The sequence below is a fragment of the Micromonospora sp. URMC 103 genome (genome assembly GCF_051386435.1).
Classification (GTDB): domain Bacteria; phylum Actinomycetota; class Actinomycetes; order Mycobacteriales; family Micromonosporaceae; genus Micromonospora.
This window is the reverse complement of sequence record NZ_JBPQTR010000005.1, coordinates 574,505-632,175: the sequence shown is the minus strand read 5'-3', so window position 1 is coordinate 632,175 and position 57,671 is coordinate 574,505. Positions and strand designations below refer to the sequence as shown.

Here is a 57,671-nt window from a genome sequence, read left to right as displayed (position 1 = left end):
GCGGCGCGCTCACCGTCGCGAGCAGCGACGACCTCGCGTCCCGGGCCGACGAGATCCAGTACGGCGCCGACGAGGGCCCCTGTCTGGAGGCTCTGCGCCGCGGACGGGTCGTGGAGGTTGTCGACCTGCGGGAGGACGGGCGCTGGCCCCGGTACCGGGAGCACGCGCTCCGGCTCGGCATTCTCGGCTCGCTGTCGCTGCCCATGACGGTCGACGGCGAGACCGTCGGAGCGCTCAACCTCTACGCCACCCGGCCCGCGGCCTTCACCGACACAGCACGCCGCCAGGCCGTGGCGTTCAGCGAGCAGGCGACCGCCGCGCTGAGCGTCATCCTCCGCCAGGCCGACCAGACTCTCCTGCACCAGCAGCTCACCGACGCGATGGCCTCCCGGAGCGTCATCGACCAGGCGTTGGGTGTGCTGATGGGTCAGCAGCGGTGCACCGCAACGGAGGCGTTCTCCCTGCTGCGGGAGGCGTCGCAGCACCGCAACCGCAAGCTGCGGGACGTCGCCGCGGAGATCATCACCCAGGTCACCGGCGAGTCCCCGCAGTCGGCGCCCCAGTTCGTGTCGCCCCGCCGGAACTCCTGAGCCGGCGGGCCGGGCGCGGCGGCGTCCAGCAAGCGTTCCGCTCGCTCCGAGCAACCTCTCAGCTTCGCCGATTACGGTCCGTGATGACCCGAGGCCGAATGAGGGCCTCGACCGGTGAGCGAAGGACGAGGCTGTGCGACGACGACACCGGCGCATCCTGATCGGCGTGCTGGCGGTGCTGCTGGTGCTGGCCGGCGCAGGGATGATCGCCGTCACCACCTACGGCCGATCGCTCAACGGCAACCTCGCGCGCACCGACGCGTTCGCCGGCCTCCCCGAGAGCGCCCGGCCCACACCGAGGGTGACCGGCGCCATGAACGTGCTGCTGCTCGGCAGCGACTCGCGCGACCCCGACCGGACCGCGGACTCCCGGACCGACACCATCATGCTGCTGCACCTCGACGCCGACCACCGGAAGGCGGAGGTGATCTCGATCCCCCGGGACACCTGGGTCTTCGTGCCCGAATCGGGCGACGGTCGGCACGGGAACACGTCGGCGAAGATCAATTCCGCGTACGCCTGGGGCGGCACCCCGCTCATCGTGCAGACCGTGGAGTCCTTCACCGGCGTGCACATCGACCACGTGGCCCTCGTGGACTTCGCCGGCTTCGCGCAGGTCGTGGACGCGCTCGGCGGCGTCGACCTGACCATCGAGAAGACGATCACCTCGATCCACGCGCCGCACCGCACGTTCCAGAAGGGCATCCGGCACCTCGACGGCGCCGCGGCCCTGGACTACGTGCGCCAGCGCTACCAGTTCCCGGACGGCGACTTCAGCCGGGAACGGCACCAGCGTGAGTTCCTCCAGGCGCTGCTCGACCGGGCGGCCGGCATCGGCACGCTGTCGAACCCCGTCAAACTCAACGCGTTCCTCCAGGCCGTCACCCGGTCGGTCACCGTCGACGAGGACTTCGACCTGGTCGACGTCGCCCTGGAGTTGCGGGACCTGCGCAGCGACGACCTCACGTTCCTCGCCAGCCCGAGCGCGGGCACCGGGATGCGGAGCGGCCAGAGCGTGGTCCTAGCGGACACCGCCGGAGCCCGGGCGCTGTACCAGGCGGTCGCCACCGACACGGTCCAGGAGTACCTGGGCGGCGCCGCGGCGCCGTCCCCGTCCGGCGCCGCGGTCCCCCGCCACTGAGCGCCGGCGGCGCGGCCGACCCCGCCGCCGGGCGGCGGGGGGCTTCCCGTCACACGTGGTCCCGCCACGAGTGCCGGGGCTCGTAGCCCAGCACCCGTCGCGCCTTGTCGATGCTGAGCAGCGTCTCGTGCTCGCCCAACTCCTTCCGGATCTCGACATCCGGGTAGACCTCGGCCATGAGGCTCGCGCTGGACCTGGTCATGACGGTGTCGGCGTTGGCGATGACGAACACGTCCGCGCCGGGCCGGTCGTGGGCGAGCGCACGCTCGACCGCCTGGGCGCCGTCGCGGGCGTCGATGTAGCCCCACAGGTTCCAGCGCCGCAGGCGCGGGTCGGCGTCGAAGGACGGGAACGCGGCGTAGTCCTCGACGTCCATGACGTTGGAGAACCGCAGGCCCACCATGACCAGCTCCGGATCCCAGCGGCAGAAGTGCCGGGCCATCTCCTCCTCGAGCGCCTTGTTCAGCGAGTACGTCGACTCCGGGCGCGGCGCGTACTCCTCGTCCACCGGGGCGTACGGCGGGGGCGTGTCGAACGGCAGGCCGAGCACCGTCTCGCTCGACGCCCACACCACCCGCCGGATCCCCGCCGCCCGGGCCGCCGCGAACACGTTGTAGGTCGCCGCCGAGTTGTTCGCGAAGGTGGCCGCGTTGGTCAGCAGGCCCGGGGCCGGGACCGCCGCCAGGTGGACGACGGCCTCGATCCGACCCGCGTGCTCGTCGACGCCACCGGTGAACGCCTCCACGACCTGCCCGTAGTCGGTGAGATCGGCCACGAGGAACTCGCCGTCGACGTCGCGCGGGTCGCGCCCGGCGGCGCGGTCCACCGCCAGCACGTCGACGCCCACGTCGCGCAGGTGCGCCACCACGGCGCGGCCGAGCTTGCCGGCGGCGCCGGTGACGACGACGCGCCGCGGAAGTGCGGATTCACGGACAGGTTCGGTCATGGCCCCATCCTGTCGTGCGGCGCGCCGCGCCCCGCGCCGGGGGCCCGCCGGAGCGCGGCCACTCAGTCGAGGCAGAACTCGTTGCCCTCGACGTCCTGCATGGCGAGGCACGACTCGTTCTCGCCGTCGGCGCGCAGCAGTTGCACGCGTGTCGCGCCGAGCGCGACCAGTCGTGCGCATTCGGCCTCGAGCACGGTCAGCCGCTCCTCACCCACGAGCCCGGTGCCGACCCGCACGTCAAGATGCACGCGGTTCTTGACGACCTTGCCTTCGGGAACGCGCTGGAAGTACAGCCGCGGGCCCACACCCGAGGGGTCGACGCAGGCGAAGGCCGAACCCTGGCGCTCCGGCGGCAGCGCCCGATCGAAGTCCGCCCACGTGGCGAACCCCTCGGGTGGGGGCGGCACGACGTACCCCAACACCTCGCACCAGAAGCGAGCGACGCGCTCGGGTTCCGCGCAGTCGAAGGTGACCTGGACCTGCCTGACCGATGCCATCGGTCCACCCTAGAGGGGGGTCCTGCGTCGTCGCGACGGCACCCAGCCGCGACGGGCCCCACCGGCTCGGAACGCGGACGTCCGCGCGCGGCCGGCCAGCGCCGGCCGCGCGCGGGTCGAGCCGGTCAGGACCGGCAGGGGAAGCTGCTCTTCGAGCAGGTGACGCCGGTGTTGTACGCGTCGTTGAAGTGCGTGTAGTAGGCGTCGTAGAGGGGGTGGGCGGTGCCCGTCTCCGGGGCCATCTTCACGAAGATCTCGTCGTTCTCGCCGAGCGCGTCCTGCGTCCAGTTCTGCGAGCCCGTGTAGACGCGGTACTGCAGGGCGGTGCCGTACCGCCCGTACGTCGCGAAGTACTTGTCGTGCACCTTGTCCTTGCGGTGGATGGCCACACCGGCGTCGAGAAGCTCGTTGTAGACGGACTGGCTCATGGCGATACCGCCGTCGGCGTTCGTACCCACGACCATCCAGACCTTGCACCCGGCGGCGCGGAACCGGGTGACGAGGCTGACGAGCTGCGGACGCCCGGTGGTGACCGACGCCATGCCGACGCGCAGTCGGCAGTCGGCGTCCGGGGTCAGGTCGTTGAGCCGGGTGACGATCGTGTCGGTCTGCCCCGCGCCCTCCGGGGAGGCGTAGGCGTCGGCGGCTGCGGCCTGGTAGTAGCCCCGGCCGGAGGCGGAGTCGTAGTAGTCGTTGCCGCTGTAGTGCCGGCGGTTCCACATGTCGGTGAAGTTGGCGTTGAGGCCCGCGGCGAGCGCGGCGTCACCGTAGACCGTGACGGCGTTGTTGAACGCGTCCGGGCCGGTGGCGTACGTGAGGTTGCTCGACCCGAACCAGACGACGTTGCCGCGGGCCACGCCGTTCGGGTCGGTGGTGCTCGTGAACGTGAACATCTTCGTGTGCATGTCGCCGTCGGCGCTGGTGCTGATGCAGCCGTGACCGCCGCTGCTGTTGAGGCAGAACTGGTGGTTGGTGAGCTGCTTGATCGTCGCGATGCCCGGGTCCGTCGAGGTGGCGTTCTTGCCGTCGAGGACCACCATCACGGTGACGCCACGGTTCTGGGCGCGCAGCAACGCGTCGGCCACCGAGTCCACGCTGAGGGAGTGGATGGTGCCCCGGACGGTCGCGCCCGCGGGAGCGGCGTCGATCAGCCGTTGCAGCTCGTTGACGATGGTGTAGTCACGTCCGGCGGTCGGGTCGGTGAAGTGTGCCCACACCGGATAGCCGGCCAGGGTGGCGGACGCGGCGGAGACGCTCGCCGTCTGGGGCGCGGCCGACGCGGCCCCGGTCGGCGACAGCACGCACAGCGCGGCGAGGGTGCAGACCAGCGTACGGCGGAACACTCCGCCCACACGATTCATGATCATAGCTACGAATGATCATGAATAGATTCCTCGCTGTCAATGTAGGAGCGTCGAACTTCCCGTGAACGGCGGCGGTCAGCCCTGCGTGCGGTCGTCGATCTCGGTGCCGGACTCCCCCGGCTGCGCCCCGATCGCCTCCTCGGCGGCACGCCCGCCGGTGCTCTCGTCACCCAGGTCCAGACCGCTGTGGGGCAGGCCCGACAACCCGGCCGGGTCACGGTCCTCCCCCTGCACGCCCCGCGCGTCCTGGGCGCGGTCCTCGATCACGGACTCGCCTCGCCGGGCGCCGACCGCCTCCTCGGCGGCACGACCGCCGGTGCTCTCGTCGCCCAGGCCCAGACCGCTGCGGGGCAGGCCAGACAACCCGGCCGGGTCCTCCGTCGGCTGGTCGACGGCGGCGGCCGTCTGCGCGCCCGGTCCGCCGGCCGACTCGCGGCGCCCGACGCCCTCACCGTGGTAGGTGCCCGAGGTCGGGGCCCCGCCCTGCTCGGCCAGGTTCGTGTCGACCGGCCGGCCGTCCGGCTCGGCCAGTCCGGCCCGGCGCAACATCTCGACCAGTTCGTCGTGCGGCATCCGGTCCGTGTCCGGTATGCCCGCGCCGCGCGCGATCGACCGCAGGGTCGTCAGGTCCTGATCCGCGAAGGTCTCGGCCATGCCCGCTGGCTTCCCCCGCGCCGGGCGCGGAAACCTCGATCAGGCCCGTGCCGCCGATGTCACTCCTCGTCCTGCTTGTCCATTCCACCGGTGGCCTCGTAGTGCCAACCGTCGTCGGCGCGGTGGACCTTGCGGTACTCCACGTACCAGGTGCCGTCGCGCGCCTCGTGGGTGAATTCCACGCGGTCGCCGGGGCCGTCGGGCAGCTCCCGCTGCGCACCGTCGAGCGGGCCCCCGTGCAGATGAGCGACTGAAGCCTCCATGCCCCGCGGCTACCCGCGCGGCCGCCGACCATGCCCGACGTCGTGGGTTTCACCCCCGAGGCGACCACCGGAGCCCATCCGTCGACAGTCATCTGTCTTTTCTTCGCCGGGCCGACACCCGCCCGGCGTCCGGGAGCACGATGATCCATCGCGGTCAATCCCTCCGGACGCAGGAGCACACCATGCGCGACAGGAACAGCAAGGCCGGCCAGGCCCGGGTGGCGAGAACGCTGGCGGCGGTGGGCGTCGCGGTGACGCTCGCGGTGACACCGCTCGCCACGCCGACACCCGCGAGCGCCGCCGTGAGCCGGGCCGAACTCGCCCTCCGTTGGGCGCCGATCCACTACCAGGACGTCGACGCCACCGGCAGCCACGCCCTCGCCGGCCAGGCCGACTACATCGCCCGGGTGGACTTCGACGGTGACCTGGACGGGCGCAACAACTGGGACCGGGCGGGGCAGGCCGGCACGTCGCTGGCCGCGCACGCGTACTACTCCGTCCTCGAGACGAGCACCCACTGGTACATCACGTACTTCTTCTTCCACCCTCGGGACTGGACGGACCACCCGTTCTTCGAGACGGAGCACGAGAACGACGGCGAGGGCGTCCTGTTCGCGGTCGAGCGCGACGGCTCCCCGTACGGCGTGCTGCGCGCGGCCGTCACCGTGGCGCACAGCGACTTCTTCTCGTACACGCCGACCGGCAGCACCTGGACGAGCGGCCGCGAGAGCGTCGACGGCACGCTGCAGTTCCAGACCTCGCCGCACGACGCGTTCCCGCACCCCGTAACGGCGCAGGAGGCGCAGGGGCACGGCCTGAAGGCGTACCCCCAGTACACGATCAACGGCGACGGCCTCGTCTACTACCCGTCGACCGTCGCCGAGACGCCGAGCAACGGCAACGACCGTGACGTGCGGTACCAGCTGATCGACATCTTCGCCGCGGACGGCCTGTGGGCGCAGCGGTCCACCGCGAGCCTGTTCGCGAGCCTCGGCACGTTCGCCGGCGACGTCTCCGGCGACTGCGGATCCGGCACCTGGAGCTGCTCGACCAACTCGGCCAACGCCCCCTGGGGCTGGGACGACGGCAACGACCTGCCGGCCCGCGGCGAGATAGCGAGCGACCCGGCGAAGCTGTCCACCGAGTACTTCACGATCCCGGGCGGGGCGAGCCGCACCTACACCGTCAACCCGTACGCGGCCGCGGCCGCGGCCCTCGCCGAGGTCGCCAGGACGGCGCCGCCGACCGTCGACTGACCGGTGCCGCCGTGCGCGGTCGGCCGTCCCGGGCCGGCCGCGCCTCCCGGTGCCACAGCCGCCGTCCCGCTAGCATGGCCGGATGTCGGTCGACCTGTTCGCGGGCATCCCCGTCCGGGACTACGCCGCGGCGCTGGCCTGGTACGAGACCCTGCTCGGGGCCCCGCCGGCGTTCTTCCCGAACGACGTCGAGGCCGTGTGGGAGCTGGCCGAGCACCGGTTCCTGTACATCGAACACCTCCCCGACCGTGCCGGCCACGCCCTGCACACCGTCTTCGTCGACGACTTCGACACGCGGACGGCCGCGATCGCCGAGCGGGGGCTGGAGCCGGCGAAGCGCGAGACGTACGACAACGGCGTGCGGAAGGCCACCTACGTCGACCCCGACGGCAACGAGATCGGGTTCGGCGGCGGCCCCGCCTGACCCGTGCCGGCCCGAGGACGTCCGGAGCGTAGTCGCGGGCCGCTCTAGACGGGCAGGTCGACGGCCGTGGCGCCGACCACGGCCCTGTCGTCGTCGTTCTGCACGTAGGCGATCACCGAGGCCCGCCGCGCGTCGAGATCCGGCGGCACCTCGAGGTCCACCTGCCCGCCGTCGGCGTCCAGCCGTGCCGCGGTGAAGGCACGCACGACGTTGTCCTGCCGCAGCGTCCGTCCGGCGTTCTCGCCCCGTGCGACCTCGCTCTCCAGGCCGCGCTCCACGACCGCCACGTTCACCACCGCCCGCTCCGACGACCGCCCGGCCCGGTAATCCACCCGCAACCGGCCCCCGCCGGCGTCGGCGACCGCCAGCGCGAGCGGCGCCGTGGGCGCCTCCGTCAGGGCGGACGCGATCGCGGCCGCCGCCCGCCGACCGTCGGAGCCGACGAACTCGACGCTTCCGTTGACGACCATCTGCGGCGTGTAGAGCCGCCCCGAGCCGAAGGCCCGCGCGTACGCCTGCTGGCGCGCGGTGTACGCCGCGTCGGCGAACGGGTCGGGCCAGCCCAGGTAGTCCCAGTAGTCGACGTGGAATCCGAGGGCGAAGACCGCCCGTCCGCGCTCCCGCGAGTCGCGCTCGATCTCGCTCAGCAGGTCCTCCGCGGGCGGGCAGCTCGAGCAGCCCTGGGACGTGAACAACTCCACGACGGCGAAGCCGCCGCCCGTCGGCACCACGTCCCCCTGCGGCGACGAAGCCGCCGGGCCGGCGCGTCCCGACCCGTCGCGCGACGAATTCGTCATGGCGTTCCTCCCCCGCGGGTCCTCATGGCAGCCCTGCGGTTCCCGCCGGTGCCGGGACCATGCCCGATCGGGGCGTCCGCGTCCCAAGATCATTGGCAAGCTGACGTTCCCCTCGTCGTGACGTCCTGTTGATCACCGTGGCACGCGCGACTGACACGGTCAGGTCCGCGATCGATGGCGCCGGCCCCGGGCGTCCTCGGTCGAACACCAGCAATGGCCGGTGGGTCCGGACGCCGTGACGGCGCAGCCCGGCCCATCAGGCGAACCGACGCCACCGCGACGGCGCCGACACCTTCGCCACGACACACCCGGTCGACCAGGACGAGAGGATGCCGACGCAGATGAGTTCCCCCGATGCCGCACACCCCACGACCGGTCGGTTGAACCGACGACACCTCCTGGCCCTCGGAGGCCTCGGGACCGCGGCGGCGATCGTCGGCGGCGCGACCGCGGCGCCCGGGCGGGCGGCCGCCGCTCCACCCTTCTTCGACAACCCGTTCAGCCTCGGGGTGGCGTCCGGCGATCCCCTGCCGGACGGCGTCGTCCTCTGGACGCGCCTCGCCCCCGAACCGCTGGCGGAGGACGGCAGCGGCGGGATGCCCGCGGAGTCGTTCGGTGTCCGCTACGAGGTGGCCGAGGACGAGAGGTTCACCCGGATCGTCCGCCGTGGCGCGGTCGAGGCCACGCCGGAACTCGGTCACTCGGTGCACGTCGAGCTGTCCGGTCTCGCGCCTGCGCGGGAGTACTTCTACCGCTTCCGTTTCGGTCCCGTGATCAGCCCGGTCGGTCGGACGAAGACGGCGCCGGCCGCCGACGCGTCGCTCGCGCGGCTGAAGCTCGCGGTCACCAGTTGCCAGAACTACCCCGCCGGATACTTCGTCGCCTACCGGGACATCGTGGCCCAGGACCTGGACCTGGTGGTGCACCTGGGCGACTACATCTACGACGGCCCGTCCGCCGGCAACCCCGCGCTCAACCGGGCCCACGTCCCGCCCAAGGACATCATGACGCTGGCGGAGTACCGGGTCCGGCACGCGCAGTACAAGACCGATCGTGACCTTCAGGCCGCCCACAGCATGCTGCCGTTCCTCGTCATCCCCGACGACCACGAGGTGGTGAACAACTACGCCGACGACATCGGCGGCGGCAGTTCCGGCGAGGCTTTCCTCGCGCGCCGCGCGGCGGCGTACCAGGCCTACTACGAGAACATGCCGCTCCGACGGTCGTCGCTGCCACACGGTCCGGACATCCAGCTGTACCGGCGGGTGCGCTACGGGAACCTCGCCCAGTTCCACCTGCTCGACACCCGGCAGTACCGCTCCGACCAGGCGCCGTGGAGCGCGGGAACAGCCGTCGACGGCTACTCGCCCGGCTCGCTGGACCCGAACCGGACGATCCTCGGCGACGCGCAGGAGCAGTGGCTCCAGGAGGGCCTCGCGACGTCGACCGCCCGGTGGAACATCATCGGGAACCAGACGAAGTTCGCGCCCATGGACCGCAAGGTCGGGGCGGGTGTCGAGTACGCGAGCCAGGACAGCTGGGGCGAGGGCTATGTCGCCGACCGCGACCAACTCCTCCGGTTCATCGCCGCGCACCGGCCGTCCAACCCGGTCATCATCACCGGCGACGCGCACCGCAACTGGGTGTTCGACCTGAAGGCCGACTTCGGTGACCCGAACTCGGAGACGCTGGCCACCGAGTACCTGGGCACGTCCATCAGCAGTGGCGGCGACGGCAACCGCAACACCGTGTACGGACCCACGGCCGACAACCCGCACATGATGTTCCAGAACCAGCAGCGCGGCTACATCCGGGTCGAGGTCACACCCGAGCAGTGGCGGGCCGACTTCCGGGTGACCGACAGCGTCTCGGTCCCCGACGCTCCGCTGTACACCCTGGCCACGTTCGTCACCGACGACGGCAAGCCGGGCGCACGGCGCGTCTGACACGCCGCGCACCACCGCCCACGGGCCACCGCCGCGACCTGGCGGACCCGTGGGCGGTGGTCCCGGCGCCGGGCACGGCGCGCCCGGCCCTTCCCTTCGGTCGGCGCGGCGGCTACGGTCGCTCTCAACGTTCTCCCCACCGGTCACCCAGGTCGTCCACTTCGGTCGCAGCGCCGTAACCGCGGAAGGGGTCACCGTCATGACGATCAGCCACAGGAGCGACGCCGACGCCGGCCCGGTGAGCGTCGGTCGCGGGCCCCGGAAGGTGCTGGCCCTGCACGGGTGGTTCGGGTCGGCCCGGGGCTGGGGCTGGTTGCCCGAGCTGGTCGACAGGGACCGTTACACCTGGGCGTTCCTCGACTACCGGGGCTACGGCGCTCGCGCCGGGGTGGAGGGCGACCACACCATCGCCGAGATCGGGCGGGACGCGCTGGACCTCGCCGACGCGCTCGGCTGGGAGACGTTCTCGGTGGTCGGGCACTCCATGGGCGGCATCGCCGCCCAGCGGGTGCTCGCCGACGCGCCCGGGCGGGTGGACCGCCTCGTCGGCATCAGCCCGGTCCCGGCCGGCGGGGTGCCGTTCGACCTGCAGAGCTGGGCGCTGTTCGACGGTGCGGCGGTCGACCCGGGGAACCGGCGCACCATCATCGACCTCACCACCGGCAACCGGTTGTCCGGCCGCTGGGTCGACGAGATGGTCCGGTTCTCCCTCGACCAGTCCACGCGCGAGGCGTTCGGCGCGTACCTCGCCGCGTGGGCGCGCACCGACCTCACCGACGAGGTGAAGGGCAATCCGGTGCCGGCGCTGGCCGTCGTCGGCGAGCACGACCCGGCGCTCGGCGCCGACACGATCCGCGAGACGTGGATGCGTCACTACCCCAACGCCCAGCTCGAGGTGCTGGCCAACGCGGGCCACTACGCCATGTACGAGACTCCGGTCCGGCTCGTCACGGTGATCGAGGAGTTCCTCGGGCAGTGACGCTGGACCCGGCGCCCCTGGTCGATCCCCGCACGTTCGTCGACGGCGTCCCGTACGACCTGCTCGCCGCACTGCGCGAGGCCACCCCCGTGGTGTGGGTCGACGAGCCGCCACTGCTCGGGCTGCCCGGCGGGCCCGGCTTCTGGCTGGTGCTCCGGCACGCGGACGTGACCGACGTCCTCAGGCAGCCACGGCTGTTCTCGTCCTGGCTCGGCGCCACGCAGATCCGCGACCCGGCCACCGAGGACGACCTGGGTTACGTGCGGCGGATGATGCTCAACATGGACCCGCCGGAGCACGGCCGGCTGCGGCGGCCCGTCGCCCGGTCGTTCACGCCGCGGGCGGTCGCCGCCCTCGAGGCGTCGATCCGCGCGAACGCGACCCGGCTCGTCGAGCGGGCGCTCGGCGAGGCCGACGAGGGCGTCTGCGACTTCGCCCGCGACCTCGCGGCCGACCTGCCTCTGCTGACCCTCGCCGACGTGCTCGGGGTGCCGGAGTCCGACCGCTGGTTGCTGTACGACTGGTCGAACCGGGTGATCGGCTTCCAGGACCCGGACCGTGCCGTGTCCGCGGCGTTCGACCCACGCTCCGGCACCGCGGCGGCCCGCGAGGCGCTCCGGCACCGGCCGGCCCCGGACGCCGACGGCCGGATGCCGGACCCGCGCACCCGCGCCGGGATGGCGGACCTCTACGCGTACGCGCACCTGCTGGCGGAGGCGAAGCGCCGGGAGCCGGGACCGGACGTCATGTCCATCCTGCTGGCGCGTGACGGCGACGACCGGCTCTCGGTCGAGGAGTTCGAGAACATGTTCTGGCTGTTCGCGGTGGCCGGCAACGAGACCATCCGCAACGGCCTGCCCGGCGCGATGATCGCCCTGCTGGAGCACCCGGCACAGATGGCGCGGCTGCGCCGCGACCCGAGCCTGTTCGACACGGCCGTCGACGAACTGCTGCGCTGGTGGACGCCGGTGATGGTGTTCCGGCGTACCGCCACGTCGGACACCGCGATCGCCGGTGTGCCGGTGCGGGCCGGCGACAAGGTGGTGGTGTCCTTCGCGTCGGCCAACCGCGACGAGCGGGTCTTCGCCGACCCGGACCGGCTCGACCTCGGCCGCCACCCCAACCCGCACCTCGTCTTCGGCCACGGACCGCACTTCTGCCTCGGCGCGCACCTCGCCCGGTGCCAGCTGCGCGCGCTGTTCGACGCGCTGCTCGCGCGCACCACGCGCATCACGTACGCGGGGACGCCCACGTACCTGCGGTCGACCTTCCAGCGCGGCGTGAAACGCCTGCCGATCCACTGGCGTCGCCAGGCTCCGCATACTCCACAAGGGTTCTTGTAGGGTTCCTCCAACTCCCGGGCGCCGATGTTGAGGGGCGAAGGGGTCGCCCGGGCATGCTTAGACCGAGAGCATGATCGGCATGGGGATTCTCGACGAACTCGCCGGACGCGTCCTCGCGGGCGGACGGGCCACCCGCGACGAGGCACGTGCCGTGCTCGGCACCGGCGACGACGACGTGCTCGACGTGGTCGCCGCCGCGGCGCGGGTGCGCCAGCGTTACTTCGGCAACCGGGTCAAACTCAACTACCTGGTCAACCTCAAGAGCGGGCGTTGCCCCGAGGACTGCGGATACTGCTCACAGCGGCTCGGCGCCGAGTCCGGCGCGCTCTCCTACACCTGGCTGACTCCGGAGCAGGCCGCCGCGGCTGCTGACGCCGGGGTCGCCGGCGGCGCCAAGCGGGTCTGCCTCGTGGCGAGCGGTCGCGGCCCCACCGACCGCGACATCGACCGGGTGGCCCGGACCATCGCGGCGATCCGGGAGCGGCACGCCGGCCTCGAGGTGTGCGCCTGTCTGGGTCTGCTCGGCGCCGGGCAGGCCGCACGGCTCCGCGATGCCGGCGCCGACGCCTACAACCACAACCTGAACACGGCCGGCGAGCGCTACGCGGACATCTGCACCACCCACACGTACGCCGACCGGGTGTCCACCGTGACCCAGGCGCGGCTGGGCGGCCTGTCGGCCTGCTCGGGGCTGATCGCGGGGCTCGGTGAGAGCGACGAGGACCTGGTGGACGTGGTGTTCGCGCTGGCCGACCTGGCGCCCGACTCGGTGCCGGTGAACTTCCTGATCCCGTTCGAGGGCACCCCGATGGCCGGCCGCTGGCACCTCACTCCGCAACGCTGCCTGCGGATCCTGGCCATGGTGCGTTTCGTCTTCCCCGACGTGGAGGTACGGCTCGCCGGCGGCCGGGAGATACACCTGCGCACGCTGCAACCGCTGGCTCTGCACATCGCCAACGCGATGTTCCTCGGCGACTACCTGACCAGCGAGGGCCAGGCCGGCCGCGCCGACCTTGAGATGATCAGCGACGCCGGGTTCGTCGTCGAGGCCGCCGGGGAACCGACCCTGCCCGCAGCACGATCCGCCGCCGGGCTGCCGGTGGGCACCGCCGCCGAGGTCGCTCCGGCCCGGACGGACCTGGTGCGGCTCCGACGCCGAGGCGCCGGCACCGACCTGCCGCCGAACGCCTGAACGCCCTTCCTGCGGGCGCACCAAGCCGTGACCCGCGACGGCGTGGACCCGCTCATCCAGGTCCGCCACCAAGCGGGCCTTGGTCGACACCGTTTCGCCGATATGGCGGTATCGCGGAGCAGTGGATACCGCCATATCGGCGATCTGGTGCGGACCAGCCTGGGCCGCCTCCCGCCTACCCGCGTCCCCAGCGGCCGACCACGGCCGCCGCGCCGCCGCCCCGGCGCACCGGCTCGGCCGCGGCGAGCATCCGCCCGTCGCGGAGGAACTCGATGCCGGTCGCGGCGCCGATCTCCGCCGTCTCCGAGAACGCGTGGCCACGTGGAAGCTTGCCCGCGTACGCGGCGATGAACGCGGGCTCGGCCTGCGTGGTGCCGTTGCGCTGCGACGCGCGCGGCGCCGCGAGGGCCTGCGGCAGGTCCATCCGAAGGTCGATCCGGTTGACGAGCATCTGGAGGACCGTCGTGATGATCGTCGCGCCGCCGGGCGTGCCGACGGCCAGGAACGGCCGCCCGTCGGCCAGCACGATGGTGGGCGACATCGAGCTGCGCGGCCGCTTGCCCGGTCCCGGCAGGTTCGGGTCGGGCGCACTGCCCTGGGTCGGCGCGAAGTTGAAGTCGGTCAGCTCGTTGTTGAGCAGGAAGCCCCGACCCGGCACGACCATCCCGTTGCCGCCGGTCGCCTCGATGGTGAGCGTGTACTCCACGACGTTGCCCCACCTGTCGGCCACCGTGAGGTTGGTGGTGCTCTTGCGGTCGTCGCGGGTGTCGGCGGCCGGCGCCGCCGAGCAGCCGCCGTAGGCGCCGTCGGGAACACCGGGCGCGACCGGCTTGGGCAGCGCCGCCGAGGCGTCGATGCGGCAGGCGCGTTCCTTGGCGTACGCGTCGCTGAGCAGCTCCCGGACCACCTGAGGGGAGCTGTGGTCGCCGACGTACCGGTTGCGGTCGGCGAACGCCAGCGCGCTCGCCTCGAGGTAGTGGTGCATGGCCTGCTCCGGGGTCATCGACCGCAGGTCGTACCGCTCGAGGATGTTGAGGGCCTCGCCCACCGCGATGCCGCCGCTCGACGGGGTGGACATGCCGTAGACCTGGAGGCCGCGGTAGTCGGACCGGGTCGGCTCGGGGAAGCGGGTGCGGTAGGCCGCGAGGTCGGCTGTCGTCATCCCGGCCGGGCGGATCGGGTACGGCCAGGCGCCGACGGGCTTCGCCGCCAGCGGCGGATGCTGCACGGTGGCCACGAGGTCACGGCCGACCTCGCCCCGGTAGAACACGTCGGTGCCGCGCCGGGCGATCAGTCGGTACGTCTCGGCGAGGTCGGGGTTGCGGAAGGTGCTGCCGACCGCCGGTGGCCGGCCGCCGGGCAGGTACAGCGCGCCCGTCGAGCTGAACTGCCCGAACGCGGCCTGGTTGGCGGCGATCTGGCTGGCGAACGTCTCGTCGACGGCGAAGCCCTTCTCGGCGACCCGGGCGGCGGGGGCGAGCATCTGCGCCAGCGACCGGGTGCCCCAGCGGCGCAGGGCGTCCTGCCAGGTGAGCAGCGTGCCGGGGACGCCGGCCGACAGTCCGCTGATTCGCGCCTCGTCGAACTCGTACGGCCGGCCGGTGGACGGGTTGACGAGGCTCGTCTCGGTCATCGACGCGGGCGCGGCCTCGCGGCCGTCGATCGTGTGCACCTTCCGGGTCCTGGCGTCGTAGTAGACGAAGAAGCCGCCGCCGCCGATGCCGGCCGAGAAGGGCTCGGTCACGCCGAGCGTCGCCGCCGCGGCGACCGCCGCGTCGACCGCGGTGCCGCCGCGCCGCAGCACGTCGAGCCCGACCGCGGTGGCCGTGGGATCCACCGTGGAGACGGCGCCGCCGTAACCGCGGGCCACCGGTGTCTTCGGTGGCTCGGCCGGCCCGGCCGGCTTCGCGTGGGCGGGACCGGCCACGCCGGCGACGAGCGTGGTCAGCGCGATGGTCGCGGTGATGAGGGCCCGAGGTCTCATGTAGCCTCCGCAGATCGACACGGGTGGACCTTCTGCCTACTCCCCCGGCGGGGAGCAGGCAACCCGGACGGGCCGATCAGCACGGAAACCGCCCACGGAATAATTCCGCGGCATGCGGAGGCGATTCACCACGGTGGCGCGGTGGTCCAGGCAGCACCGGAAGCTCGTCCGCCGTACGCTCGCCGCCGTGGTCGTCGCCGCGGTGCTCGCGGGCGGCGGCACGGCGGCCAGCGTGGTCTGGATCCGTAGCGGCGCGGACGGCCACCTCTACCGGGAGGCCGACGTGCCGGAGGCGCCCGTCGCCCTCGTGCTGGGGACGAAGGTGGACGCGGACGGTACGCCGTCTCCGTTCCTCGCCGCGCGGTTGGAGATCGCGCGGCGGCTCTTCGAGGCGGGCCGGGTGCGGGCGATCCTGGTGTCCGGCGACAACCGGAGCGCCGACTACGACGAGCCGGGCGCGATGCGGCGCTGGCTGGTCGACCGGGGCGTGCCGGCGCGGAAGGTCGTGGTGGACGACGCCGGCCTCGACACGTACGACTCGTGCGCGCGGGCCAAACGGATCTTCGGCGTGGACCGGGCGACCGTGGTGACCCAGTCCTTCCACCTTCCCCGGGCCGTGTCGCTGTGTCGGCGTCTCGGCGTGGACGCGAGCGGCGTGGGCGACGAGAGCGCCCGGCGGTACGCCCAACGGTGGTGGGTCAGTTCCACGAGGGAGTACGGCGCCTGCGTGAAGGCGGTGTCGGATCTGCTCTCCGGACGGGATCCGGCGCATCTCGGCCGGCGCGAGACCGCTGTCGACGACGCGGTCCGGGACCGGTGACGGCGGCGGCCGGGTCGAATCCACGGACGTCGACCCGACGGCTGATGTTAGCGATAACATCGGGCGTCAGCGGGCCGACCCGGCCCGGCGCTTGTTGTACACGTCGAAGGCGACGGCCACGAGCAGGACGAGCCCCTTCACCACCGACTGCATCGACTGGTCGACGCCCATGAGCTGCATCCCGTTGCTCATCACGGCCATGATGAGACCGCCCACCATGGCGCCCACCACGGTGCCCACACCGCCCGTGACCGCCGCGCCCCCGATGAACGCCGCGGCGATCGCGTCGAGCTCGAACATGTTCCCGGCCGCCGGTTGCGCCCCGTTGGACCGGGAGGAGTAGATGACGCCGGCCACCGCGGCCAGGAAACCCATGTTGACGAACATCCAGAAGTTGACGGTGCGGACCTTCACGCCGGACAACGTCGCGGCGGACAGGTTGCCGCCGATCGCGTAGACCCGGCGGCCGAAGACCGTGCGGCGGGTCACCAGCCCGTAGACGAGCACGAGGACCGCGAGGACGATCAGGACGATGGGCAGGCCCCGCGCGTGCGCGAGCTGCCAGGCGAAGTACATGATGACCGCGCCCACCAGCAGCACCCGGGCCACGAACAGCGGGAACGACTCGACGGGCTGCTGGTAGCGGATGCGCGCGAGTCGCGTCCGGAAGACGCTGACCGCGTAGCCGGCCACCGCCACCGCGCCGATGAGCAGCGTGAAGGCGTCGTAGCCCTGCCCGCCGATGAGGCCGTTGAGGAAACCCGCCGCCACGCGCTGGTACTCGGCCGGGAACGGCGACAGGGAGATGTTGTCGAGCACCCGCAGGGTCAGCCCGCGGAACAGGAGCATGCCGGCCAGGGTCACGATGAACGCCGGGATCCCCGCGTACGCCACCCAGAAGCCGTGCCAGGCGCCGACCGCGACGCCGACGGCGAGCGCCGCGAGGATGCCGACCCACCAGGGCTGGCCCTGCCGGATGACGAGCACCGCGGAGACGGCGCCGGTGAGCGCCACCACCGACCCCACCGACAGGTCGATGTGACCGCCGATGATCACGATGACCATGCCGATCGCGAGCACCAGGATGTAGGAGTACTGCAGCACGATGTTCGTGATGTTCCCCGGGCTCAGCGAGACACCGTCGGTGAGGATCGCGAAGAGGGCGACGATCACGACGAGGGCGATGTAGATCCCGCTCTGGCGCAGGTTGCCGAGGATCAGGGCGCGCGGATCGCTGGTCCCGGTGTGCAGGGCGGCGGCGGCTCCGTCGCCGGACGGCGTGCGCTGCGGGGCCGCCGGCGGCTTGGTGGTGGTCATCGGACGGGCTCCCTGTCCTTCGTCATGAGTTCCATGAGGCTCTCCTGGGTGGCCTCCGCGACCGGCGTCTCACCGGTGATCCGACCGGCCGCGAGGGTGTAGATCCGGTCGCACATCCCGAGCAGTTCGGGCAGTTCGGAGGAGATGAGAACGACGGCCTTGCCGTCGGCCACCAGCCGGTTGACGATCGTGTAGATCTCGAACTTCGCACCGACGTCGATGCCGCGCGTCGGCTCGTCGAGGATGAGCACGTCCGGGTCGGTGAACAGCCACTTCGACAGGACGACCTTCTGCTGGTTGCCGCCGGAGAGCTTGCCGACCACCGCCATGACGCTCGGCGCCTTGATGTTCATGTCGCGCCGACCGTCCTCGGCGACCTTGATCTCCTCGTTGCCGTTGACCCAGCCGAGCCGGGCGAGCTTGCCGAGCGCGGCCGCCGAGATGTTGCGGCGCAGGTCGTCGATCAGGTTGAGCCCGAAGCGCTTGCGGTCCTCGGTGGCGTACGCGATCCCGTTCTCGATCGCCTCGGCGACCGTACGCGCCCGGACCTCCCGGCCGCGCACGAACAGCCGTCCGGTGATGTTGCGGCCGTACGACCGCCCGAACACGCTCATCGCGAGCTCGGTCCGTCCGGCGCCCATGAGCCCCGCGATCCCGACGACCTCGCCCGCGCGGACGTTCAGGGTCACACCGTCGACCACGAGGCGGTCCTGGGTCGGGTGCCGGACGCTCCAGTCCTCGATGCGGAGCACCTCGTCGCCCGGCGACGACACCCGCTCGGGGTAGAAGGCCGACAGGTCACGGCCGACCATGCCGCGGATGATCCGCTCCTGGGTGGCCTCGGCGGAGCTCATGTCGAGGGTCTCGACCGTCCGCCCGTCCCGGATCACCGTGGTGGAGTCGGCGATCGCGGTGATCTCGCCGAGCTTGTGGGAGATCATGATGCAGGTGACGCCGTCGTCGCGGAGCCGCCGGATGAGGTCGAGCAGGTGCGCCGAGTCGATGTCGTTGAGGGCGGCGGTCGGCTCGTCGAGTATGAGCAGCCGCACCTTCTTCGACAGCGCCTTGGCGATCTCGACGAGCTGTTGCTTGCCGACGCCGAGCTGGTGGATCGGGGTGACCGGGTTCTCGTGCAGGCCCACGGAGGCGAGCAGCTCGGCCGCGTCGGCGTTGGTGCGGTTCCAGTCGATCAGACCGCCGGCCCCACGGCGCTCGTTGCCGAGGTAGATGTTCTCGGCGACCGAGAGGTGGGGCACGAGCGCGAGTTCCTGGTGGATGATGACGATGCCGCGGGCCTCGCTGTCACGGATGCCGCGGAAGTGCACCGGCGCGCCGTCGAAGACGATCTCACCGTCGTACGACCCCGTGGGATGGACGCCCGAGAGCACCTTCATGAGCGTGGACTTGCCCGCGCCGTTCTCTCCGCAGATGGCGTGGATCTCGCCGCGCCGGACCGCGAGCGAGACGTCCTGGAGCGCGGTCACGCCCGGGAACGTCTTCGTGATGTGACGCATCTCGAGGATGTTGTCGGCCATGGTCACCGTCCTGGTCGTACCCGTCGTGTGTGGTCCCGTGGGGCCCGGCGCGGCGTGGCCGGCGCCGGGCCCCGCGGACGGTTCAGCCCTTGGCCTGACCGCTGGCGACCTCCTCGGCCGTCCAGTAGCCGGAGTCGATGAGGGCGGTCTTGATGTCGTCCTTGTAGACGGTCTGGACCGGCAGGAGGTACGACGGGACGACCTTGACGCCGTTGTCGTAGGTCTTGGTGTCGTTCGCCTGCGGCTCCTTGTCCTGAAGGAACGCCTCGGCGGCGATGACCGCCTGGTCGGCCAGCAGCCGGGTGTCCTTGAAGATCGTCGAGCTCTGGACGCCGTCGTTGATGAGCTTCACCGAGGCGATCTCGGCGTCCTGGCCGGTCACCACGGGCATCTTGGCGCCCGACGCGCCGTAGCCGGCGTTCTGCAGGGCGGTGATGATGCCGCGGGAGAGCCCGTCGTACGGCGACAGGACGCCCTGGACCTTCGAGCCGTCGTTGTAGCTCGACGTGAGCAGGTCCTCCATCCGCTTCTGCGCGGTCTCCTGCTGCCACCGGAGGATCGCCACCTGCTCGATGGCGGTCTGGCCCGACTTCACCCGCAGCGACTTGTCGTCGATGAACGGCTTGAGCGTGTCCATGGCGCCGTCGAAGAAGAAGTGGGCGTTGTTGTCGTCGAGCGAGCCGGCGAACAGCTCGATGTTGAACGGCCCCTTCGCGGTGCCCTTCGAGCCGTCCTTGTTCTGCAGCCCGAGGCCCACGAGCAGCGCGGTGGCCTGGGCGACGCCGACCTTGTAGTTGTCGAAGCTCACGTAGAAGTTGACGTTCGGGCTGTCGCGGATGAGCCGGTCGTACGCGATGACGGGGATCTTCGCGTCGGCCGCGGCCTGCAACTGGCCACTGAGGGCCGTGCCGTCGATCGCCGCGATGACCAGCACGTCCGCGCCCTGGGTGATCATCTGGTCGACCTGCTGCGACTGGGTGGGGATGTCGTCCCCCGCGTACTGGAGGTCGACCTTGTAGCCCTTGGCCTCCAGCTTCTGCTTCACCGCGTTGCCGTCGGCGATCCACCGCTCGGAGGTCTGCGTCGGCATGGAGACGCCGATGGTCAGGTCTGCGGGCTTCTCCCCGCTCGTGTCGCCGCCGCCACCTGCTCCCTCACCACCGCAGGCCGCCAGGCCGAGCGCCAGCACCGTGCCGCTGAGAACGGCTAGAAATCGTTTGCCCACAACCTGTCTCTCCTCTCCGGACTCGCCGGATCCACGGGTGACACTGCCGTAGTGTTAGCGCTCACATAGAAGGCGTCAACACCCCTACTCGACATACGGGTGTCACGGTCTCGTAACGGTGTCGAATGGACACGTGCAACGGCGCGACAGCCGCTACGGGGACTGCCCGACGTCACTCCGGTGCGTGACCGGCGTCAATTCCGGCCGGCGCCGGCCGGGCGATCCCCCACCCGCATGATCGACGCGACGTCCAGGCGCGACGGCCGGGAAGGCGCGGTGTCGACCACGAGGGGACACCGCGACACCACAGAAACCGGGTCGATCGAGGACGGCCCGCCGCACACGGAAACGGTCGGCCGGCAACGGACCTTTCGTCCGCCAGCCGGCCGACCGTGGGCACGAACGAGCGCGGGCGTGCGGCCGGAGCCGCGCCCGGTCTCGGTCAGATGGTGCGGACGCCGTCGACCGTACGGGGAAGGTGGAGCGGGTTCTCCTCGCGCAGCTCGACGGGGAGCAGGGGGTCGGGCACGTTCTGGTAGCAGACCGGGCGCAGCCAGCGCTCGACGGCGGTGCTGCCCACCGACGTGGACGTGCTCGTCGACGCCGGGTACGGGCCGCCGTGCTGCATGGCGGGGGCGACCGTCACGCCGGTGGGCCAGCCGTCCACCACGACCCGGCCGGCGATCTCGCTGAGCGCGGCGACCAGGGCCGCCGCCGCCTCGTCGCGCTCGTCGGCCGCGAGGTGCACGGTCGCGGTGAGGTTGCCGGGCAGGGCGCCGAGCACGGCGTCCCGCTCGGTCGTCGAGCCGTAGCGCACCACCACGGTCACGGGGCCGAAGCACTCCTCCAGCAACTCCTCGTACGGTCCGCCGTCGACGAGCCGGGAGGCCGCGACGGTCAGCACGCCCGGCCGCACGGCCAGCGGCGTCCCGTCGTCGCCGGCCGCATCCGCAGCCAGGGGCTCCGCCACGCCGGGCAGGGCGGCGCGGGACCGCACGCCGGCGAGGAACGCCTCGCGCATGCGCGGGTCGAGCATCGGCCCGGACGGAACGGCCGCCGTGACGACGGCCTGGACGACGGCGTCGCCGGCCGGCCCCTCGGGCAGCAGGACGAGGCCCGGCTTGACGCAGAACTGGCCCATGCCCAGGGTGTAGGAGGCGGCGAGGCCCGCGGCGATCTCGTCCGCCCTGGTCTCGGCCGCGCGGGTGCTCACCACGACGGGGTTGAGGCTGCCCAGTTCGCCGTGGAACGGGATCGGTCGCGGCCGGGAGGAGGCGATGTCGAACAGCGCCCGGCCGCCGCGCACCGAGCCGGTGAACCCCACGGCCGCGACGAGCGGGTGGCGTACGAGTTCCGGACCCGCCTCGAAGCCGTGGACCAGGCCGACGACGTCCTCGGGAAGCCCGACCTCGACCGCCGCCGACCGGAGGATCCCGGCGCACAGGGCGGAGGTGGCGGGGTGGTCCGGGTGCGCCTTGACCACGACCGGGCAGCCGGCGGCCAGGGCGCTCGCCGTGTCGCCGCCCGGCACGCTGAACGCCAGCGGGAAGTTGCTGGCCGCGAAGACCGCCACCACGCCCAGGGGAACCTTGTAGCGCCGCAGGTCGGGGCGGGGCGCGGGCTGCGCCGCCGGGTCGGCGTGGTCGATGATGATGTCGAGGTAGGTGCCGGCGTCGACCACGTCCGCGAACGCGCGGAGCTGGTAGCACGTGCGGGCGAGTTCGCCGGTGAGCCGCACCGCGCCGAGCGCCGATTCCGCGTCGGCGGTGGCGACGATCTCCTCGCCGCTCTTCTCCAGCAGCGCGGCGGCCGTCCGCAGCAGGTCCGCGCGCCGGCCGCGGTCGTGCAGCGCGGGGGCGGCCGCCGCGGCGGCGCGTACCACCCGGTCCACGTCTCCGGCCGTGGCCTCCGTGGCGACGCGGCCGCGCTGCCGTCCGGTACGCGGGTCGATGCTCCACACGTCAGTCACCGTCTCGTCCTCCTTCTCCCACCGGCACGGTCGCCGGCTCGGCGGGGGTCGTCTCCTCGGTCAGGGCGGCGAGTTCGCCCAGGGGCACCGGCACGGCGAGGCTGCGAGTGGCAAGCGGGCGCAGGTCGTCCGGCGTGGTCTCGCGTCCGCTCAGGTGCGCGGCGATTTCGGCCGTGGCGAGACCGCACACCCGGCCCTGACACCAGCCCATTCCCGGCCGGGCCAGCATCTTCAGCGTCCGCGCGTCCTCGGCGCCGAGGTCGTCGTGCGCGCGGCGCAGGTCGCCGTAGGAGACCTCCTCGCAGCGGCACACCAGCGTCGTCTCCGACAGCCACTCCGGCCAGGCGGGCGGCAGCGGATAGGTGCGGTGCATGGCCGTGGCGAACCGACGTCCCCGCCGGACGGCGTTGCGCAGCCGTCCGATCGCCGCCGGATCGGCCGTGCGGCCGCGTGCGGCGGCGAGGGAGAGCGCGGCCAGCCGACCCTCGTGGAGGGCCAGCGCCGCGCCGCCCACTCCGGTCGCCTCGCCGGCGACGTACAGCCCCTCCACGCTGCTGCGCTGGGAGTCGTCGACGGCCACGACGAGGGACCCGTCGGTGTCCTTCCCCGTCGCGACGCCGAGCATGAGCGGCAGTTCGAGGGACGGGGTGAAGCCCCACCCGAGCGCCACGACGTCGGCCGCGATCTCCTCGTCCGGCCCGGTCGGACGCCCGTCACGGTCCACCCGGGCGACCCGTACCGCCTCCACCCGGTCCGTCCCGAGGATCTCGCGGACCATGGTCCCCGTCCGGTACGGGATGCGGTGGCGGGCCATCAGCGCCGCGTACCCCAGGGCCTCGAATCCCTTGCCCGGCGCGGACAGCGCGCCCGCCGGGTCGCGCAGCCAGCCCCGCGTTCGGTTGGCCTCGACGACGGCCGCGACGGTGACGCCGGCCCGGGCGAGACCGGTGGCCACGGGGAGCAGGAACGGGCCGGTGCCGGCCACCACGGCGCGCCGGCCCGCCGGTGTGCGGTGGCCCTTGAGCAGCGCCTGTGCTCCCCCGGCGGTCAGCACGCCGGGAAGGTCCCAGCCGGGCACGGGCAGCTGCCGGTCGTACCCTCCGGGGCACAGGACGAGCGCCGGGGCGGAGAGGGTCTGGTGCGGATCGTGTGGCGAGCCCGCGGCGGCCGGGGACGTGGCGGCCGTCGTCCGGAGCGTGAACGTGCCGGTCGCCTCGCGGGTGGCGAGCCAGACCTGGCGACCCGGGAGGTAGGAGATCCGGCGCTCGGCCCGCAGGGCGTCGAGGCGGTCGCGCAGCCGGGTGAACACCCGCCAGCCGTGGTGGCCGGCGCGGTCGTCGGGGCGCGCGTGGGCGCGGTCGTAGTGTCGCCAGAACTGCCCGCCGGGCTGCGTCGCGGTGTCCACGAGGACGACGGCCAGTCCGGCGCCGGCGGCCTCGACGGCCGCCGCGAGACCGGCCGGGCCGGCGCCGACCACGACCACGTCAGGCCTGTGCATCGCTGTCCCCCCGGTCCGTGGTGTCGTCCGGGCCGCCCGTCCCGTCCTCGCCGAGGGTCATGCCGTCGGCCGCGGCCACGAGGCAGGCGCGCTGGTCGGGGACGCCGTCGACGGTGATGAGGCAGTCGAAGCACACACCGATGCCGCAGAACACCCCCCGCGGTCTGCCGCCTGTGCGGGTGGTGCGCCAGGCCGGGATGCCGGCGGCGATCAGCGCGGCGGCGACGCTCTGGCCGGGTTCGGCCGCGACGGGGACACCGCGGAAGGTCATGCGGTGGGTCATGCGGCCGCCTCCCGGTCCGCGAACCGGTCCGGGGCGAACGGCGCGAGGTCGAGGTCCGTTCCCGCCCCCGTGAGCGCCTGGCTGATGAGCTTGCCGGTTCCCACGGACAGGCCGATGCCGGCACCCTCGTGGCCGCAGGCGTGCCAGAGGCCGGGCGCACGCGGGTCGGGGCCGATGACGGGCAGGTGGTCGGGGCAGTACGGGCGGAAGCCGAGGTAGGTGCGCATGGCGCGGACGTCGCGCAACATCGGGAACAGGGCGATCGCCTTGGCCGCGAGCGTGGCGACGGCGGTGACGGACACGGTCCGGTCGAACCCGACCCGTTCGCGGGAGGCGCCGATGAGGATGGTGCCGGCGGCGGTCCCCTCGACCACGGGCGAGGTCTGGAGGGCGGCGTCCGAGCTGGCCACGTCGCCCACGTACTCGGCGGCGTACACCTTGTGCCGGATCGTCCGGGGCGGCATCGGCTGGGTGACCAGGATGAAGCCGCGCCGGGGCAGCACGGGTACGCGCACGCCGGCGAGGCCGGCCACGTCACCGGCCCACGTGCCGGCGGCGTTGAGCACGGCGGCGGCCGGGATGTCACCGGCGGGGGTGCGCACACCGGTGACCTGGGTGCCGTGGCGCAGGAAGCCGGTCACCTCGGTCCGCGTGCGCACCCGCGCGCCCCGCTCGCGGGCGAGCCGCAGCAGGTGGGCGGCCACCAACATGGGCTGCACCTGGGCGTCCTGCGGGTAGAAGGCGCCTCCCGCGAGCCGCGGCGAGAGGTGCGGCTCCAGGTCGCGCAGCTCGGCCCGGGCGACGTCGTGGACCTCGACACCGCATCGGCGCTGGTGGGTGGCGAGTGCGCGCAGCGACGCGGCGCCGCGTTCCGACGCCGCGACGACCAGGCCGCCCTTGGACTCGAACTCCCACAGCTCGCCGTGCTCGGCGAGGTCCTCACGCCAGATCCGTTGCGAGTAGAGCGCCAGGTCGAGCTCGGGGCCGGCCTCCTTGTCGGACACCAGGATGTTGCCCTCCCCCGCGCTGGACGTGCCACCGGCGATGGCGCCGCGCTCGACGACGGTCACCCGGAGCCCCGCCAGCGTGGCGAAGTAGGCGCTCGCCGCGCCCACCACTCCGGCGCCCACCACCACGAGGTCCACGCTCACGCCGGGTCCCTGCCGCCCGCCCACAGGCCCCGCACGTGACCGATGTGGCGGCGCATCAGCAGTTCGGCGCCGGACGGGTCGCGGGCCTCGACGAAGTCGAGGATCTCGTGGTGCTCCGCGGCCGAGCGGCCCAGCCGTCCGCTCTCCAGCAGCGGGGTGAGCCCCAGCAGCCGGGTGCGCGACCGCAGGTCGGCCACGACGTCCACGAGGAAGCGGTTGCCGCTGTAGCCCAGCAGGGTCAGGTGGAACACGTGGTCGGCCTCGATGTAGCCGACCAGGTCGCCGCGCTCCGCCGCGTCGACGATGGCCTGCGCGAGCGTCCGCAGCTCGTCGAAGTCCTCCTTCGGGATGACCGGCACGACGGTCCGCACGGTGGGCGGCTCGATGAGCAGCCGTACGGCGGCCAGGTGGTCGAGGTCCTCCTCGGACACCTCGGTGATCCGGAAGCCCTTGTTCGGGTGTGCCACGACGAGGCCGCTCTTCACGAGGTCGAGCATGGCCTCGCGGACGGGCGTGGGCGAGACGCCGAGGCGCGCGCCCAGCGCGGGAGCCGAGTAGACGACGCCGGGCTCCAGCTTGCCCGAGATGATCGCGGCGCGCAGGGCGTCCCGGATGCGGTCGCGGAGGTTCTCCCGGCGACCGACGCCCGGCAGGTCCGGCACGGGCAGTTGGCTCACAACAGGAACCCCGCGGGGAACGGGTCGGTGGGGTCGAGGTGGAACTGCGACGTCGCGGTGATCCAGGCGCGGCCGGTGATGGACGGCACCACCGCGGGAACCGATCCGACGGTCGTCTCGGCGAGCAGCCGGCCGGTGAAGCGGGTGCCGATGAAGGACTCGTTGACGAAGTCCTCGCCGATGCCGAGTTCGCCGCGCGCGTGCAGTTGCGCCATCCGGGCGCTGGTGCCCGTGCCGCAGGGGGACCTGTCGAACCAGCCGGGGTGGATGGCCATGGCGTGCCGCGACAGCCTGGCGGTCGATCCGGGCGCCTTGAGGTAGACGTGGTGACAGCCGTCGATGTCGGCGCGCTCGGGGTGGACCGGCCGGTCCTGCTCGTTCACCGCGTCCATGATGGCGAGGCCGGCGGCCAGCAGGTCACCGGCGCGGGAGCGCTCGAAGGGCAGCTTCAGGTCGGCCAGGTCGACGATGGCGTAGAAGTTGCCGCCGAACGCCATGTCGTACGCGACCGCGCCGAAGCCCGGCACCTCGACCGTCCGGTCCAGCGCGTGCACGAACGAGGGGACGTTCTCGATGGTGACCGACTCGGCCGCGCCGTCGCGTACCCGGACCGACGCGACCACCAGCCCGGCCGGGGTGTCGAGCCGGATCGTGGTAACCGGTTCGACGACGGGCACCATCCCGGTCTCGACGAGGACCGTGGCCACGCCGATCGTGCCGTGGCCGCACATCGGGAGCAGACCGGAGACCTCGATGAAGAGCACGCCGTAGTCGGCGTCGGGGCGGGTGGGCGGCTGGAGGATGGCGCCGCTCATGGCGGCGTGGCCGCGTGGCTCGTACATCAGCAGGGTGCGGACGTCGTCGCTGTTCGCCATGAACCAGAGCCGGCGTTCGGCCATGGTCGCCCCGGGTATCGTGCCCACGCCGCCGACGACGACCCGGGTGGGCATCCCCTCGGTGTGCGAGTCGACGGCGTGGAACGTGCGGCGGGATCTCACTTGTAGCCCTTGCCGAGGACGGCCTCGGTGTCGGCGGTGATCCGGGCGGCCACCTCGGCCGGCAGCGGCAGGCGCGGCGGGCGGCAGGCGCCGCCCTTGCGGCCGGCGATGTCCATCGACAGTTTGATCGACTGGACGAACTCGGTGCGGGAGTCCCAGCGCAGCAGCGGGTGCAGGTCGCGGTAGATCGGCAGCGCCTTGGCGATGTCGGCCGCGTCGCCCGAGGTGACCAGCCGGTAGAGCTCCACGGTGCTCTCCGGGATCGCGTTCGGGTAGCCGGCGATCCAGCCGACGGCTCCGGCGACGCCGAGTTCGAGAAGCACGTCGTCGGCGCCGACCAGGAGGTCGAGGTCGGGGGCCAGCTCGGCGATCTCGTACGCCCGGCGGACGTCGCCGCTGAACTCCTTCACACCGACGACGAGGCCCTCGCCGGACAGTTCGGCGAGCAGGTCGGGCGTCAGGTCGACCTTGGTGTCGATCGGGTTGTTGTAGGCGACCACCGGGATGCCGACCCGCGCGACCTCGCGGTAGTGGGCGACGACCGCCGCCCGGTCGGCGCGGTAGGCGTTCGGCGGCAGCAGCAGGACGGACGTGGCGCCGGCCTCGGCGGCCTGCTCGGCCCAGCGGCGGGCCTCGAGGGCGCCGTAGGCGGCGACGCCGGGCATGACGCCGAATCCGGCGGGGGCGGCCTCGACGGCCGTCTCCACTACGCGCGCCCGCTCCTCGGGGGTCAGCGTCTGGTACTCGCCGAGCGAGCCGTTGGGGGTCACGCCGTCGCAGCCGCCGGCCGCGAGGAACCGGACGTGCTCGCCGTACGCGTCGTAGTCGACGGACAGGTCGTCGTGCAGGGGCAGCGCCGTCGCGACGTGGACGCCGCGCCACGGCTGTGCGGGAGTGGTCATGGGGCTCTCCTCAGGGGTGCGGGGAAACTTTAGTGCAATGTCACACGGCTTGAGCGGCGGCCATCCACTTCTCCAGACCGTCGGCCTCCAGCGGCAACGCGCGGGACAGCACCTCGTGGCCGTCCGGGGTGACGAGGAGGTCGTCCTCGATGCGGACGCCGATACCGCGCAGCTCCGGCGGCACGGTCAGGTCGTGCGCGTGGAAGTACAGCCCGGGTTCGACCGTGAGCACCATGCCCGGCGCCATGGCCGCGCCGTGGTACGCCTCCTCCGCGGCCCGGCCGCAGTCGTGCACGTCGAGCCCCAGGTGGTGACCGATGCCGCACACCAGGTAGCGCCGGTGGTGCTGCCCGGTGTCGGCCAGCGCCTCGTCGACGGAGACGGGCAGCAGGCCCCAGTCCGCGAGCCCCTGCGCGATGACTTCCATGGCCGCATGGTGGAACTCGGGAAACCGGCGGCCCGGGCCCACCGCCGCGAGCCCCGCCCGGTGGGCGCTCTCCACCAGGTCGTGCACCTGACGTTGCGCCGGCGAGAACCGCCCCGAGGCGGGGAACGTGCGGGTGACGTCGGCCGTGTAGTGGCTGCGCACCTCGACACCCATGTCGAGCAGGAGCACCTCGTCGGGCAGCACCGGGCCGTCGCAGCGCACCCAGTGCAGGGTCGGCGCGTGCCGGCCGCTGCCTACGATCGTGGCGTAGCCGGGGCCGTTGCCGTACGCACGGGCGTACCTGTCGAAGGTGCCCTGGAGCCATCGCTCCCCCGGTCCCGCGACGGCGGTGGGGATCTCGCGGACCACCTCGGCGAAGCCCTCGACCGTGCGGTCCACCGCCTCCCGGAGCTGGCCGACCTCCCATTCGTCCTTGTGCATGCGCAGTTCGGCGAGGGTGCGGCCGACCTCCTCGTCCCGCGTCACGGCCTCGGTCAGCTCGGCGAGCGGCCGGACGTCGACGCCGAGCGCCCGCGCCCAGTCGGCGAGCCCGGGCGCGGCGCCGACCCACAGCTCGCCGTGGCGGGCGTCGGCGAAGAATCCGGGGTCGCCGGGCTGGACGGGCGGCGGGAGGTAGAGGGTGGCGTCGCCGCCGCGCAGCACCACCACGGCGTTCTCCGCCGCGCAGCCGGTCGTCCAGAAGAAGTCGCTGTCCGGGCGGAAGTCGTACGTCGTGTCGTTGCTGCGTACGGGCGCCTCCCCCGCCGCGAGCACGATCGTCCGGCCGGGCAGGGCCTCGGCCAGCCGCGCGCGGTGGGCCGCGGCCGCCTCGGCGGCGCCGGGCACCACCGGCGGGGTGCGGTCGGGCACGTCCCAGCCGGTCGTCATGTACTCGCCGAACGCGGCGACCTCGGACAGCCTCGGCGGCCTGCCGTCAGGCATCGGACCCTCCCTCCCGCCGGAGACCCGCGGGCTCCCCGGTGTCGGTGACTCCCCCGCCCTGCTCGCGGACCATGGCGGCCAGCCGGGCGAAGACCCGCTCGTCCTCGCGGACGCCGTCGTGCTCGTACTCGTTGGTGATCCAGGTCCGGACGTTGCCCACGCGGGCCGCGGTGTCCAGTTGCAGGCCCGCGTCGACGTACATGTCGTCGTAGTAGACGGCGGCGGCCACCGGAACCTCGTTGGCGGCCAGCCGGTCCGGGTCGTAGAGCGGCGGCCACTCCTCCCGGGCGGCGAGCACCTCGACGGCGCCGCGGAACGGGCGCAGCTCGGCGATCTCCTCGAACATCCAGGGATAGATCATCTCGCCGGTGAACAGCAACGGCCGGGCGTCCTCGGCGAACTGCGGGTGCCGGGCGCGTTCGGCCTGCGCCGCCCAGCCGGTGGCGCCGGCGCCGTGGCCGTAGATGCTCTCCTGCATCACCGCGAACAGCGGGTTGTCGGCGTACGACGTCCTCGCGAGCACCTGGTGCAGGAAGGTGGCCGAGAGCTCGTCCCCGGCGAACGCCTCGTCGAGCAGCCAGTGCAGGCGCTCGTAGCCGGGCTTCATGCCGAGGTCGAGTCCGAGCGACTGGAAGCGCCGGACGCTCAGCACGTCCCCGTCGGGCAACCGCACGTCGCCGGCGGCCAGCCGGTCGGCGATCCGGCCCACCTGGGCGACCTGGTGCGGGTACCGCCTGTGGAACTCCCGGTTCTTTGCCTCGACGCGCGGGTAGGTGCGCCGGTAGACCTCCGCGGCCGACGGGTCGAGCGCGGGCAGGCCGCCCGTGACGTAGCAGGCGGCCAGCGCCGCCGGGGCGTTCGACAGGTACGTGAGCGTGAGGAAGCCGCCGTACGACTGCCCCAGGGTGGACCAGCGTCGGCCTCCGAAGACGGTCTTTCGCAGGTGTTCGTGGTCGGCCACGATCGAGTCGGCGCGGAAACACGCGAGGAAGTCGGCGGCCGCCTCGGCCGTGGGGAACGTGTCGATCGTCCGGCCGTCGACGCGGGTGCTGCGGCCGGTGCCGCGCTGGTCGACGAGAACGACGCGGTGGTCGCGCAGCGCCAGGCCGAGCCAGCCGGACCGGTCGAGCGGCCGGGGACCCTTCCCGCCGGGCCCGCCCTGAAGGTAGACCAGGCACGGGAGGTCCTCGCCGGCCCGGACCGGGTCGACGATCTCGCGGGCGAAGAGCCGGATGCTGCCGCGCGACGGGTCGGACCAGTCCAGGGGCACGTCGGTGACGTGGTCCCGCACGCGCATGCCGGGAATCGTGTAGGTGGCGGCGACGGTCACGGGCGGCACCCGCACGCCGTGGCCGGCACGCCGCCGAGCCCTCCAGTAAGGTGTGCCATTGCACTGATCCTAGGTCCGGGATCTCGACCTGCCAAGACCCGAATACCGCTCGGATCGCGACGACCGACGGGCGGGTCCACAGTGCTACCGTCGACGGTGGTCAATGTCTTTCCGACCGCACGGGGGCACCGATGACAGTTCGCCGGCGTACGACCTCGCTTCGCGTCACCTCCGCCGTGATCACCGTGGGCGCCCTGCTCGCGGCCACCGTTCCGGCGCCTGCGACGGCCGTCGCGGCCCCCGCCACCAATCCCGTGATCGCCTGGGACCTCCACGCGCAGACCGCGATCTGGGACGTCGCGGCCCAGCAGCCCAACGAGCAGGTCCGCAGCTTCGCGATGGTGAACGGCGCCGTCTACGACGCCGTGAACGCGATCGCCGGAACCCCGTACCAGCCGCACCTCGGCGCACCGGCGGCCACCGGGCGGGAGTCGGTGCCCGCGGCGGTCGCGACCGCGGCCCACGGCGTGCTCACCAGTCTCTTCCCCGACCAGCGGGCGCGGCTGCGGGCGCAGTACGACGAGGCGCTCGACACCATCCCGGACGGGCCGTCGAAACGGGGTGGCGTCACGGTCGGCGCGCGGGCCGCGACCGCCATGGTGGAGGCGCGGCAGGACGACGGCGCGTTCGGCGACCAGCAGTGGGTGACCGGAACCCGGCCCGGCGAGTGGCGTCCGACCCCGCCGCTGTTCCTCTCCCAGGGGGCGTGGACCGGGCACATGCGACCCTTTCTCCTGCCCGCCGCGGCGCTGTTCCGCGCACCCGGGCCACCGCCGCTCACCAGCGCCGCATACGCCCGCGACCTCAACGAGGTCAAGACGGTCGGCTCGGCGTCGAGCCCGGTCCGCACCCGCGACCAGACCGAGGCCGCGTTGTGGTGGCACGACCGGCGCTCCGCCTCCTGGGAGATCAAGCGCCAGCTCGCCACGACCCAGCGGTTGAGCGTCCTGCAGACCGCGCGCTTCTTCGCGATGACCGACCTGATCGTGGCCGACGCGGGCGTGGCCTGCTTCAGCCAGAAGGAGTTCTGGAGCTACTGGCGTCCGGTCACCGCCATCCCGCTGGCCGGCGCCGACGGCAACCCCGGGACGGCGGCCGACCCCGACTGGACGCCGTTGCTGGTCACGCCGCCCTTCCCCGAGTACCCGTCCGGCCACGCCTGCGGCACCGGCTCCCGGATGGCGCTGTACCGCCACTTCTTCGGCCGGGACGACGTGCCGTTCAGCGGGTCCAGCGTCGACTCCGGCACGACCCGGCACTTCACCAGCTTCAGCCAGGCCCTCGACGAGTTGATCGGCGCGCGGGTGTGGGGCGGCGTCCACTTCCGCAGCGCCGACGTCGACGGGGCCGAGCTCGGCGAGGCCGTCTTCCGCTACGCGGTCCGGCACCACTTCCGCCCCCGCGGATGACCCGGTCGGCGTCCGTGTTCCGGACGTCAGGGCGATAACCAGCGGTGACCGTACGCATACAATGCGTCCGGCCCACCCGCCCTGCCGACCCTGGAGGCGCGCCATGTCCGAGACGGCGACCACGGACGGGCCGCGTACCCCGACTCAGCCGACGGGCCCGGCGCGGGCGGAGTCGGTGCTGCCCGAGCTGCGGGAGATGTGGTGGGAGGCTGGGGTCCGGGCCCGCGCGCAGGCCGGCGTGTTCGCCGTGTTCGCGGAGTTGCCGCAGCTGGTCCGGGCCGCGCTGGCGGTCAGCTGGCGGGCCGACCGGATCCGCACCTCGGTCGTGGCGGCGGCGACGCTGGGCGCCGCCGTGATGGCGGCGTTCGGGCTCCTCGCCACGCAGCGGGTGCTCGTGGAGCTGTTCGCGGGCGGCCCGACGCCGGAGCGGGTGGTCGCGGCGCTGCCCGCGCTGCTCGCTCTCACCGCCGCCACGGCGTTGCGCGCCGGCATGGCCACCGCCATGGGGTACGCCCAGAACGGCCTCACCCCGAAGGTGGACCGGGAGGTGCAGCGCGGCCTGTTCGAGGTGACCACCGCGGTGCGGCTCGAGGCGTTCGACGCGGACGCCTTCGCCGACGACATGGAACGCGCCTCCCGGGGCGCGGACGAGACGACGCGGCTGGTGCAGGCGTCGATGAACCTTCTCGCCGGCCTCACGGGAGTGCTCGCCGTGGCCGTCGCCGTCGTGGTCATCCACCCGCTGCTGCTGGCGGCGCTGCTGGTGGCCACGGTGCCCAAGGCCTGGGCGTCCCTGCGCGCCGGACACCTGCGCTACCGGACCTACGCCGCCGGCTCGGTACGCCGTCGCCGGATGTGGCTGCTGCACAAGCTGATGGCCGAACGCGACTCCGCGCCCGAGCTGCGGTCCTACGGCCTCCGCCGGTTCCTGCTCGACCAGTACGACCGGGTCATGGGCGTGGAGGCGGACATCCAGCTCGCGCTCGCCCGGCGGGTCACCACGACCACCACGATCGGGTCGTCGATCGCCGGCCTCGCGACCGCCACCGTCTACGTCCTGCTCGGGCTGCTGCTCGTCGACGGGCAGATCCCCCTCGCCGCGGCGGCGACCTGCGTCCTGGCGGTGCAGGCCGCGCAGCGTTCCCTGTCGATCGTCACCTACCAGGTGGACGAGGTCTACACCGAGGGGCAGCACTTCCGCGACTACACCGGCTTCATGACCCGCGCCGCCGCCTACCTGCCGACGCAGGCGCGCGACGGGCGGCAGGAGGCGCCCGCGCCGGGCCCGCTGCGGGAGCTGGCGGTCGACGCCGTGAGCCTGCGCTATCCGGACCGGGACACACCGGCCGTGCACCGGGTGAGCCTCACCATCGAGGTGGGGCAGACGGTCGCGTTCGTCGGGGAGAACGGCTCGGGCAAGTCGACGCTCGCCGCGATGATCGCCGGCCTGCGCACGCCAACCGAGGGGGTCATCCGCTGGAACGGCCGCCCGCTCGCCGACTGGCGCCACGACGCCGTCCAGAGCCGCATCGCGGTCGTCACGCAGGAATACCACAAGTGGCCGTTCACGGCGGCCACGAACATCGCCATCGGGGACGTCGAGACCGAGCCGCGGCGGGAGCGTATCGAGGCCGCAGCCGCCCGCGCGGTCGCCCACGACATGATCGAGGAGCTGCCCCACGGATACGAGACGCTGCTCGACCGCACCTTCGCCAACGGTCAGGACCTCTCCGGCGGGCAGTGGCAGCGGATCACCGCCGCCCGCGGCTTCCTCCGCGACGCCGAACTCCTCGTCATGGACGAGCCGTCCTCGGCCCTCGACCCGCGGGCGGAGCACGCGCTGTTCCAGGCCATCCGGGACCGGCAGGGCCGCGCCACCACCATCCTCATCACCCACCGGCTGGCCAACGTCCGGCACGCCGACCGGATATTCGTGCTGCACGAGGGCGAGCTGGTCGAGGCCGGCAGTCACGACGACCTCATGGCCGCGGGCGGCCGCTACGCCGAACTGTTCACCCTCCAGGCCGCCGGCTACGACAGCACCCCGCCCGCGCCGCGCCGACCCGCGTCCGGCTGACGGTCGGCCCCGAAGCCCGGCCCGATCCCCGGAGCGCGGCCGGATCCCCGGAGCCCGGCCGGATCCCCCGTGGCGCCGGCCGGGCCGACCAGCCCGGATCAGTCGAGGTCCACCCAGGGCCGGTTCAGGTGGGCGGTGGCCAGCACCGCCCCGCGGCGTCGCGCGTCGTCGAGGAGTCGCCGTCGCGTCCGGCGGGCCACCTCGGCGTCCACCTCGAACCGGTAGGCCACCGCGGGGTCGACCAGTTGGACCGCGTGCACCAGGACGTCGCCGGTGACGATGACCTGCTCGGCGCCGCCGTCGACGACGACGGACTGGTGACCGGGTGTGTGCCCGGGCGTCGGCACGACGCGTACCGAGTCGCTCGAGCGGCCTGCGGCGAAAAGGCGCGCGGAACCGTCCACCTCGTGCAGTTGCCCGCTCGCGCGCAACGGTTCGACCACGTACGCGAGCGCCGCGTCGCCCTCGGGCAGCGCCGCCGTCTCCCGCCGCTGGACGACGTAGCGCGCGTTGGGGAACATCGGTGCCCCGTCCCGTCCCACCGACCAGCCGACATGGTCCTCGTGCAGGTGGGTGAGCACCACGGTGTCGACGTGCACGGGGTCGATGCCGGCGCGCTGGAGCCCGGCCGGGAGCGTGCCGGGCGTGGGCGCCCAGGCCGCCGCCGGACTGCCGTCGGGCCCCACACCGGCGTCGACCAGCATCACCCGGTCGCCGGGACCGCGAATCGCGAAGCAACGGAAGTCGAGCTGCCAGGTCTCCCCCGGCCCGAACGCGTCCGGGTCGAGGAGGCGGGCGCGATCCCAGTCGGAGGAGGTCGCCTCGGGGAAGGCTTCCCGCCGGTCGAGGAAGAACGGCCCGGCGGCGTCGAGCAGCGGCGTCACCGTGAACGGGCCGACCGCGCGCGACGGGACCGCCCGCCGCCCCCGGGGCGTCGCGGCCTCGGCCCGGTCCGGCGTGCCCACGGCCCCGGTCGTCCCCGCCGTCGCGGCGGCGGCCGGGACGGTCCGTCGTCCGAGCGCTCCGGTTGTGTCACCCACGGCGTTGCCTCCCACAGCGTGGTGCCTGACCTGATGGGCCGGCCGGTCGTGGCCGCCCCCGGGTCACGCTAGGGCCGACCGCGGCCCGCGGTGACGCGGTCGAGGCCCGGCTGACCGGATCCTGTCGACACGTGACCGGAGAGCGCCGCCGTCGCGAACGCTTCGGCATCCGTTCAGGTCGCGGTGTAGCCGCCGTCGACGGTCAGCACCGAGCCGGTGACATAGCTGGCGCCGGCGGACGCCAGGAAGACGTAGGGGGCGGCGATCTCGTCGACGGTCGCACGGCGGCCGAATGGGGTGAACGTTCCGATGCGTCGGTCCGAGGCGGGGTCGTCGTGGACGGTCACGCTGTCCATGATGTTCTCCACGTAGCCGGGAGCGACCGCGTTGACGCGGATGTGGTGGGGTGCCCATTCGGCGGCGAGGGTACGCACGAGCTGGTTGACGCCACCTTTGCTTGCCGCGTACGGCGCCAGCCCGGGGATGCCCACGACGCCGGCGATGGAGGATGTCAGGGTGATCGAGCCGCCTCGGCCCCGCGCGATCCAATGGCGGGCGGCGGCCTGGGCCGGCAGGAACGCGCCGCGCAGGTTGACGGCCAGGATCCGGTCCCACTCGGCGGGGCTGTAGTCCACCGCGGCTCTTATGATGTCGACGCCGGCGTTGCAGACCAGATGGTCGATTTGGCCGAACGCCGTCAGGCCGTACTCGACCAGATCCTGGGCGACGGTCTCGTCCGAGATGTCGCCGGGCAGACGCGCCACGCGGGGTGAGCCGTCGACGAGGGGCGGAAACCGCTGGTTCAACGCGTGGAAGGTCCGTTCGGTCTCGTCGGCGGCGTGGCCGTTGATGAGCACGCGGGCGTTCTGCTCGAGCAACGTGCGGGCGATGGCCAGGCCGATGCCGCGGCTCGAACCGGTGACGACGGCGGTGGTTCCGGTGAGATCGAACAGTCTGCTCACCTGTCTCCTCGGTGATCCGCGGTTCTCCGGGGTTGGGCGCCATCCCGGTGGCTACGAGGACGCGTGCTCGGGACGCCGAGCGGTGACGACGCGCAGTCCCCGCGGTCCGGATACGGGTGGTGCGACGACGAAGCCGGCCTCGTGTAGCAGGTCGCGGACCCAGGTGGTGGGCAGGCGGAGTTTGCGGTAGCTGCTCTTGTCGAACTGCCAGGTCCCGTCCGCGTCTCTGGTGTGGACGAGGTCGTGGACGCGTACCGCGTCGCCCTCGTCCTCGAGGAAGCACGTCATGATGCGTTCCGGGTCGGTGCGTACCTGGATGAAGCGGTCGAGCCCGCTCAACGGTGTGGTGAGGTCGCGGAAGGTGAGAACGAAGGCTCCTCCGGGGACGAGCGCGTCGAAGACGTCCTCGACAAGGCGGCGTACGGCTGTGGTGTCCGGTAGGTGCGGCAGGGTGTCACCCATGCACACGACCGTGGTGACCGACTGCGGCGCGACGATGCTGTCCAAGCCCGAACAGAGATCGGCGTGGACGGGCCGTACTGCTGGGTACGCCGTGGTCCGTGCCGTCATCTCGGCGAGGAGTGTCGGGCTCACGTCGACGCCGACGACGGTGTCGTGCCCGAGTTGCGCCAGCGCGATCGACTGGATGCCCGACCCGCAGCCGAGATCGAGGGCCGTGCGGTTCGGCTTCCCGAACGCTCGGATGTCCAGCGAGTCGAGCAGCTGGCGCTGCTCCGCGACGAGCTCGTCGAAATCCCCGCCCAGCATCCAGGTGTAATGCCGCGCCAGCAGGCTCTCGTAGTGTGTGGCTACCTCGGACATGTCGTCCCTTCCGTTGAGCGACCGCGAGCGCGGCTCAGGCAGTCATGATGTCTTTGAGCGCGGTGATTCGGCTCGGGCGTAGGTCGTACGCGGCAGCGAGGAAGCTGTCGAACGATCCGTACTGGTGATCGATGGTCGCCCATAGAGTGGTCAGGTACTCGGGGCGGAGCTTGATGGCGTCGTAGAGGTGGTGCGGAGTCTCGCCGAGAGTGGCGGCGACCTTCGCGAACGTGTGGTTGCGCGGGGGCTGGACGTAGACGTTGGAGAAGGTGAATCGCTGGTACGAGGTGCTGTTCGGGTCGTGCCGGTCCGGTTGCAGGAGAAGGTTCGATGCGAGGTAGTTGGCTCGGATCGTGGTGTCGGAGACGCCGAGCGCCCTGAGCAGGATTGCCGTGGCGATGCCGGTGCGGTCCCGTCCGCCGGTGCAGTGGATGAGGATCGCGCCTTCCCGCGCCGGGTGGAGGAGCTGGTCGAACATCGCCTTGTAGGCGCCGAGTCTGCGGAGGAAGTCGGCATCGCCGTAGCCGTTGACCAGAGTGAGCATCCGGTAGAACGGGCCGTACTCCTCGACCTTGGCCCGGTCGTGCATCTGGTCGGAGAACCCGTGCCGGTGCAGTAGCGATCTGATCTTGGCGAAGTCCAGGTCGTCCTGGTCGACCGGCGCGGCTGATCGTGACCGCTCCGGCCGGCAGACGATCGGGGGCCTTTGCTTGTTCCTTGCGGCCGCGGAAGTCGATGACCGTGCGGATGCCCAGTCGTTCCAGGGTGACGAGGTCGCGATCGGTGAGATACGACAAGGCGGAGCTGCGGTACAGGATGCCGGGCTTGACCCGCCTCCCGTCGGCAGTGCGGAAGCCGGCGACGGCACGAGTGTTGAGTGCGCCGTCCAGCGGGACCACGTGACCCGCGCCTTCGATGGTCGACGGAACTGACGGCACGGACGCCGGCCAGGGTGAGCGGATCCGGACTGGATGCCGCTCAGCGAGCCGTGCGGTGAGCAGGGCGCGGCGCTCGGGCCATTCCTCGGCCACGATGGAGTACATCGCTGAGTCCCGGAGTCGTCCGGCCTCGCCGGGCGCCCAGGATCGCGACCAGCGGCGCAGCACACCCTCGAACGTCCCACCCACGCTTTCGATCGCGGCGCGGGAGCGGAGGTTGCGTGCGTCGGTCTTCAGGTCGACCCGGGCCACGCCGAACGCGGTGAAGGCGTGGTCGAAGAGCAGTAGCTTGGCCTCGGTGTTGATGCCGCTGCCCTGCGCCGTCGCGGCCAGCCAGCTGAAGCCGACCTCGACGGCGCAGAGATTGCTACCGTCGGGCCACGGCCGGGGATCCCAGTAGGCCGTCGATCCGACCGCACGGCCTGACGCCTTGTCGACCACGGCGTACGGAGCCAACTTTCCGGTCTCGGCGCGGGCGAGCTGGGTGTCGATGTAGTCGTCGACCTCGTCCGGGTGAGGCACCCAGGTGAACGCGTAGGAGCTACGGTCCTCGCTGCACGCCGCGGCGAGGTCGGCGGCATGCTGGTGGCCCAGCGGTTCGAGTCTCACGAGACGCCCCTCCAACAGGGGGCACGTGAACGAGTCAGACATCCAACGCCTTCTCGTCCGTGACCGGTTCCGTGCTCGAGAAGTACTGCGCCAGGCAGAATTCGTTCCCCTCCGGGTCGGCCATCACGACGACCACACCCTCGTCGTAGTCGTGGCGCTCGCCGGTGAACGATCCGCCGAGGGACACGACCTCCGCCATGCCGGCGGCGATGTCGTCCACCGAGACGTCCAGGTGGATCCGGGTCTTTCCCCGCTTGGGTTCCGGGACGGGTTGGAAGACCAGGCGCGGAAGCATGTCGGTGCGGTCACCGAGGTAGACCCACCCGGGCTCCGTGGGCCCTTCCTCACGGCCCAGCAACGTGCTCCAGAACCGGGCCAGTCGTCGTGGGTCGGCACAGTCGATGGTGATTCCGCTCCATCGGTTCGGCACGGTCGCATTCTCCTTCCATCGGCTCATGAGACGCGGCGGAGCCTGGCGGTTGCGAGCGCCTCCACCTCGTCGACGATGAGGTTCGCGGGTTCGATGGCCGTGGCCATCCGTCGAGCCGCCTCGCGATAGCCCGGCTCGTTGAGCACGTGGTCGATCGCTGAACGCACGGTCTCCACATCGGCATCCGGTCCGATGCGGACGCCGAGGCCGTGGCGGGTGACGCGGGCAGCGACCGCCGGCTGGTCGCGCCCCATCGGCACACACACCAGCGGTACGCCGGCGCTGACGGCGGCCATCACGGTGCCGTGGCCGGCATGGGTGACGACCAGACTGGCGTGGGGCAGCACGGACTCATGCGGTACGAACCGTTCCAGCACCGCGTTGGCCGGTGGATCGAGCTGGTCGGCGTCCACCGAGTTGCCGAGCGTGACCAACGCGCGTACCGGCAACAGCGCGATTCCGGCCAGCAGACGCTTGAGCACGTCGAGCTGGCCCTGGTCGGTGGTGCTCAGGCTCACCAGGACCAGCGGTTCGTCACCGTCGGGCAGCCGTACCGCGGGCGGCCGACGCCGCTTGGGCAGTTGCGGGCCGACGTAGCGGACGTGGTCAGGTGGTCGGACGTCGGGCAGCTCGAAGCTGCGGCTGGAAAGGACGAGCAGCCGGTCCACGTCGAGGATCTGCTCGGTGAGCGAGGCGACGGGGGGCAGTTCGAGTGCCTCCCGGGCGTGGTTGAGACCGTCCAGCGCGCTGGCCCAGTCGCCCCGCACGTGGTCGGCTCTCGCGCGTAGGGCGCCGGCGACGTACACCGTCGGCATGAGAGCCGCGGACGGAACGTCGCTGGTCCTGGCGGCCATCAGCGCGCCGAACACGGCGCAGTCGGCGACGACGAGGTCCACACCGTCGTCGAATCGGGGTGCCAGCTGGCGTGCCCACGCATCACTCGCGTCGATCATCCGCGGAACCAGGTCCTCCGTCGACCGGGTTGCAACCTGCGGCGGCCAGGCGAGCTGTTCCAGGTGGAACCCGCGGTCGTGCGCCTGTTCGCGTACTTCTGGCGGGCCGAGGAGCGTCACCCGGTGGCCGCGGTCCCTGAGCTTGCCCGCGACGGTCAGTTCGACGGACGCGGTGCCGCCGCCATCGCGGATGACCTGCGCCACGTGCAGAGGTCGGCTGGCCACTCGCGCCTCATCAGTCGTGATGGACATGATCCCGAGTCTGCGGCTTAATGTCGACATGAAGTCAAGCGCCGCGTCGTTCGCTATCGGCGAGATGGCGCAACGGTTCGGGCTGGCCACCCATGTCCTGCGGCACTGGGAGTCGATGGGGCTGATCACGCCGGCACGGGTCGGAGGGCAGCGCCGCTACACCGACGACGACGCCTACCGGGTGGCCGCCATCCTGCGCGGCAAACAGGCCGGTCTCAGCCTCGACCAGATCCAACAGATGATCACGACGGCCGACCCTGCGCCGAGGACCGCGATCCTACGGCGGCACCGCAAAGAGTTGGAGGATCGCATCGCCGCCACCCAGGCAGCGTTGGATCTCATCAACTCCGTCCTTGGCTGTCACCACGCCGATTTCACCCAGTGCCCCAGATTCCGAGAAGTGATCACACATGAGAGCGGTGCGCCCGGGCAGTCCCACGACGGGCCTGGCGGAAGCTGAACGGGAAACATCGTGCTCCTGGCCCACGCAACCGGAGAGGGCGGCGCTCGTACCACCTGGCTGATCCCCCCACGGTCGCACCCTGCGCCCCGCCACCCGGCTCTAGCATGTGTCGCGGAAAGGCCGGCGGGGCCGCCCAGCCCGGCGTCGCCGCCCCTCCCCGGGGCGCGGTTGCAGGAGGTGCGCGATGCCGCTCGACGGGCCCGCCGTGGCGATGCTGGCCTACCCGGGTGCCGGCAGCTTCGACTACGTCACGGTGAACGAGATCTTCGGCGTCGACCACTCGAAGCGGTTCGGGACGTGGTACCGCAGTCGGACCTGCGCTCCCACGCCGGGACAGGTCGACCTCGACGGTGGAGTGAGCGTCCACGCGCCGTACGGGCTCGACGAGACCGAAGGCGCGGAGCTGCTGATCGTGCCCGGCTGGACCCGCGAGCGGGAGGTTCCGCCACGACCGCTGCTGGCGGCGCTGCGGCGCGCCCACCGGCGAGGGGCGCGGATCATGTCGGTCTGCACGGGCGCGTTCGTGCTCGGCCACGCCGGTCTCCTCGACCATCGCCGGGTGACGACGCACTGGTCGGCGGCGCGGCTGCTGGCCTCGCTCTTCCCCGCCGCGACAGTGGACCCGCGTGCCCTGTTCGTGGACGACCGCGGCGTCCTCACGGCGGCCGGCATGTCGGCCGGCGTCGACCTCGCGCTGCACGTGGTGCGGGGAGACTTCGGCGCCGACGCCGCGGCCGCGCTCGCCCGCCGGATGGTGCTCGCCGGCTATCGCGGCGGCAGCCAGGCCCAGTTCGTCGACGTCCCGCTCGCGCCGGATCCCGGCGACCCGCTGCCGGAGCTGCTCGACTGGGTACGCCAACACCTCGACCAGCGGTGGTCGCTGGGTTCGCTCGGGGAGCGGGTCCACATGAGCCCCCGTACGCTGGCCCGGCACTTCCACCGGCTCACCGGGACGAGCCCGCACCGGTGGCTCACCCGGGAGCGGGTGCTCGCCGCGCAGCGGCTGCTGGAGATCGGCGACGAGCCGATGGACCGCGTGGCGGCCCGCACCGGCCTCGGCTCGGTCACCAACCTCCGGCAGACCTTCCGCCGCGAGTTGGGCGTGTCGCCCCGGGCGTACCGCGCGAGGTTCCGTTCGCGGGCCGCGACACGGACCGCGTAGCCGACGTCGGCCCCGCGGCACGGGCCGCCGGTCGGACCGGTCGCCGTTCCCGCGGGACGCGGGACGGCGGACGGCGGACGGCGGATCCTCGGGCTATCGCGCCAGCAGGACGACCGCCGTGGCGAGGCACGCGATGAGCAGCGTCACCGCGGCGAACACGGCGTACGGCCACCGTTCCCCGGCGCGCCGGGGTTGCGGACGTAGGCGCTGGGTCGGCAGGTTCCAGGCCGGCGACGCGGTCCCGTCGTCGGGACGGCCGGGCCAGGGCGGTGGCACGTTCCGCGGGGGCGAGTTGCGCGGTGCCGGTTCGGTCATGGGAGCACTCCACAGGGCGGTGGCGGTATGCTGTTCGGACTCGTTGCGGCGGGGAACCCCCGACCCGTTCGTCAGGTCGCACACCCGACCTTCCACCGTTTCCCGGCGTCGCCCGTCCCGTTGGTGTTACATCGCGGCCCGCCAGGTCAAAGCATCAGCCCACCGGTGGCCCGGACGTTCTGCCCCGTGATCCACCGCGCGTCCGGCCCGACGAGGAACGCGACGACGTCGGCGATGTCCTCGGGCCGGCCGAGCCGTCCCAGCGCGGTCAGCTCCGGCACCCGGCGCAGCGCCTCGGGCGGGTTGCTGTCGCGCAGCATGTCGGTGTCGGTGGCGCCCGGCGAGACCGTGTTGACCGTGATGCCGCGGCTGCCCAGCTCGCGCGCTGCCACCGCCGCGACGTGCTCCAGGGCCGCCTTGCTGGCGCCGTACAGCGAGTGGCCCGGCGCCGGCACCACCGTGTTGAGCGTGGAGATGCCGACGATCCGGCCGTGGTCACGCATGATGTCGACGGCGCGACGCATGGCCAGCAGCGGGTACTTCACGTTGACCGTCATGACGCGGTCGAAGTCGTCGCCGGTCATGTCGGCCACCGGCACCCGGGGGTTGATCGCCGCGTTGCTCACGAGGATGTCCAGGCCGTCGGGCACCGCCGCGAACAGATTGTCGAGGCTGCTCACGTCGGCCTGGTCGGCGCGCACCGCGGTGGCAGCGCCCAGCTCGGCGGCCAGCGCCTCGGCGGCGGCCCGGTTCTCCCGGTAGCTGAACACCACGCGCGCCCCGTCGCGCGCGAGGCGCCGCACGATCGCGCGGCCGATGCCACGGGAGCCTCCGGTCACGATCGCCGTCTTTCCGCTCAACGTCATGCCCCGGCACGTTAGCGAGGCGGCCGCCGCAGGTCTTGAAGGAATGCGAACAGCTCACCCGGTGTGACGCCGGCCATGGCCCGCACCTCCCGGCTGAAGTGCGGCTGGTCGGCGTACCCGCAGTCGGTGGCCCGGGCGAGGGCCGCGCCGGGCCGACCCAGCCGGTGCACCGCGCGCTGGAAGCGGGCCACCCGCGCCACCGTCTTGGGTGGCATCCCGACACGGCGGCGGAATCCCAGCTCGAGGCCGCGGCGGCTGATGCCCAGGCCGGCGGCCACCTCGCCCACCGTCCACCCCGGCTGCTGGAGGCGCCACCACGCGCGCGTCACCACGTCGTCGGGCGCCCGGTCGGGCCGCAGCCAGGTGGGGAGCAGGCCGTCCAGCAGCGCGAAGCGGGCCGGCCAGTCGGGCGCCGAGCCGAGGCGGTCGGCCAGCTCCGCCGCACGACGGCCGAGAAGCGCCTCCGGGCTCACGGTCGCGTCCACCAGCTCGGGCGCGGGGACGCCGAGCAGCGCGCTCACCCCGGCCGGCGTCAACCCGATCGCCACGCCGTGTCGCCAGTCGGCCAACTCGTGCACGACGTGGCCGCCGCGCGGGCCGGTGACCCAGCCGCCCGGACCGGCGAACTCCACGATCACCGTGGTGACGGTGAGCGGGAGGATCCGGCGCCGCAGGTAGCCGTCGACGAGCGTGCGGAAGCCGGCGTAACCGAGCACGTACGGGCGCAGGTCGGCGCGGGCCAGCCGGCTCGTCGCCTCGCCGCAGCCGGGGACGGGCTCGGCCGGCAGGGAGTGCAGCAGTGGCAGCACGCCCTCCATCATGCCGCCCGCGCGGAGGGCCGGACGTGACGTCGCCACGAGACGGCCGGTGGGGACGGGCTCCCGTGACCTCTCAGTCGGCATGGTGGTAGCGGTGCACGACGGCGTGTCCCCGGCCCCGCGAGATCATCCACCGGTTGATCGGTGTCGTGACCAGGAACGCCACGACCAGGGAGAACGCCAGCGCCGCCCAGAACAGCACGGTCGTCACCCCCGCGTCCATCGCCCCGGGCATGGCGACGATGACGGCGTTGTCGAGCAGCTCCATCACCGCGATCGAGACGGTGTCCGCCGCGAGGGCCACCCTCAGCGCGGCCCGGAAGCCCACGCCGGCGCGCAGCACGCCGCGCATGGTCAGGGCGTAGCCGAACACGAAGGCGAGGGCTATCGAGAGCACGATGGTCCCGACGTCGTGCAGCCCGGTCGCCGTGCCGACGACCATGCCCAGCACCTCGCCGATGGCGCAGCCGGTCAGGCAGTGCAGCGTCGCCGCCACGGCGACGGCCCAGGTCGCCGGCGTCGCCACGGGGTGACCGGCGTGGCCGGCGGCCGTGCCCGGGTGGTGGTCCGGGCCCATGACTACCTCCTCGCGCAGGGGTCGGGATCGCTCCTGTCGTGGTGTTGAATGTAGACATCAACGCCGCTGGAGGTGCCGTGTCCGAACTCACCCTGCTCATCGAACCGACCGTGGCGCTTCCGCCCGACCGGGTCGACGCGCTCAGCGCCGGGCTCGCCGACGACCTGCGCACCGTCCGCGGCCTGCGGGTCGCGCACGCCGAGCGGCCGGCAAAGGGGCACGGGAAGTCGCCGCAGGCGTGGGAGCTGGGCATGCTGGTCGTCGGCGGCCTCTTCTCGGCCACCACCATGCGGGCCGTCGCCCAGATCGCCATCGCCTACGCCGACCGGGTCAAGGCGCGCTCGATCCGGCTGCGCAGCGGCGACAACGAGCTGGTCATCACCGGCGCCACCCGGGTCGACGCGCAGCTCGTCGAGCAGGTGGCGCGGCTGCTCGGCCCGGGCTCGGCGACGGGCGACCCGGGCACCGCGGCGCTGCCCGCCACCGCGTCCCGTCCGGGCGGGAGCGCCCCCACCGGGAGCTGACGATGGGCCAGCGTCGCGCACTGCTGATCGCCAACGACCGCTACCTCGACGAGTCCCTGTCCGACCTGTACGCGCCGCGCGAGGAGGCCCGGGACCTGCTCAGCCTGCTCGCCGACGCGGACGTCGGCGCGTTCGACCAGACGGTGCTGCTCGAGAACGAGTCGAAGAGCTCCATCGAGCGGGCCATGGAGTCGATGCTGCGGGCCGCGGGGCCGGAGGACCTCGTCCTGCTCTACTTCTCCGGGCACGGCGTCCGCAGCAGCAAGCGGGGCCGGTTGCACCTCGCGGTGGCCAACACCGAGGTAACGCACCTCTCCTCCACCGCGATCTCCGCCTCGTTCGTCCGGGAGCTGCTGGACGAGTGCGACGCGGCGAGCACGCTCATCCTGCTCGACTGCTGCTACAGCGGGGCGTTCGAGGGGCTCGGGCTGAAGACCACCGACGACCTGGCCATCGACGGCGAGCTGAAGACCGGGCAGGGCCGCTACGTCATCACGGCGACGAACTCGGTGGAGCGGGCCGACGACGGCCGGCCGGCGTCGGAGACCGAGCCGCGGCAGCGCTCGGCCTTCACCGAGACCGTCATCCAGGGAATCAGCACCGGCGCCGCGGACATCTCCGGTCAGGGCCGCATCACCCCCGACGACCTGTGGCGGTACGTGCACCTGGAGCTGCCGAAGCGGTCGGCGCAGACGCCGTGTCACTTCGGCAGCGCGAGCGACGAGATCCACATCGCGCTCTCGCGGGAGGGCCAGCAGCGGCACCGGCGGCAGCGCGACCAGCGGGATCCCCGCCTCGGCGACCTGCTGGGCCCACTGGAACCGGCCGAGGACGTGAAGCTGCAGGCGACCGAGTGGCGCCGGCGCGGTCTGCTCAAGGTTCCCGTCGGTCGGGTCCAGCGGATCGACCAACCGGTCGGCGAGCCGATCTGGCTGGACCTGGCGTCCTCGGACGGCCACCTGCTCGTCGTGGGGCGCGCCGGGACCGGCAAGACGACCCTGCTGCGGACCATCATCGGCGGGCTCGCCCTCACCCACTCCGACGACGAGGTGGCCGTCCACTGCCTGGAGTCGGGCGGCAACCGGCTGGGCCCCATGCGACGCCTGCCGCACGTCCACGCGGTCCTCGGCGACGACGAGGTCGGCGAGGTCGACAAGCTGCTCGATCGTCTGGAACAGGACGTCCTCGCCCGCAAGCAGCTCTTCCGCCGGCACGAGCTGGAGTCGCCCACCAGCCTGCGGGCCCGGCGGGCCGACCTCAAGACCGGCCCGTGCCCGGACGTCTTCCTGGTGGTCGACCGCTGGCACGACTTCGCCACCCTGCTGCCCGACTTCACCACGCGGGTGGTCGACCTCGCCAACAAGGGCCTCGGGTACGGCATCCACGTGGTCGTCGTCGAGCGCAGCTGGCGCGTCATCCCGGAGGAGCTGCGGGAGCTGCCGCAGATCCGGATCGAGACGCGGCTGTCGCAACCACACGAGTCGCTGATCAATCCCGATCAGGCGGCCCGCCTGCCGGCCAACCTGCCCGGCTGGGCCATCCACGGTCGGCGGACCTTCCGGATCGCGCTGCCCGACCTGGCGGCCGGCGCCGCCGACGGCGAGGCGGACGCCGAGGCCGAGACGCTCGAGGGCGCCGGCGCGTTGGTGTCGACCATCGCCCAGGCGTGGGAGTCGGCGTCGACGGGTGGCTGGGCGGGGCGGGAACCCGCCTCGACCAGCGAGCGGCCCGACGAGGCGCTCCTCGTCCTCGGGGTGCGCGACCGCGCGACGCTGTGGCGGTTCCAGGGGCGGCGGACGGGCCCCGGGCCGGACTACCTGAGGGTGCCCGTCGGCCTCGGCGAGGACAACCAGCCGGTGCTGCTCGACCTCAAGGAGGCGGCGCAGGACGGCATGGGCCCGCACGGGCTCCTCGTCGGGGCGACCGGGTCCGGCAAGAGTGAGCTGCTGCGGACGCTCGTCGTGGCGCTCGCCGCGCGGCACACCTCCGACCAGCTCAACCTCGTCCTGATCGATTTCAAGGGCGGCGCGGCCTTCCGCCCCCTCGCCGGGCTGCCCCACGTCAGCGCCCTGATCACCAACCTCGCCGACGATCTCACCCTCGTCGACCGGCTGGCGGACGCCCTCGCCGGCGAGCTGCTGCGTCGGCAGAAGGTGCTGCGGGCCGCCGGCAACCACGCCAACCGGTGGGACCACGAGCGTGCCCGGGAGGCCGGCGCACCGCTGGCGCCGCTGCCCAGCCTGGTGGTCATCTGCGACGAGTTCATGGAGCTGCTGTCCGCCAAGCCCGACTTCATCGACGTCTTCGTGCAGATCGCGCGGCTGGGCCGTTCCCTCGGCGTGCACCTCCTGCTCGCGAGCCAACGGCTGGAGGAGGGACGGCTGCGCGGCCTCGAGAGCTACCTGTCGTACCGGGTCGTCCTGCGCACCTTCTCGGCCGTCGAGAGCCGGGCCGCGCTCGGCGTGCCGGACGCGTACGAGCTGCCGCAAGCACCCGGGCACGGATACCTCAAGGCGGGGTCGGCCATGCAGGCCTTCCGGGCCTCGTACGTCTCCGGCCCGGTCGCCGACCCGGACGGGCAGGCGCCACCGGAGCTGCTCGACCGCAGCCTGCTGGAGATCCTCGTCGAACGGCTGCGCGGCCGCGACGCCGCCGCGCACCAGGTCTGGCTGCCGCCGCTCGTCGAGCCTCCCAGCCTGGACGAGCTGATGCCTCCCCTGCTCCGGCACGCCACCCGGGGCCTCACGTCCTCACGGGACGCCGGTTCGCTGCGCGTACCGGTCGGCGTCGTCGACGTGCCGGTCGAGCAGGCCCGGCAGACGCTGTGGCTGGAGCTGCACGGCAGCGCCGGCAACGTCGCCGTGGTGGGTGGCCCGCAGTCGGGAAAGACCACGGTGGCGCGCGCCATCGTGGCGTCGCTGGCGCTGACCCACACGCCCCGGGAGGTCCAGCTCTTCTGCCTCGACTTCGGCGGCGGGGCGCTGCGGGCACTCGAGGGGCTGCCGCACGTCTCCGGCGTCGCTGGCCGGCGGGAGAGCGAGGCCGTACGGCGCACGGTGGCCGAGGTCATCACGGTCCTCGACGCGCGGGAGGCGTTCTTCCTCCGGCACGACATCCCGTCCATGGCGGCCTATCGGGCAGGCCGTGCCGCCGGGAAGTTCGCCGACGATCCGTTCGGTGACGTCTTCCTCGTGGTGGACGGCTGGAGCACCCTGCGCAACGAGTACGAGGAACTCGAGCAGATGGTGACCGACATAGCCCAGCGGGGGCTCGGTTTCGGCGTGCACGTGGTGGTTACGGCCTCGCGGTGGACGGAGCTCCGCCTGACCCTCCGCGACCTGCTCGGCACTCGGCTGGAGCTGCGTCTGGGCGACCCGTCGGAGTCCGAGTTCGACCGCCGGATCGCCCGGAACGTGCCCGACCGCGCGCCGGGCCGCGGGCTGCTGCCCGACAAGCTGCACTTCCTCACGGCGCTGACCCGCATCGACGGCAGGCACGACGTGGGCGACCTCGCCACGGCCACGGCGCAGCTCGTGAAGACGGTCGCCGAGGCGTGGCCCGGCGAGCCCGCGCCGCCGGTGCGGCTGCTGCCGCGCCGGCTCACGGCCGAGGACCTCAACGCGCTGGCCGGCCCGGCCGGGCGCGGGGTGCCCGTCGCGGTCGACGAGTCGTCGCTCGCACCGGTCACCCTCGACCTGGACCGGGACCCGCACCTGATCGTCTTCGGTGACGGGGAGTGCGGTAAGAGCAACCTGCTCCGGCTCGTGGCGCGGCAGATCGCCGCCCGGCGCGCTCCCGCCGAGGCCCGGCTGATGATCGTGGACTACCGGCGCAGCCTGTTGGGCGCGGTCGAGGGCGAGCACCTGATCCACTACGCTCACAGCCAGCAGAGCCTCACCGGAGGGCTGGCCGACGTGCGCGAGGCGATGACGAACCGGCTGCCCGGCCCGGACGTCACCGCCGAACAGCTCCGCGCGCGCAGCTGGTGGACAGGCCCGGACCTCTACATCCTGGTCGACGACTACGACCTGGTCGCGTCCGCCGGCAACAACCCGTTCAGCGACATATACGAGCTGCTGCCACAGGCCCGTGACATCGGCCTGCACATGATCGTCGCCCGCCGCGCCGGCGGCGCCGCCCGGGCGCTCTACGAGCCCGTGCTGCAACGCCTGCGCGAGCAGGAGTCGCCGGTGCTGCTCATGTCCGGCAACCGGGACGAGGGCGCGCTCGTCGGCGGTCTGCGGCCGCAGCCGCTGCCGCCCGGCCGGGGCACCCTGGTACGCCGCCGTGAGGGCGCGATGGTCGTCCAGACCGCGTGGTCGGAGCCCTGACGCGGCCGGCGCGGCGGCAGGACGCGGTGGCACCCCTTGCCGGTGGTTCCGTCCCGGCGTAGGAAGAACTTCTGCCCCGGGCCCACCACCGTCGGCCGCCCGACCGTCCACTGTCCACCGTCGAAGGAGATGCGTGTGACCATCCCCAGCCGGCTCCGACTCGCCGTGTCCGTCCTGGTGACCGCCGCCGCGGTCCTGTTCGGCACGGCGGCCGCCGCGGCGCCGTCCGCGGCCGCACGTCCGCCGACCGCCCCCGGCGCCTGCGACCCGATCGACCCGACGGCGTGCCTGCTGCCGTTCCCGAACGACTACTTCACGGTGCCCGACCCGGCCAGCCCCACCGGCAAGCGGGTGCGGCTGGCGGCCTCGGCGATGCCGGCCAACGCGCACGGCACCCCCATCGACCCGACGGAGTGGAACCGGCAGGACGGGTTCAGCCCCGGCTCGCCGATCGTCGTGCACGTGCCCCGCCTCGACGCCGCGGCCACCGGGATCGCGCCGGTGACCGACATAGGCCGCTCGCTGGCCAGGGACGCGCCCATCGTGCTGCTGAACACCGCCACCGGCGAGCGCACGCCGTACTGGGCGGAGCTGGACGCGCACGCGGCCGGCCGCCCGGACCGGCAGGTGCTCGTCATCCGGCCCGCGGTCGCACTGGCCGAGGGCACCCGGTACGTCGTGGGTCTGCGCGGCATGCGCGACGGGAGCCGGAGGCTCATCCCGGCTCCGGCGGCCTTCCGGTCGTACGTCACGGGCAACGGCCTCGGTCCCCGGGACGGCCGGGCCCCGCAGATGAAGCGGATCCTCGCCAACCTGAGCGCGGCCGGGGTCAAGCGCCACGACCTCTACCTGGCCTGGGACTTCACGGTGGCGAGCCGGCACGGCCTCACCGGCCGGATGCTCGCGATCCGCGACGGCGCGTTCGCCCGCCTCGGCGCGGCGGCGCCGCCGTTCACCGTCACCCAGGTCACCGACTACACACCGCAGCAGGATCCGCGCATCGCCCGGCAGGTCACCGGCACCGTCGCCGTGCCGTCCTACCTGACCGGCGCCGGCGGACCGGGTTCCCGGCTGCACTACGGGCCGGCCGGCGGCGACGGCACCGCGCGCACGCCGTACGCCCTGCCCACGCCGTCCGGCGCGACCCTGCGGGCCGACTTCGTCTGCAACATCCCGCGCAGTGCGTCCGCCGCCGAGCCGGCGCACCTCTCGCTCTACGGCCACGGCCTGCTCGGCAAACCAACCGAGATCAACGCGGGCAACGTCAAGGCGATGTCGGCCACGCACCGCTTCACCTTCTGCGCGACGAGCTGGATCGGCATGGCCGACGCCGACGTCCCGTACGTGGCCGGCACCTTCGACGACCTGAGCGCCTTCCCCGCCGTGGTGGACCGGCTCCAGCAGAGCTTCCTGAACTTCCTCTTCCTGGGCCGCACGATGGTCCACCCGCGCGGGTTCGCGGCCGACCCGGCGTTCCAGGACGCCCGCGGGCGACCGCTCGTCGACACGGCGGGCGGGCTGCACTACGACGGCAACAGCCAGGGTGGCATCAACGGCGGCGCCCTCACCGCCATCGCGCAGGACTGGACCCGGTCGGTGCTCGGTGTGCCGGGGATGAACTACTCGACCCTGCTGCAGCGGAGCGTCGACTTCGCCCCGTTCCAGGAGATCATGGACGCCTCCTACCCGGACCCGGTCGACCAGCAGCTGATCTTCGCGCTGCTGCAGATGCTGTGGGACCGGTCCGAGGCGAACGGGTACGCCCAGCACATGACCGACGACCCGCTGCCCCGCACCCCGGCGCACCAGGTGCTCATGCACGTGGCCTTCGGCGACCACCAGGTCTCCCCCGCGGCGGCCGAGGTCGAGGCGCGCACCATCGGCGCCCGGCTGCACATCCCGGCCGTCGCCGACGGCTGGTCACTCGACGTGCGGCCGTACTGGGGCATCGAGCCGATCCGGTCCTATCCGTACACCGGGTCGGCGATCGTCATCTGGAACAGCGGCGAGGCCGCCGCACCGCCGGCCACGAACCTGGCCCCGGCCGGCCCGGAGTACGGCACGGACCCGCACGAGTTCCCGCGCGCCCAGGCCGGTGCGCAGCAGCAGAAGGCGACGTTCCTGCTCACCGGCCGGGTCGTCGACGTCTGCGCGGGCAAGCCCTGTCCCTGACGTCGGGCACGGCGTGCCGCGTCGGCCGGTCCGGCCGGCGCGGCACGCGCAGCGGGCGCCGGCCGGCGCGGCACGCGGAGCGGGCGCCGGCCGGCGCCTGCAAACGCTCTCAGACGGCGAACACCTGGGAGTCGTCGGCGAACGCCTTGAACTCCAGGGCGTTGCCGGCGGGATCGTGCAGGAACATGGTCCACTGCTCCCCGGGCTGCCCGGCGAAGCGCAGGTACGGCTCGATGACGAACACCGTGCCGGCGGCCCGCAGCCGCTCGGCCAACTCGTGGAACTCGGGCACGGTGAGCAGGAGACCGAAGTGCGGGACCGGGACGTCGTGGCCGTCGACCTCGTTGTGCGCCGCGGTTCGGCGCCCGGCGACGAGGTGGGTCACGAACTGGTGGCCGCGCAGGTCCCAGTCGATCCAGGTGTCCGCGCTGCGTCCCTGGTCGCAGCCGATGAGCTGTCCGTAGAAGTGCCGGGCGGCGTCGAGGTCGTCGACGGGCACGGCGAGGTGGAACCGCGGGATGGACGCGTGGGGGGTGTGCACGGCACTGGTCCTCTCTTCCATGACTCGTTCCCGGCGTCCTATCACACGTCGGCGCGGACGCCCAACACTCGCTGCCGGGGTGCGGCGGGGACCGGCGGATGTTGCCGTCGTCGCCTCCCTCAGCCTTGATCGACTCCATTCCGGCGATATGGCGGCATCTCGGGCCGCCGGATACCGCCACATCGGCGACATGGTGTCGATCAAGCGCCTACGGGACCGTGATCGGGTCGCGTTCCCTGAAGTCCGGGCGTTTCAGGGGCGTGATCGACTCGTGTTGCGTGATGTCGCGGTGTCCGGGACGTCTCGACCGCCCGCCTTCGAGGAAGCCGGGTCGAACGACTGTTCCGGCCCGTGAGGTCCGCCCCGGACCCGCCTGCGCCGAACGTCCCCGACGCCCCCCGGCGCCCCCATCCCCGGCTCGTGAGGCCGTTCCCGCCGGCGGGGGCACGTGCGGGATCGCGCGTATGGCCTCCGGGCATGGTGAATGGCGTTCTAGGCTCGGCTTGGACGGATGGCGGCAGCGCACGCCCCTGCCGCGGTCGCACGCACACCGTGCGCCTCGTCCCGAGCCCTCGCGAAGGCCGAAGCCAGGCCGGCTGCCGTCATCGGGCCGGGCGAGGCCCAGGAGGCTGACCTTGTCGCGGCAGGCGGGCGCGGAGCGCCCGCTCGACCTCCAGCGCACGCTCACCGACAGGAGGACCACGTGGCCGTCAAGACCGAAGCGCGGACGCGCGTCGCCGACATCCGGCCGTTCCGGGTCGAGATCCCCGAGGCGGAACTCGAGGCGCTGCGAGCCCGCATCGCGGCCACCCGCTGGCCGGAGAAGGAGACCGTCGCGGACCAGTCGCAGGGTGTGCCGCTGGCGACGAGCCAGGCCCTCGCCCGTTACTGGAAGGACGAGTACGACTGGCGCAGGGTCGAGGCGAGACTGAACAGCTTTCCGCAGTTCATCACCGAGATCGACGGGCTGGACATCCACTTCCTCCACGTCCGTTCGAAGCACGAGGACGCCCTGCCGCTCATCGTCACGCACGGCTGGCCCGGCTCGGTGATCGAGCAACTGAAGATCATCGAGCCGCTCACCGATCCCACGGCCCACGGCGGGGACGCCTCCGACGCCTTCCACCTGGTGATCCCGTCGATGCCCGGCTACGGGTTCTCGGGCAAGCCCACCACGAGCGACTGGGGGCCGGAGCACATCGCGGCCGCCTGGACGGAACTGATGAGGCGCCTCGGCTACACGCGGTTCGTGGCGCAGGGCGGCGACTGGGGCGCGCTCATCACCGACATGATGGGCCTGCAGGCGCCGCCGGAGCTGCTTGGCATCCACAGCAACATGCCGGGTGTGTTCCCACCCGAGATCGACAAGCTGTTCCAGTCCGACATCACGGGGGTCAACGACTCGCTCGGCTCGTTGCCGTCCGACCTCTCGGCCGAGGAGATGCGCGCGTGCGAGCAGGCGGACTTCTTCTGGAAGCACGCCGCCTACGCCCTCATCATGGGAACGCGCCCGGAGACGCTGACCGCGCTCGCGGACTCGCCCGTCGGTCTGGCGTCGTTCATGATCGACCACGACGCGAAGAGCCTGGACCTGATCATCCGGGCCTTCGCGGGGCAGCCGGGAGGCCTGTCGCGTGACGACGTCCTCGACAACATCACGCTCTTCTGGCTCACGAACACCGGAGTCTCCGCGGCGCGCCTCTACGCGGTGAATCCGCTCTCCTTCTTCGCCGCCAAGGGCGTCACCGTCCCGGCCGCCGTGAGCGTCTTTCCCGACGAGCTCTTCCAGGCGCCGCGGAGCTGGGCCGAGCAGGCGTACCCGAACCTCATCCACTACAACCGGCTCGACCGGGGCGGCCACTTCGCGGCCTGGGAGCAGCCGCAGCTCTTCACGCAGGAGATGCGCGACAGCTTCCGGTCGCTTCGCTAGACGACCACGCGTCCGCGGGTGAGGCCGCCACCGGGGCGGGCCGGATGACCGGCCCGCCCCGGTGGCGGTGCTACCGCCGGCTCAGTTGGAGCGGGTCACCGTGAAGGGCAGCGCGACCCGCGCGCCCGATGCGGCGCCCGCCAGCGTGATGCTGGTGGAGCCCGCCTTCGCCGCGCCGGGAACGCTCACCGTCACGCCGGAGACGACGCCGTCGCCGTTCGCGCGTACGGTGCTCGAGGCGAGGCCGTCGCCGAAGCGGATGGTGATCGCCTCGTTCGGCGCGAACCCGGAACCGTCGACCGTGATCGGCGTCTCGCGCGCGCCCGACGTGGTCGACAGCGCCACCCGCGGCCGGTACGCCGGCGCGGCCGGCTTCCCGGTGACCTGGACGGTTGCCGTCGCCGGCGCCCGCGAGGACGCTCCCGTGGCGGTCACGGCGTACCGGCCGGGCCGGGTGTCCCCGGGCGTGGTGATCGAGGCGCGGATCGCGCCGGCCGGGGAGGCCGCGACCGTCACGGTGCGCGCCGGGCCGGCGCCCAGCGTCACGGTCACCTGCTCGCCGGCGGCGAACCCGGTGCCCTCGACGGTGAGCGTGTCGCCGGCGGCGACGCTGCTGGAGGCGGACACCGCCGGCTGCGCTCCGCCACTGGCCACCGTCACGGTGAACGTCGCGGTCCGGCTCGTCGTGCGGTCCCACACGGTGACGTGCACCGTGTACGTGCCCTCCTGGGCGTAGGTGTGCCGGCCGCTCATGGCGCCGGACGCGTCGACGGTGACGTCCTCCGGAACCGTGCCGTCACCCCACTGGACGCGTGCCCGGTAGCCGCCCGTGCCGGGAACGCCGCCGGTCACCGTGCCGAGGTCGGCCGCGAGGGCCTGCCCGGCGGTGGCCGTCTGGTTCCCCGGTGTGGTGGACGCCAGCGCGGGCGCCGGCGTGCCGTCGTCGGCGATGGCGAACACGTGGATCCGGCCCGTCGCGCCGGGGTCGCCGGTCTGCGTCGGCAGGGTCACCGAGACGAGCGTCTTGCCGGCCGGGATCTGGTACGGCGTGGTGGCGAACAGGAACGGCTGGGCGGCGTCCCGGCTCGTGCCGCTCAGCCGGTACGCGGCCTTCGCGACGACGATGTTGCCGTACGACGGGGTGCCGTTGGCGTTGCCGCCCAGCGTCCAGTCGCTCATCTGGATCGGGATGCTCGCGGTGCTGCCGTCGCTGAACGTCGCCGTGCCGGTCGTGCTCTGGTTGCCCTGCGTGCCGGCGCCGATGAACGAGAGGCTCTTCGCGTCGGTCGGCAGGTCGAGGACGATCGTCTCGCCGTTGCCGCTGGCGTTGTCCGGCTGGCCGGCCGGGATTTCCGGCAGCGTGAAGTGCAGGCCGGTCCCGGGCACGGCGTGCGGCTGGCCCTGGGTCACGCCGGCCGCCGCGAGAGCCGCCCGCGAGTACGCCCACGACTTGGCGTCGCAGTCGGCCGCGAGCACGCCCTCGTCACCGATGCAGAGGGTGTCGAAGGCCGCCGTGAGGCCGGTGGCCGGCGCGTACGCCACGTCGACGCCGACCGTCACCGAGCCCTGGCCGGCGCCGTCGGTCACCGTGACGCTCGCCTGGTGGAAGCCGGGCGTGGCGTAGGTGTGCGAGCCGCTGACGGCCCACACGGCACGCGAGCTGGGCGTGACGGTGCCCTCGGTGACCGGCGAGCCGTCGCCCCAGTCGATGGTGGCCTCGTAGCCGGCGGCGTTGCCGCCGGTGACGGTGGCCAGCGGCACCGACACGGGTACGCCGGATGTCGCGTGCACGCCGTTCGCGGCCGTCACGGTGACGGCGCCGCCCACGAGCTGGAGGTCACCGCCGGCGAGCAGCTCGATCTCGGCGAGGTTCGGCTGCGCGGCCCCGACGGTCTTCGTCACGGCGAGGCGGAACTGTGCGAACCGCCCCGGCTTGTCAATCTTGAACGGGCGCGTCTGGTTGCGCCACGCGAACGCCTCGCCCTGCCGCGAGTCGAGGGTGGTCCAGGTGACGCCGTCGTTGGAGCCCTGGAGGCGCCAGTCGGCGGGATCGCCGGCGTTCGCCCCCGAGGTGAGGGTGTAGTACATCGGGGTCTGCCGGACGTCGCGAGACGCCCAGGTGACCTGCGGCGCCGTGGACGCGAAGGTCATCTGCGTGGTCGACGAGTCGTCGAACAACGCCGACGCGTCCCGGCCGTCGGTCGCGGTCGCGCTGCCGAGACCGGGGCCCGTGGTGTCCTGCAACGGCTTGGGCACGGCGTCGCCCCTGGTGAGCGACGGCGGCGCGTCGTTGCGGCCGGTGCCCCAGGACGACGGCCGGGGGCCCATCTGGAAGTCGATGGTGCCGCCGTGGGCCAGCACGGACGAGTCGATGGAGACCCCGCGCTGCGTCTTCCCGTTGACCCTGACGCCCTGCACGTAGATGTTGCTCGTGCTGTTGGCGGGCGCGTTGACGACGATGTCGCCGCCGCTGCGGTGGACGGTCATCCGGGTGAACTGCGGCGATCCGATGGTCCAGTTGGACGAGCCGACCTGCAGCGGGTAGAGGCCCAGCGAGCTGAGGACGTACCAGGCGGACATCTCGCCGTTGTCCTCGTCACCGGGGTAGCCCTGGCCGATCTCGCTGCCCACGTAGAGGCGCTGGAGGATCTCCCGGACGATCGCCTGGGTCTTGGCGGGAGCGCCGGCGTAGACGTACATGTACGGGATGTGGTGCGACGGCTGGTTGCTCATGCCGAGCTGGCCCATCCGCACGGCCTGCGCCTCGAGCATCTCGTGGATCGTGTTGCCGTACCCGCCGGGGCGGTCGGCGTTCTCCGGGGTGGCGAAGAACTCGTCGAGCTTCTGCTGGAGCGCCTTCTGCCCTCCGTACAGGTTGGCCAGGCCCTGGCCGTCGTGCTGCGCCGTGAACGCGAAGTTCCACCCGTTGGTCTCGGTGTAGACCCCGCCCCAGTCCCGCGGGTCGCCGGTGCGGAAGGTGCCGTTGGCGTCGCGGCCCTGGAAGAAGTCCTGCTTCTCGTCGAACAGGTTGACGTAGTTGCGGGCGCGCTGGAGGAAGTACTCCGACTCCTCCTTGAGCCGGTCGCGCTCCGCCTTCGGCGTGGCCTTGTCCTTGGCCAGGGCCGCGGCCATGTTGCCGATGCCGTAGTCGTTGATGAAACCTTCCAGCGCCCACGACACCGACTGGTCCGTGGACGTCGGCGTGTAGCCCAGGAACAGCGAGGTCTCGATGCCCTTGCGGCCGACCTCGCCGCGACCGGACGCGACGGTGGCGTCCTTGACGGCCGAGTCGTACGCGGCGCGTGCGTCGGGCAGCTCGACGCCGTTGAGGTACGCCTCGGCCAGCGCGACGTTCGCGCTCGTGCCGGTCATGAGGTCGGCGTAGCCGGGCGAGGACCAGCGGGCGACCCAGCCGCCGTCACGGTACTGCTGGACGAACCCGTCGGCGATCCGGGCCGCGACGTCCGGGTAGAGCAGCGAGTACGCCGGCCACACGGTGCGGTAGGTGTCCCAGAAGCCGTTGTTGACGTAGATCTGCCCATCGACGATCTTCGCGCCCGTGTGGGTGGCCGTCGACGCGCCGGTGGGCGCCGACACCGGGCTCGCGTACTGCCAGCGGGGGGCGGACGCGGTGCCGGTGTTCTCCGACTGGGAGTTCGGGTAGAGGTTCAGCCGGTACAGGTTCGAGTACAGGGTGACGAGCTGCGTCTCGGTGGCGTCCCGTACCTCGATCCGGCCGAGCCGGTCCTGCCACGCGGCGGTGGCCGCGGCGCGGATCTGGTCGAAGCTGCGCCCGGTGACCTCCAGGTCGAGGTTCTTCCGCGCCTGGTCGACCGAGAGGAACGAGGTGGCGAGGCTCAGCGTGACCTGGCGCTGCGTGGACGTGTCGAAAGTGGCGGACGTCGCCGACGACGCCGTCGGCGCCCGGTCGAACGTGCCGGACACGAACATCCGGCTGCGGCCGGCCGAG

At 72.6% G+C, this 57,671-nt stretch carries 48 protein-coding genes and 1 pseudogene (2 of these 49 running past the window's edge); 17 read left to right on the top strand and 32 right to left on the bottom strand.

What is annotated here, in order from left to right:
• On the top strand, positions 1-590 hold the 3' portion of the coding sequence (locus ACSNOA_RS16000; protein ID WP_436659174.1) for a GAF and ANTAR domain-containing protein. It extends 115 nt beyond the left edge of the window; only the last 590 of its 705 coding nucleotides appear in the window; the start codon falls outside the window, past its left edge; its stop codon occupies positions 588-590.
• Positions 591-723: 133 nt separating this feature from the next.
• Positions 724-1,731, top strand: a complete 1,008-nt coding sequence (locus ACSNOA_RS15995; protein ID WP_436659173.1) for an LCP family protein — start codon at positions 724-726, stop codon at positions 1,729-1,731.
• A gap of 49 nt (positions 1,732-1,780) precedes the next feature.
• On the opposite strand, the gene ACSNOA_RS15990 is transcribed toward ACSNOA_RS15995, so the two are convergent.
• The 5 genes from ACSNOA_RS15990 to ACSNOA_RS15970 form a co-directional block, all read right to left on the bottom strand.
• Positions 1,781-2,677, bottom strand: coding sequence for an NAD-dependent epimerase/dehydratase family protein (locus ACSNOA_RS15990; RefSeq protein ID WP_436659171.1), 897 nt, complete (start codon positions 2,675-2,677; stop codon positions 1,781-1,783).
• 62 nt (positions 2,678-2,739) lie between these two features.
• On the bottom strand, positions 2,740-3,174 hold the full coding sequence (locus ACSNOA_RS15985; protein ID WP_436659170.1) for a VOC family protein: 435 nt from the start codon (positions 3,172-3,174) through the stop codon (positions 2,740-2,742).
• Positions 3,175-3,299: 125 nt separating this feature from the next.
• Entirely contained in the window at positions 3,300-4,541 is a 1,242-nt protein-coding gene (locus ACSNOA_RS15980) for a phospholipase D-like domain-containing protein (RefSeq protein WP_436659168.1), read from the bottom strand.
• Positions 4,542-4,613: 72 nt separating this feature from the next.
• Positions 4,614-5,033 carry a hypothetical protein gene (locus ACSNOA_RS15975; protein WP_436662316.1) on the bottom strand — a complete coding sequence of 140 codons (420 nt, stop codon included), beginning with the start codon at positions 5,031-5,033 and terminating at the stop codon, positions 4,614-4,616.
• A 218-nt stretch (positions 5,034-5,251) separates the two neighbouring features.
• Positions 5,252-5,455 carry a hypothetical protein gene (locus ACSNOA_RS15970; RefSeq protein WP_436659166.1) on the bottom strand — a complete coding sequence of 68 codons (204 nt, stop codon included), beginning with the start codon at positions 5,453-5,455 and terminating at the stop codon, positions 5,252-5,254.
• Positions 5,456-5,637: 182 nt separating this feature from the next.
• On the opposite strand from ACSNOA_RS15970, the gene ACSNOA_RS15965 reads away from it, so the two are divergent.
• Positions 5,638-6,711: a hypothetical protein gene (locus ACSNOA_RS15965; protein ID WP_436659164.1), complete on the top strand. Its 1,074-nt coding sequence runs from the start codon at positions 5,638-5,640 to the stop codon at positions 6,709-6,711.
• 82 nt (positions 6,712-6,793) lie between these two features.
• Positions 6,794-7,135 carry a VOC family protein gene (locus tag ACSNOA_RS15960; protein WP_436659162.1) on the top strand — a complete coding sequence of 114 codons (342 nt, stop codon included), beginning with the start codon at positions 6,794-6,796 and terminating at the stop codon, positions 7,133-7,135.
• A 44-nt stretch (positions 7,136-7,179) separates the two neighbouring features.
• Here ACSNOA_RS15960 and ACSNOA_RS15955 read toward each other — a convergent pair whose 3' ends face one another.
• Positions 7,180-7,932, bottom strand: a complete 753-nt coding sequence (locus ACSNOA_RS15955) for a DUF1223 domain-containing protein (RefSeq protein WP_436659160.1) — start codon at positions 7,930-7,932, stop codon at positions 7,180-7,182.
• 341 nt (positions 7,933-8,273) lie between these two features.
• Here ACSNOA_RS15955 and ACSNOA_RS15950 point away from each other — a divergent pair, with 341 nt between their 5' ends.
• The 4 genes from ACSNOA_RS15950 (at position 8,274) to bioB (ending at position 13,392) form a co-directional block, all read left to right on the top strand.
• On the top strand, positions 8,274-9,878 hold the full coding sequence (locus tag ACSNOA_RS15950; protein ID WP_436659158.1) for an alkaline phosphatase D family protein: 1,605 nt from the start codon (positions 8,274-8,276) through the stop codon (positions 9,876-9,878).
• 199 nt (positions 9,879-10,077) lie between these two features.
• Positions 10,078-10,857, top strand: a complete 780-nt coding sequence (locus tag ACSNOA_RS15945) for an alpha/beta fold hydrolase (protein WP_436659156.1) — start codon at positions 10,078-10,080, stop codon at positions 10,855-10,857.
• Positions 10,854-12,200 carry a cytochrome P450 gene (locus ACSNOA_RS15940; RefSeq protein ID WP_436659154.1) on the top strand — a complete coding sequence of 449 codons (1,347 nt, stop codon included), beginning with the start codon at positions 10,854-10,856 and terminating at the stop codon, positions 12,198-12,200. The genes ACSNOA_RS15945 and ACSNOA_RS15940 overlap by 4 nt, the downstream gene beginning before the upstream one ends.
• A 79-nt stretch (positions 12,201-12,279) precedes the next feature.
• The gene (gene bioB / locus ACSNOA_RS15935; RefSeq protein ID WP_436659152.1) at positions 12,280-13,392 is read left to right on the top strand and encodes a biotin synthase BioB; all 1,113 of its coding nucleotides are present in this window, start codon (positions 12,280-12,282) and stop codon (positions 13,390-13,392) included.
• Positions 13,393-13,567: 175 nt separating this feature from the next.
• Here the strand turns inward: bioB and ggt are convergent, their stop codons facing one another.
• Positions 13,568-15,376 (bottom strand): gamma-glutamyltransferase, encoded by a 1,809-nt coding sequence (gene ggt, locus ACSNOA_RS15930; RefSeq protein ID WP_436659150.1) that lies wholly within the window; start codon positions 15,374-15,376, stop codon positions 13,568-13,570.
• A 112-nt stretch (positions 15,377-15,488) separates the two neighbouring features.
• On the opposite strand from ggt, the gene ACSNOA_RS15925 reads away from it, so the two are divergent.
• Entirely contained in the window at positions 15,489-16,196 is a 708-nt protein-coding gene (locus ACSNOA_RS15925; protein WP_436659148.1) for a SanA/YdcF family protein, read from the top strand.
• 66 nt (positions 16,197-16,262) lie between these two features.
• Here ACSNOA_RS15925 and mmsB read toward each other — a convergent pair whose 3' ends face one another.
• From mmsB to ACSNOA_RS15865, 12 genes are all read right to left on the bottom strand, one after another.
• Positions 16,263-17,513 carry a multiple monosaccharide ABC transporter permease gene (mmsB, locus tag ACSNOA_RS15920; protein WP_436659146.1) on the bottom strand — a complete coding sequence of 417 codons (1,251 nt, stop codon included), beginning with the start codon at positions 17,511-17,513 and terminating at the stop codon, positions 16,263-16,265.
• Positions 17,510-19,048: a multiple monosaccharide ABC transporter ATP-binding protein gene (mmsA, locus tag ACSNOA_RS15915; RefSeq protein WP_436659144.1), complete on the bottom strand. Its 1,539-nt coding sequence runs from the start codon at positions 19,046-19,048 to the stop codon at positions 17,510-17,512. The genes mmsB and mmsA overlap by 4 nt, the downstream gene beginning before the upstream one ends.
• 82 nt (positions 19,049-19,130) lie before the next feature.
• The gene (gene chvE / locus ACSNOA_RS15910; RefSeq protein WP_436659143.1) at positions 19,131-20,273 is read right to left on the bottom strand and encodes a multiple monosaccharide ABC transporter substrate-binding protein; all 1,143 of its coding nucleotides are present in this window, start codon (positions 20,271-20,273) and stop codon (positions 19,131-19,133) included.
• Positions 20,274-20,715: 442 nt separating this feature from the next.
• On the bottom strand, positions 20,716-22,242 hold the full coding sequence (locus ACSNOA_RS15905; RefSeq protein ID WP_436659141.1) for an aldehyde dehydrogenase (NADP(+)): 1,527 nt from the start codon (positions 22,240-22,242) through the stop codon (positions 20,716-20,718).
• Complete coding sequence (locus ACSNOA_RS15900) at positions 22,235-23,740, bottom strand: NAD(P)/FAD-dependent oxidoreductase (protein ID WP_436659140.1); 1,506 nt, start codon at positions 23,738-23,740, stop codon at positions 22,235-22,237. The genes ACSNOA_RS15905 and ACSNOA_RS15900 overlap by 8 nt, the downstream gene beginning before the upstream one ends.
• The gene (locus ACSNOA_RS15895; RefSeq protein ID WP_436659139.1) at positions 23,727-24,023 is read right to left on the bottom strand and encodes a (2Fe-2S)-binding protein; all 297 of its coding nucleotides are present in this window, start codon (positions 24,021-24,023) and stop codon (positions 23,727-23,729) included. The genes ACSNOA_RS15900 and ACSNOA_RS15895 overlap by 14 nt, the downstream gene beginning before the upstream one ends.
• Positions 24,020-25,174: an NAD(P)/FAD-dependent oxidoreductase gene (locus ACSNOA_RS15890; RefSeq protein WP_436659137.1), complete on the bottom strand. Its 1,155-nt coding sequence runs from the start codon at positions 25,172-25,174 to the stop codon at positions 24,020-24,022. The genes ACSNOA_RS15895 and ACSNOA_RS15890 overlap by 4 nt, the downstream gene beginning before the upstream one ends.
• Positions 25,171-25,851, bottom strand: coding sequence for a GntR family transcriptional regulator (locus tag ACSNOA_RS15885; RefSeq protein ID WP_436659136.1), 681 nt, complete (start codon positions 25,849-25,851; stop codon positions 25,171-25,173). Before ACSNOA_RS15885 ends, ACSNOA_RS15890 begins: the two co-directional genes overlap by 4 nt.
• Positions 25,848-26,849, bottom strand: coding sequence for a proline racemase family protein (locus ACSNOA_RS15880; protein ID WP_436659134.1), 1,002 nt, complete (start codon positions 26,847-26,849; stop codon positions 25,848-25,850). The genes ACSNOA_RS15885 and ACSNOA_RS15880 overlap by 4 nt, the downstream gene beginning before the upstream one ends.
• Positions 26,846-27,751: a dihydrodipicolinate synthase family protein gene (locus ACSNOA_RS15875; protein WP_436659132.1), complete on the bottom strand. Its 906-nt coding sequence runs from the start codon at positions 27,749-27,751 to the stop codon at positions 26,846-26,848. Before ACSNOA_RS15875 ends, ACSNOA_RS15880 begins: the two co-directional genes overlap by 4 nt.
• A 40-nt stretch (positions 27,752-27,791) precedes the next feature.
• Positions 27,792-29,120: an aminopeptidase P family protein gene (locus tag ACSNOA_RS15870; RefSeq protein WP_436659130.1), complete on the bottom strand. Its 1,329-nt coding sequence runs from the start codon at positions 29,118-29,120 to the stop codon at positions 27,792-27,794.
• Entirely contained in the window at positions 29,113-30,450 is a 1,338-nt protein-coding gene (locus ACSNOA_RS15865) for an alpha/beta fold hydrolase (protein WP_436659129.1), read from the bottom strand. Before ACSNOA_RS15865 ends, ACSNOA_RS15870 begins: the two co-directional genes overlap by 8 nt.
• 191 nt (positions 30,451-30,641) lie before the next feature.
• On the opposite strand from ACSNOA_RS15865, the gene ACSNOA_RS15860 reads away from it, so the two are divergent.
• Complete coding sequence (locus ACSNOA_RS15860) at positions 30,642-31,919, top strand: vanadium-dependent haloperoxidase (RefSeq protein WP_436659127.1); 1,278 nt, start codon at positions 30,642-30,644, stop codon at positions 31,917-31,919.
• 103 nt (positions 31,920-32,022) lie between these two features.
• Positions 32,023-33,996, top strand: a complete 1,974-nt coding sequence (locus ACSNOA_RS15855) for an ABC transporter ATP-binding protein (RefSeq protein ID WP_436659126.1) — start codon at positions 32,023-32,025, stop codon at positions 33,994-33,996.
• A 98-nt stretch (positions 33,997-34,094) separates the two neighbouring features.
• Here the strand turns inward: ACSNOA_RS15855 and ACSNOA_RS15850 are convergent, their stop codons facing one another.
• The 7 genes and pseudogenes from ACSNOA_RS15850 to ACSNOA_RS15820 form a co-directional block, all read right to left on the bottom strand.
• Positions 34,095-35,036 (bottom strand): MBL fold metallo-hydrolase, encoded by a 942-nt coding sequence (locus ACSNOA_RS15850; protein WP_436659124.1) that lies wholly within the window; start codon positions 35,034-35,036, stop codon positions 34,095-34,097.
• 173 nt (positions 35,037-35,209) lie between these two features.
• Complete coding sequence (locus ACSNOA_RS15845) at positions 35,210-35,998, bottom strand: SDR family NAD(P)-dependent oxidoreductase (RefSeq protein ID WP_436659122.1); 789 nt, start codon at positions 35,996-35,998, stop codon at positions 35,210-35,212.
• A gap of 51 nt (positions 35,999-36,049) precedes the next feature.
• Positions 36,050-36,820: a class I SAM-dependent methyltransferase gene (locus tag ACSNOA_RS15840; protein ID WP_436659121.1), complete on the bottom strand. Its 771-nt coding sequence runs from the start codon at positions 36,818-36,820 to the stop codon at positions 36,050-36,052.
• Between the two features lie 34 nt (positions 36,821-36,854).
• Positions 36,855-37,409, bottom strand: a complete 555-nt coding sequence (locus ACSNOA_RS15835; RefSeq protein WP_436659120.1) for a tyrosine-protein phosphatase — start codon at positions 37,407-37,409, stop codon at positions 36,855-36,857.
• A 100-nt stretch (positions 37,410-37,509) separates the two neighbouring features.
• Positions 37,510-38,409, bottom strand: a pseudogene (locus ACSNOA_RS15830) (GNAT family N-acetyltransferase); the annotation flags it as partial.
• Positions 38,402-38,797, bottom strand: a complete 396-nt coding sequence (locus tag ACSNOA_RS15825) for a VOC family protein (protein WP_436659119.1) — start codon at positions 38,795-38,797, stop codon at positions 38,402-38,404. The gene ACSNOA_RS15825 and the pseudogene ACSNOA_RS15830, both read right to left, overlap by 8 nt.
• 23 nt (positions 38,798-38,820) lie before the next feature.
• Positions 38,821-40,092, bottom strand: coding sequence for a glycosyltransferase (locus tag ACSNOA_RS15820; protein WP_436659118.1), 1,272 nt, complete (start codon positions 40,090-40,092; stop codon positions 38,821-38,823).
• On the opposite strand from ACSNOA_RS15820, the gene ACSNOA_RS15815 reads away from it, so the two are divergent.
• Both ACSNOA_RS15815 and ACSNOA_RS15810 read left to right on the top strand, forming a co-directional pair.
• Complete coding sequence (locus ACSNOA_RS15815) at positions 40,067-40,462, top strand: MerR family transcriptional regulator (RefSeq protein WP_436659116.1); 396 nt, start codon at positions 40,067-40,069, stop codon at positions 40,460-40,462. The two genes, ACSNOA_RS15820 and ACSNOA_RS15815, sit on opposite strands and share 26 nt — an antisense overlap.
• Positions 40,463-40,649: 187 nt before the next feature.
• Entirely contained in the window at positions 40,650-41,627 is a 978-nt protein-coding gene (locus ACSNOA_RS15810; RefSeq protein WP_436659114.1) for a helix-turn-helix domain-containing protein, read from the top strand.
• 93 nt (positions 41,628-41,720) lie between these two features.
• On the opposite strand, the gene ACSNOA_RS15805 is transcribed toward ACSNOA_RS15810, so the two are convergent.
• The 4 genes from ACSNOA_RS15805 to ACSNOA_RS15790 form a co-directional block, all read right to left on the bottom strand.
• Positions 41,721-41,942 (bottom strand): hypothetical protein, encoded by a 222-nt coding sequence (locus ACSNOA_RS15805; RefSeq protein WP_436659113.1) that lies wholly within the window; start codon positions 41,940-41,942, stop codon positions 41,721-41,723.
• Positions 41,943-42,088: 146 nt separating this feature from the next.
• Complete coding sequence (locus ACSNOA_RS15800) at positions 42,089-42,808, bottom strand: SDR family oxidoreductase (protein ID WP_436659111.1); 720 nt, start codon at positions 42,806-42,808, stop codon at positions 42,089-42,091.
• 11 nt (positions 42,809-42,819) lie between these two features.
• Positions 42,820-43,665, bottom strand: coding sequence for a helix-turn-helix domain-containing protein (locus tag ACSNOA_RS15795; protein WP_436659109.1), 846 nt, complete (start codon positions 43,663-43,665; stop codon positions 42,820-42,822).
• A 34-nt stretch (positions 43,666-43,699) separates the two neighbouring features.
• Positions 43,700-44,203 (bottom strand): DUF4396 domain-containing protein, encoded by a 504-nt coding sequence (locus tag ACSNOA_RS15790; RefSeq protein WP_436659106.1) that lies wholly within the window; start codon positions 44,201-44,203, stop codon positions 43,700-43,702.
• A gap of 77 nt (positions 44,204-44,280) precedes the next feature.
• Between ACSNOA_RS15790 and ACSNOA_RS15785 the strand changes: the two genes are divergently transcribed.
• The 3 genes from ACSNOA_RS15785 to ACSNOA_RS15775 all read left to right on the top strand — a co-directional run bounded on the left by ACSNOA_RS15785 (position 44,281) and on the right by ACSNOA_RS15775 (position 51,230).
• The gene (locus ACSNOA_RS15785) at positions 44,281-44,727 is read left to right on the top strand and encodes a hypothetical protein (RefSeq protein WP_436659105.1); all 447 of its coding nucleotides are present in this window, start codon (positions 44,281-44,283) and stop codon (positions 44,725-44,727) included.
• Positions 44,728-44,729: 2 nt separating this feature from the next.
• On the top strand, positions 44,730-49,058 hold the full coding sequence (eccCb, locus tag ACSNOA_RS15780; protein ID WP_436659104.1) for a type VII secretion protein EccCb: 4,329 nt from the start codon (positions 44,730-44,732) through the stop codon (positions 49,056-49,058).
• 135 nt (positions 49,059-49,193) lie between these two features.
• Positions 49,194-51,230, top strand: coding sequence for a hypothetical protein (locus ACSNOA_RS15775; protein ID WP_436659102.1), 2,037 nt, complete (start codon positions 49,194-49,196; stop codon positions 51,228-51,230).
• Positions 51,231-51,339: 109 nt separating this feature from the next.
• Here the strand turns inward: ACSNOA_RS15775 and ACSNOA_RS15770 are convergent, their stop codons facing one another.
• On the bottom strand, positions 51,340-51,771 hold the full coding sequence (locus tag ACSNOA_RS15770) for a VOC family protein (protein ID WP_436659101.1): 432 nt from the start codon (positions 51,769-51,771) through the stop codon (positions 51,340-51,342).
• Between the two features lie 703 nt (positions 51,772-52,474).
• Between ACSNOA_RS15770 and ACSNOA_RS15765 the strand changes: the two genes are divergently transcribed.
• Entirely contained in the window at positions 52,475-53,701 is a 1,227-nt protein-coding gene (locus tag ACSNOA_RS15765; protein WP_436659099.1) for an epoxide hydrolase family protein, read from the top strand.
• Positions 53,702-53,782: 81 nt separating this feature from the next.
• Here ACSNOA_RS15765 and ACSNOA_RS15760 read toward each other — a convergent pair whose 3' ends face one another.
• Positions 53,783-57,671, bottom strand: partial view of a GH92 family glycosyl hydrolase gene (locus ACSNOA_RS15760; RefSeq protein WP_436659098.1) — the 3' portion only. 1,730 nt of this gene lie beyond the right edge of the window; the window shows 3,889 of its 5,619 coding nt (coding positions 1,731-5,619); its start codon lies off the right edge, out of view; its stop codon occupies positions 53,783-53,785.

Bases quoted from the DNA above. Each gene is read 5' to 3' on its own strand.
- ACSNOA_RS15990 (WP_436659171.1), bottom strand. From the start codon at position 2,677: ATGACCGAACCTGTCCGTGAATCCGCACTTCCGCGGCGCGTCGTCGTC.
- ACSNOA_RS15985 (WP_436659170.1), bottom strand. From the start codon at position 3,174: ATGGCATCGGTCAGGCAGGTCCAGGTCACCTTCGACTGCGCGGAACCC.
- ACSNOA_RS15980 (WP_436659168.1), bottom strand. From the start codon at position 4,541: ATGATCATGAATCGTGTGGGCGGAGTGTTCCGCCGTACGCTGGTCTGC.
- ACSNOA_RS15970 (WP_436659166.1), bottom strand. From the start codon at position 5,455: ATGGAGGCTTCAGTCGCTCATCTGCACGGGGGCCCGCTCGACGGTGCG.
- ACSNOA_RS15965 (WP_436659164.1), top strand. From the start codon at position 5,638: ATGCGCGACAGGAACAGCAAGGCCGGCCAGGCCCGGGTGGCGAGAACG.
- ACSNOA_RS15960 (WP_436659162.1), top strand. From the start codon at position 6,794: ATGTCGGTCGACCTGTTCGCGGGCATCCCCGTCCGGGACTACGCCGCG.
- ACSNOA_RS15955 (WP_436659160.1), bottom strand. From the start codon at position 7,932: ATGACGAATTCGTCGCGCGACGGGTCGGGACGCGCCGGCCCGGCGGCT.
- ACSNOA_RS15950 (WP_436659158.1), top strand. From the start codon at position 8,274: ATGAGTTCCCCCGATGCCGCACACCCCACGACCGGTCGGTTGAACCGA.
- ACSNOA_RS15945 (WP_436659156.1), top strand. From the start codon at position 10,078: ATGACGATCAGCCACAGGAGCGACGCCGACGCCGGCCCGGTGAGCGTC.
- bioB (WP_436659152.1), top strand. From the start codon at position 12,280: ATGGGGATTCTCGACGAACTCGCCGGACGCGTCCTCGCGGGCGGACGG.
- ggt (WP_436659150.1), bottom strand. From the start codon at position 15,376: ATGAGACCTCGGGCCCTCATCACCGCGACCATCGCGCTGACCACGCTC.
- ACSNOA_RS15925 (WP_436659148.1), top strand. From the start codon at position 15,489: ATGCGGAGGCGATTCACCACGGTGGCGCGGTGGTCCAGGCAGCACCGG.
- mmsB (WP_436659146.1), bottom strand. From the start codon at position 17,513: ATGACCACCACCAAGCCGCCGGCGGCCCCGCAGCGCACGCCGTCCGGC.
- mmsA (WP_436659144.1), bottom strand. From the start codon at position 19,048: ATGGCCGACAACATCCTCGAGATGCGTCACATCACGAAGACGTTCCCG.
- ACSNOA_RS15900 (WP_436659140.1), bottom strand. From the start codon at position 23,740: ATGCACAGGCCTGACGTGGTCGTGGTCGGCGCCGGCCCGGCCGGTCTC.
- ACSNOA_RS15895 (WP_436659139.1), bottom strand. From the start codon at position 24,023: ATGACCCACCGCATGACCTTCCGCGGTGTCCCCGTCGCGGCCGAACCC.
- ACSNOA_RS15875 (WP_436659132.1), bottom strand. From the start codon at position 27,751: ATGACCACTCCCGCACAGCCGTGGCGCGGCGTCCACGTCGCGACGGCG.
- ACSNOA_RS15870 (WP_436659130.1), bottom strand. From the start codon at position 29,120: ATGCCTGACGGCAGGCCGCCGAGGCTGTCCGAGGTCGCCGCGTTCGGC.
- ACSNOA_RS15860 (WP_436659127.1), top strand. From the start codon at position 30,642: ATGACAGTTCGCCGGCGTACGACCTCGCTTCGCGTCACCTCCGCCGTG.
- ACSNOA_RS15855 (WP_436659126.1), top strand. From the start codon at position 32,023: ATGTCCGAGACGGCGACCACGGACGGGCCGCGTACCCCGACTCAGCCG.
- ACSNOA_RS15840 (WP_436659121.1), bottom strand. From the start codon at position 36,820: ATGTCCGAGGTAGCCACACACTACGAGAGCCTGCTGGCGCGGCATTAC.
- ACSNOA_RS15835 (WP_436659120.1), bottom strand. From the start codon at position 37,409: ATGCACGACCGGGCCAAGGTCGAGGAGTACGGCCCGTTCTACCGGATG.
- ACSNOA_RS15815 (WP_436659116.1), top strand. From the start codon at position 40,067: ATGGCGCAACGGTTCGGGCTGGCCACCCATGTCCTGCGGCACTGGGAG.
- ACSNOA_RS15810 (WP_436659114.1), top strand. From the start codon at position 40,650: ATGCCGCTCGACGGGCCCGCCGTGGCGATGCTGGCCTACCCGGGTGCC.
- ACSNOA_RS15805 (WP_436659113.1), bottom strand. From the start codon at position 41,942: ATGACCGAACCGGCACCGCGCAACTCGCCCCCGCGGAACGTGCCACCG.
- ACSNOA_RS15800 (WP_436659111.1), bottom strand. From the start codon at position 42,808: ATGACGTTGAGCGGAAAGACGGCGATCGTGACCGGAGGCTCCCGTGGC.
- ACSNOA_RS15790 (WP_436659106.1), bottom strand. From the start codon at position 44,203: ATGGGCCCGGACCACCACCCGGGCACGGCCGCCGGCCACGCCGGTCAC.
- eccCb (WP_436659104.1), top strand. From the start codon at position 44,730: ATGGGCCAGCGTCGCGCACTGCTGATCGCCAACGACCGCTACCTCGAC.